Source organism: Flavobacterium sp. 28YEA47A, from assembly GCF_041262125.1.
Classification (GTDB): Bacteria; Bacteroidota; Bacteroidia; order Flavobacteriales; family Flavobacteriaceae; genus Flavobacterium.
On sequence record NZ_JBGCCI010000012.1, the window covers coordinates 1 to 57,671 of the forward strand.

The 57,671-nt window shown below is 37.3% G+C and carries 54 protein-coding genes (1 of these 54 running past the window's edge); 27 read left to right on the forward strand and 27 right to left on the reverse strand.

Annotation, left to right across the window (positions count from 1 at the left end; all coding sequences use genetic code 11):
* Positions 1–914: 914 nt before the first annotated feature.
* From ABH942_RS15175 to ABH942_RS15185, 3 genes are read right to left on the reverse strand one after another with little or no spacing between them, the layout of a single operon-like run.
* Positions 915–2,249 (reverse strand): DUF5689 domain-containing protein, encoded by a 1,335-nt coding sequence (locus ABH942_RS15175; protein ID WP_370033423.1) that lies wholly within the window; start codon positions 2,247–2,249, stop codon positions 915–917.
* Between the two features lie 19 nt (positions 2,250–2,268).
* On the reverse strand, positions 2,269–2,874 hold the full coding sequence (locus ABH942_RS15180; protein WP_370033425.1) for a choice-of-anchor J domain-containing protein: 606 nt from the start codon (positions 2,872–2,874) through the stop codon (positions 2,269–2,271).
* Between the two features lie 11 nt (positions 2,875–2,885).
* Entirely contained in the window at positions 2,886–5,708 is a 2,823-nt protein-coding gene (locus ABH942_RS15185) for a beta-sandwich domain-containing protein (protein WP_370033428.1), read from the reverse strand.
* Between the two features lie 136 nt (positions 5,709–5,844).
* Here ABH942_RS15185 and ABH942_RS15190 point away from each other — a divergent pair, with 136 nt between their 5' ends.
* The 4 genes from ABH942_RS15190 (at position 5,845) to ABH942_RS15205 (ending at position 10,316) form a co-directional block, all read left to right on the forward strand.
* Complete coding sequence (locus tag ABH942_RS15190) at positions 5,845–6,891, forward strand: endonuclease/exonuclease/phosphatase family protein (protein ID WP_370033430.1); 1,047 nt, start codon at positions 5,845–5,847, stop codon at positions 6,889–6,891.
* Positions 6,892–6,955: 64 nt separating this feature from the next.
* Complete coding sequence (locus ABH942_RS15195) at positions 6,956–7,495, forward strand: 3-hydroxyanthranilate 3,4-dioxygenase (protein WP_370033432.1); 540 nt, start codon at positions 6,956–6,958, stop codon at positions 7,493–7,495.
* A 229-nt stretch (positions 7,496–7,724) separates the two neighbouring features.
* Positions 7,725–8,651: a magnesium transporter CorA family protein gene (locus tag ABH942_RS15200; protein ID WP_370033434.1), complete on the forward strand. Its 927-nt coding sequence runs from the start codon at positions 7,725–7,727 to the stop codon at positions 8,649–8,651.
* Between the two features lie 111 nt (positions 8,652–8,762).
* A complete protein-coding gene (locus ABH942_RS15205) occupies positions 8,763–10,316 on the forward strand; it encodes an aldehyde dehydrogenase family protein (protein WP_370033436.1) in 1,554 nt (517 codons plus the stop codon).
* A 151-nt stretch (positions 10,317–10,467) separates the two neighbouring features.
* Here ABH942_RS15205 and ABH942_RS15210 read toward each other — a convergent pair whose 3' ends face one another.
* Complete coding sequence (locus ABH942_RS15210; RefSeq protein ID WP_370033438.1) at positions 10,468–10,644, reverse strand: hypothetical protein; 177 nt, start codon at positions 10,642–10,644, stop codon at positions 10,468–10,470.
* Between ABH942_RS15210 and ABH942_RS15215 the strand changes: the two genes are divergently transcribed.
* A complete protein-coding gene (locus ABH942_RS15215; protein ID WP_370033440.1) occupies positions 10,643–11,542 on the forward strand; it encodes a DUF6268 family outer membrane beta-barrel protein in 900 nt (299 codons plus the stop codon). The two genes, ABH942_RS15210 and ABH942_RS15215, sit on opposite strands and share 2 nt — an antisense overlap.
* A gap of 1 nt (position 11,543) precedes the next feature.
* Here the strand turns inward: ABH942_RS15215 and ABH942_RS15220 are convergent, their stop codons facing one another.
* The 6 genes from ABH942_RS15220 to ABH942_RS15245 form a co-directional block, all read right to left on the reverse strand.
* Complete coding sequence (locus ABH942_RS15220; protein ID WP_370033442.1) at positions 11,544–12,284, reverse strand: LytR/AlgR family response regulator transcription factor; 741 nt, start codon at positions 12,282–12,284, stop codon at positions 11,544–11,546.
* A 7-nt stretch (positions 12,285–12,291) separates the two neighbouring features.
* A complete protein-coding gene (locus ABH942_RS15225; RefSeq protein WP_370033444.1) occupies positions 12,292–13,335 on the reverse strand; it encodes a sensor histidine kinase in 1,044 nt (347 codons plus the stop codon).
* A gap of 156 nt (positions 13,336–13,491) precedes the next feature.
* A complete protein-coding gene (locus ABH942_RS15230) occupies positions 13,492–14,451 on the reverse strand; it encodes an L-histidine N(alpha)-methyltransferase (RefSeq protein WP_370033446.1) in 960 nt (319 codons plus the stop codon).
* Positions 14,452–14,457: 6 nt separating this feature from the next.
* A complete protein-coding gene (egtB, locus tag ABH942_RS15235) occupies positions 14,458–15,603 on the reverse strand; it encodes an ergothioneine biosynthesis protein EgtB (RefSeq protein ID WP_370033448.1) in 1,146 nt (381 codons plus the stop codon).
* Positions 15,604–16,015: 412 nt separating this feature from the next.
* Positions 16,016–16,501, reverse strand: a complete 486-nt coding sequence (locus tag ABH942_RS15240; RefSeq protein ID WP_370033450.1) for a DUF6646 family protein — start codon at positions 16,499–16,501, stop codon at positions 16,016–16,018.
* A 51-nt stretch (positions 16,502–16,552) separates the two neighbouring features.
* The gene (locus ABH942_RS15245; protein ID WP_370033452.1) at positions 16,553–17,281 is read right to left on the reverse strand and encodes a metallophosphoesterase family protein; all 729 of its coding nucleotides are present in this window, start codon (positions 17,279–17,281) and stop codon (positions 16,553–16,555) included.
* A 129-nt stretch (positions 17,282–17,410) separates the two neighbouring features.
* Here ABH942_RS15245 and ABH942_RS15250 point away from each other — a divergent pair, with 129 nt between their 5' ends.
* Complete coding sequence (locus ABH942_RS15250; protein WP_370033454.1) at positions 17,411–19,804, forward strand: DUF5686 family protein; 2,394 nt, start codon at positions 17,411–17,413, stop codon at positions 19,802–19,804.
* Here ABH942_RS15250 and ABH942_RS15255 read toward each other — a convergent pair.
* From ABH942_RS15255 to ABH942_RS15265, 3 genes are all read right to left on the reverse strand, one after another.
* Positions 19,793–20,953 carry an ATP-binding protein gene (locus ABH942_RS15255; RefSeq protein ID WP_370033456.1) on the reverse strand — a complete coding sequence of 387 codons (1,161 nt, stop codon included), beginning with the start codon at positions 20,951–20,953 and terminating at the stop codon, positions 19,793–19,795. The genes ABH942_RS15250 and ABH942_RS15255 overlap by 12 nt on opposite strands.
* Before the next feature lie 64 nt (positions 20,954–21,017).
* On the reverse strand, positions 21,018–21,770 hold the full coding sequence (locus tag ABH942_RS15260; protein ID WP_370033458.1) for an SDR family NAD(P)-dependent oxidoreductase: 753 nt from the start codon (positions 21,768–21,770) through the stop codon (positions 21,018–21,020).
* Positions 21,771–21,798: 28 nt separating this feature from the next.
* Complete coding sequence (locus tag ABH942_RS15265; RefSeq protein ID WP_370033544.1) at positions 21,799–22,671, reverse strand: aldo/keto reductase family oxidoreductase; 873 nt, start codon at positions 22,669–22,671, stop codon at positions 21,799–21,801.
* A gap of 168 nt (positions 22,672–22,839) precedes the next feature.
* Here ABH942_RS15265 and ABH942_RS15270 point away from each other — a divergent pair, with 168 nt between their 5' ends.
* The 8 genes from ABH942_RS15270 to ABH942_RS15305 all read left to right on the forward strand — a co-directional run bounded on the left by ABH942_RS15270 (position 22,840) and on the right by ABH942_RS15305 (position 31,870).
* Positions 22,840–23,844 carry a MoxR family ATPase gene (locus ABH942_RS15270; RefSeq protein ID WP_056066891.1) on the forward strand — a complete coding sequence of 335 codons (1,005 nt, stop codon included), beginning with the start codon at positions 22,840–22,842 and terminating at the stop codon, positions 23,842–23,844.
* A 125-nt stretch (positions 23,845–23,969) separates the two neighbouring features.
* A complete protein-coding gene (locus ABH942_RS15275; protein ID WP_370033460.1) occupies positions 23,970–24,839 on the forward strand; it encodes a DUF58 domain-containing protein in 870 nt (289 codons plus the stop codon).
* Positions 24,840–24,879: 40 nt separating this feature from the next.
* On the forward strand, positions 24,880–26,490 hold the full coding sequence (locus tag ABH942_RS15280) for a hypothetical protein (protein WP_370033462.1): 1,611 nt from the start codon (positions 24,880–24,882) through the stop codon (positions 26,488–26,490).
* A 1-nt stretch (position 26,491) separates the two neighbouring features.
* Positions 26,492–27,490 carry a VWA domain-containing protein gene (locus tag ABH942_RS15285; protein WP_370033464.1) on the forward strand — a complete coding sequence of 333 codons (999 nt, stop codon included), beginning with the start codon at positions 26,492–26,494 and terminating at the stop codon, positions 27,488–27,490.
* A 6-nt stretch (positions 27,491–27,496) separates the two neighbouring features.
* Positions 27,497–28,537 carry a VWA domain-containing protein gene (locus ABH942_RS15290; RefSeq protein ID WP_370033466.1) on the forward strand — a complete coding sequence of 347 codons (1,041 nt, stop codon included), beginning with the start codon at positions 27,497–27,499 and terminating at the stop codon, positions 28,535–28,537.
* A 1-nt stretch (position 28,538) separates the two neighbouring features.
* Entirely contained in the window at positions 28,539–29,309 is a 771-nt protein-coding gene (locus ABH942_RS15295; RefSeq protein WP_370033468.1) for a tetratricopeptide repeat protein, read from the forward strand.
* Positions 29,310–29,322: 13 nt separating this feature from the next.
* Positions 29,323–31,086, forward strand: coding sequence for a BatD family protein (locus ABH942_RS15300; RefSeq protein ID WP_370033469.1), 1,764 nt, complete (start codon positions 29,323–29,325; stop codon positions 31,084–31,086).
* Positions 31,087–31,126: 40 nt separating this feature from the next.
* Positions 31,127–31,870, forward strand: a complete 744-nt coding sequence (locus ABH942_RS15305; protein ID WP_370033471.1) for a tetratricopeptide repeat protein — start codon at positions 31,127–31,129, stop codon at positions 31,868–31,870.
* A gap of 319 nt (positions 31,871–32,189) precedes the next feature.
* Here the strand turns inward: ABH942_RS15305 and ABH942_RS15310 are convergent, their stop codons facing one another.
* On the reverse strand, positions 32,190–32,711 hold the full coding sequence (locus ABH942_RS15310) for a CvpA family protein (protein ID WP_370033473.1): 522 nt from the start codon (positions 32,709–32,711) through the stop codon (positions 32,190–32,192).
* Positions 32,712–32,822: 111 nt separating this feature from the next.
* On the opposite strand from ABH942_RS15310, the gene ABH942_RS15315 reads away from it, so the two are divergent.
* From ABH942_RS15315 to ABH942_RS15325, 3 genes are all read left to right on the forward strand, one after another.
* Complete coding sequence (locus ABH942_RS15315; protein ID WP_370033475.1) at positions 32,823–33,182, forward strand: hypothetical protein; 360 nt, start codon at positions 32,823–32,825, stop codon at positions 33,180–33,182.
* Between the two features lie 74 nt (positions 33,183–33,256).
* Positions 33,257–34,276: a phenylalanine--tRNA ligase subunit alpha gene (pheS, locus tag ABH942_RS15320; RefSeq protein WP_139998679.1), complete on the forward strand. Its 1,020-nt coding sequence runs from the start codon at positions 33,257–33,259 to the stop codon at positions 34,274–34,276.
* Positions 34,277–34,400: 124 nt separating this feature from the next.
* Positions 34,401–34,808, forward strand: a complete 408-nt coding sequence (locus ABH942_RS15325) for a hypothetical protein (protein ID WP_370033477.1) — start codon at positions 34,401–34,403, stop codon at positions 34,806–34,808.
* Between the two features lies 1 nt (position 34,809).
* Here the strand turns inward: ABH942_RS15325 and ABH942_RS15330 are convergent, their stop codons facing one another.
* From ABH942_RS15330 to ABH942_RS15350, 5 genes are all read right to left on the reverse strand, one after another.
* Positions 34,810–36,147 carry an ankyrin repeat domain-containing protein gene (locus tag ABH942_RS15330; protein WP_370033479.1) on the reverse strand — a complete coding sequence of 446 codons (1,338 nt, stop codon included), beginning with the start codon at positions 36,145–36,147 and terminating at the stop codon, positions 34,810–34,812.
* Between the two features lie 23 nt (positions 36,148–36,170).
* Positions 36,171–37,340 (reverse strand): ankyrin repeat domain-containing protein, encoded by a 1,170-nt coding sequence (locus ABH942_RS15335; RefSeq protein WP_370033481.1) that lies wholly within the window; start codon positions 37,338–37,340, stop codon positions 36,171–36,173.
* Between the two features lie 81 nt (positions 37,341–37,421).
* The gene (locus tag ABH942_RS15340) at positions 37,422–38,420 is read right to left on the reverse strand and encodes a TerC/Alx family metal homeostasis membrane protein (protein ID WP_370033483.1); all 999 of its coding nucleotides are present in this window, start codon (positions 38,418–38,420) and stop codon (positions 37,422–37,424) included.
* A gap of 8 nt (positions 38,421–38,428) precedes the next feature.
* Positions 38,429–39,424: an NAD(P)H-dependent glycerol-3-phosphate dehydrogenase gene (locus ABH942_RS15345; protein WP_370033485.1), complete on the reverse strand. Its 996-nt coding sequence runs from the start codon at positions 39,422–39,424 to the stop codon at positions 38,429–38,431.
* 318 nt (positions 39,425–39,742) lie between these two features.
* Positions 39,743–40,903 carry an iron-containing alcohol dehydrogenase gene (locus ABH942_RS15350; protein WP_370033487.1) on the reverse strand — a complete coding sequence of 387 codons (1,161 nt, stop codon included), beginning with the start codon at positions 40,901–40,903 and terminating at the stop codon, positions 39,743–39,745.
* A gap of 143 nt (positions 40,904–41,046) precedes the next feature.
* Between ABH942_RS15350 and ABH942_RS15355 the strand changes: the two genes are divergently transcribed.
* The 4 genes from ABH942_RS15355 to ABH942_RS15370 all read left to right on the forward strand — a co-directional run bounded on the left by ABH942_RS15355 (position 41,047) and on the right by ABH942_RS15370 (position 44,661).
* Complete coding sequence (locus ABH942_RS15355; protein ID WP_370033489.1) at positions 41,047–41,739, forward strand: NUDIX domain-containing protein; 693 nt, start codon at positions 41,047–41,049, stop codon at positions 41,737–41,739.
* 74 nt (positions 41,740–41,813) lie between these two features.
* The gene (gene prs, locus ABH942_RS15360; RefSeq protein ID WP_370033491.1) at positions 41,814–42,647 is read left to right on the forward strand and encodes a ribose-phosphate diphosphokinase; all 834 of its coding nucleotides are present in this window, start codon (positions 41,814–41,816) and stop codon (positions 42,645–42,647) included.
* A gap of 81 nt (positions 42,648–42,728) precedes the next feature.
* Entirely contained in the window at positions 42,729–43,199 is a 471-nt protein-coding gene (locus ABH942_RS15365; protein WP_370033493.1) for a macro domain-containing protein, read from the forward strand.
* 10 nt (positions 43,200–43,209) lie between these two features.
* A complete protein-coding gene (locus ABH942_RS15370) occupies positions 43,210–44,661 on the forward strand; it encodes a nicotinate phosphoribosyltransferase (protein WP_370033495.1) in 1,452 nt (483 codons plus the stop codon).
* Positions 44,662–44,755: 94 nt separating this feature from the next.
* Here ABH942_RS15370 and nadD read toward each other — a convergent pair whose 3' ends face one another.
* The 5 genes from nadD to ABH942_RS15395 form a co-directional block, all read right to left on the reverse strand.
* Entirely contained in the window at positions 44,756–45,337 is a 582-nt protein-coding gene (gene nadD, locus ABH942_RS15375) for a nicotinate (nicotinamide) nucleotide adenylyltransferase (protein WP_370033496.1), read from the reverse strand.
* 71 nt (positions 45,338–45,408) lie between these two features.
* Positions 45,409–45,984, reverse strand: a complete 576-nt coding sequence (gene gmk / locus ABH942_RS15380) for a guanylate kinase (protein ID WP_139998645.1) — start codon at positions 45,982–45,984, stop codon at positions 45,409–45,411.
* 20 nt (positions 45,985–46,004) lie between these two features.
* Positions 46,005–46,862 (reverse strand): YicC/YloC family endoribonuclease, encoded by an 858-nt coding sequence (locus ABH942_RS15385; protein WP_370033499.1) that lies wholly within the window; start codon positions 46,860–46,862, stop codon positions 46,005–46,007.
* Positions 46,863–46,954: 92 nt separating this feature from the next.
* Positions 46,955–47,851, reverse strand: coding sequence for a DMT family transporter (locus ABH942_RS15390; protein ID WP_370033500.1), 897 nt, complete (start codon positions 47,849–47,851; stop codon positions 46,955–46,957).
* Position 47,852: 1 nt separating this feature from the next.
* On the reverse strand, positions 47,853–48,206 hold the full coding sequence (locus tag ABH942_RS15395; protein ID WP_370033502.1) for an arsenate reductase family protein: 354 nt from the start codon (positions 48,204–48,206) through the stop codon (positions 47,853–47,855).
* A gap of 84 nt (positions 48,207–48,290) precedes the next feature.
* Here ABH942_RS15395 and ABH942_RS15400 point away from each other — a divergent pair, with 84 nt between their 5' ends.
* Complete coding sequence (locus ABH942_RS15400) at positions 48,291–49,064, forward strand: DUF6263 family protein (RefSeq protein ID WP_370033504.1); 774 nt, start codon at positions 48,291–48,293, stop codon at positions 49,062–49,064.
* Between the two features lie 49 nt (positions 49,065–49,113).
* Positions 49,114–49,569 (forward strand): DinB family protein, encoded by a 456-nt coding sequence (locus tag ABH942_RS15405; RefSeq protein ID WP_370033506.1) that lies wholly within the window; start codon positions 49,114–49,116, stop codon positions 49,567–49,569.
* A 2-nt stretch (positions 49,570–49,571) separates the two neighbouring features.
* Here the strand turns inward: ABH942_RS15405 and ABH942_RS15410 are convergent, their stop codons facing one another.
* Positions 49,572–50,342 carry a PdaC/SigV domain-containing protein gene (locus ABH942_RS15410; protein ID WP_370033508.1) on the reverse strand — a complete coding sequence of 257 codons (771 nt, stop codon included), beginning with the start codon at positions 50,340–50,342 and terminating at the stop codon, positions 49,572–49,574.
* Between the two features lie 94 nt (positions 50,343–50,436).
* Here ABH942_RS15410 and ABH942_RS15415 point away from each other — a divergent pair, with 94 nt between their 5' ends.
* Entirely contained in the window at positions 50,437–51,582 is a 1,146-nt protein-coding gene (locus ABH942_RS15415) for a cystathionine gamma-synthase (RefSeq protein ID WP_370033510.1), read from the forward strand.
* Positions 51,583–51,631: 49 nt separating this feature from the next.
* Here the strand turns inward: ABH942_RS15415 and ABH942_RS15420 are convergent, their stop codons facing one another.
* On the reverse strand, positions 51,632–52,411 hold the full coding sequence (locus tag ABH942_RS15420) for a glutamate dehydrogenase (protein ID WP_370033512.1): 780 nt from the start codon (positions 52,409–52,411) through the stop codon (positions 51,632–51,634).
* Between the two features lie 264 nt (positions 52,412–52,675).
* Between ABH942_RS15420 and gdhA the strand changes: the two genes are divergently transcribed.
* The 3 genes from gdhA (at position 52,676) to recO (ending at position 57,236) form a co-directional block, all read left to right on the forward strand.
* Entirely contained in the window at positions 52,676–54,019 is a 1,344-nt protein-coding gene (gene gdhA, locus ABH942_RS15425; RefSeq protein ID WP_370033514.1) for an NADP-specific glutamate dehydrogenase, read from the forward strand.
* Between the two features lie 75 nt (positions 54,020–54,094).
* The gene (locus tag ABH942_RS15430; RefSeq protein ID WP_370033516.1) at positions 54,095–56,446 is read left to right on the forward strand and encodes a T9SS type A sorting domain-containing protein; all 2,352 of its coding nucleotides are present in this window, start codon (positions 54,095–54,097) and stop codon (positions 56,444–56,446) included.
* A 76-nt stretch (positions 56,447–56,522) separates the two neighbouring features.
* On the forward strand, positions 56,523–57,236 hold the full coding sequence (gene recO, locus ABH942_RS15435) for a DNA repair protein RecO (RefSeq protein WP_370033518.1): 714 nt from the start codon (positions 56,523–56,525) through the stop codon (positions 57,234–57,236).
* A gap of 19 nt (positions 57,237–57,255) precedes the next feature.
* Here recO and ABH942_RS15440 read toward each other — a convergent pair whose 3' ends face one another.
* Positions 57,256–57,671, reverse strand: the 3' portion of a protein-coding gene (locus ABH942_RS15440) for an alpha-ketoglutarate-dependent dioxygenase AlkB (RefSeq protein ID WP_370033520.1). 187 nt of this gene lie beyond the right edge of the window; the window shows 416 of its 603 coding nt (coding positions 188–603); its start codon lies beyond the right edge, outside the window; it ends in the stop codon at positions 57,256–57,258.

Below are 57,671 nucleotides of genomic sequence, written 5' to 3' on the forward strand. Positions count from 1 at the left end.
TGGATAGTGGATAGTGGATAGTGGATAGTGGATAGTGGATAGTGGATAGTGGATAGTGGATAGTGGATAGTGGATAGTGGATAGTGGATAGTGGAAAAAAGTATTGAAGGTAAGCAATTTTATGTCTGCTTTTATTCGGTAATGACTTTCTGATAATTTTTGAATCGTTAGCTTTTTGCCGATAAAAATGGCTTTTTTTATCTTTATTTCTTTTGGTTATTCCTTTTTGGTTGACATAAAGTGTTTAAAAGGCTGTTTTTTGGTCTTTTAAGAGGTTTTCTCCTGGATTTAGTATTCTTGTTTAGCAGTCCTTTTTTGAGCTTATTTATGCCCAAAAAACGAGAGGTGTTTTCCGTGAACAAATTAAAGTGGTTGAAGCGATATAATTGATTATAGGAAACGTTATACCAAAACAGATTTCTCCGGTATATGTAAGGGTTTTATGTTTAAGAAAAAGTTGTGTAAAGTGAATCTTTTTCGCGTCTTTTCTTATTTAAGATTGACTTCTTAAGCATGTGCAATTATTCTAATCTGTGGTTAATTTATTTTCAAAGCCTAAAATTCTTAGTAGAAAATAGTCAGAATGTAGCCTTCTTTATTGAATACGAGCTTCCAACGTCTTTCAGGGTTATACAGGGAAGTACCGTGATTGCGGTTAATAATCATCTTAGATCAAATGTTTTGATACGGTAAACATGCAATTCCTAATCAATTGGAATTAATGGATTGAGAATTCCTGGACTAGACGGTCTAGAAGGAATATTCTTCATTAAACAGTCTAAGGATGAATGAGAGGTGCATAGGTGGGTTATTCTGAGATTGGTGTCCGGATAGTTTTACGAGATCATTCGTTTCTAAATAAAAAATCCCCGTTGAATTTTCAACGGGGATTTTTTTATTGTGTAACCTTTATCTTAGTTAACTACGACATCATCAATACCGAAGTTTGTTGTAAGTCTTGGGTTAGAAAGTCCAGAACCGGTATATTCAAAGACGAAGAATCCGTTTCCTGTAACACTTGCAGGAATATTGAATGTTCCAGCATTTACAAAAGTTTGGCTAGTTCCAATGTTAAAGCTTGAAGTAATATCTACAAGATTTGCATTTCTAATGTCTTGGCCAGGAGTGTAATTTGTCGTGTAATATACTTTTAAAGGTGTATGACCTGCTACCGGGAATGAAACTTTGTATTTGAAAGTCATAGTGTTAGCAGCTGTCATGTCAACCGGCATGAAGAACATTGTTTTGTTATCTTCATTTGGTGATCCAAACGATGTCATTTCAAGATATTTTGAAGCTGTTGTTTTGATAGTCCATACTTTAGTTCCAACAAATGGTTTGTTGAAATAGTTAGGGAAACTAGTTTGGTTAGCAACATAGCTTTCAAAGTTTTCTGTAAAGTTTCCTGAATAGTTGAAACTTCTGTTACCGCTCAATTGGATATCAGTTTCATATCTCACGATGAATTGGAAGTCAGAATTGTATTTAGTCATTACACCTCTGATTTTTCCACTTCCTGAAGGAACTCTGTTTCCTGAAAAAGGAGCAAAGCTGCTGAAACGGATAATGTTAGAAGTGCCACCTGTACTTGCAGACGTGATAAAGTGGTTTGTTGCACCACCGCCTGAATTGATATCATAGTACTTTCTTCCTACAGAACCATCTGCAAAACGCACATCATTGATTTCAATAAGTGTGTTCAGGTTAGCATTAGTGTATGCTTGAGCAAGAGTTACTGTTCTTACCATGTCATTCTCATTCACTTTTGTACAAGAAGGGAAGATAAATTGTTTCCAAACGTTTTCAGAGATTCTTCCAATCTGAGTTCCTTGGTATAGAGCACCAATCTGCAAAGAGTTGAAAACATTGGCATAGTATAAGCCTTTTAGCTTGATGTAAACTTTAGTTCCAGGAGTAAATCCTTCTGCAAAAGTTGAAGAAACGTTTAAAGCAATACTAAATCCTACAGGAGCTCCTGTTTCAGGAAGCGTTTGCATAGAAATAGTCTTAAAGAAAGTTCCTTTCTCGTCACTTGAAGTAACATATCCTTCAATGATATCATCATCTGTATAAAGCTTTGGAGTTCCAGTAGCTGTTGCGATAATCTGCTGAACCGTTTTGGTCGCCGTCAATCCCGGATCAACGCAATCCAAGTTTGGCGTGCCATAGTTGTCATCATTTACACAACCAGAAATTAATCCGGCAGCAATTATAGAGACAAATATAGATTTAAATATAATAGATTTCATTTTTTTACTTTTAATAGAATTAGTTATAAACCCTAATATTATCAATTTGATATGTACCAGCTAATGAGGAACCATTTCCTTTTACTCTGAATGCGATATGAGCTGTTCCTGTAAATCTTGATAAATCAATTACTCCTGATTTAATAAATTGAAAATATACAGATGAAGTTGTTGGAAAAGTTGCATTCAACGTCTGCCAAGTAGCAGCAGTAACATTGGTTCCGTCAAAGTCAGTAGAGATTAAAACCTCAATGGTGTTTGCCGCATTGGTAACGTATGCTTGGGCTGTCTGGAAAACCAATTTCTCATTTTCCTGAGCATCAAGATTGATACCTGGTGTGATTAACCATCCTATGTTAGAAGGCTGGCCTGACTGATATGATGTGAATTCGGCATAACCATTACCGCTATAAACCTGGTTTGTCCAACGAACAGTTCCTGTTTCAGCAAAGTTTGTCCATCCTTCTTTTTCAAACAATGTATTGTCAACACCTTCAGAAAAATCTTCACCAAAAATTAGCGGAGTATATTCCGGAAGTGAAGTGTCATCATCATTTACACAGCTTGACATCATTCCCATCGTAAGTGATGCGAATAATAATGTTGTTATCTTATTCATTTTCATAGTACACAAAATTAGAAGTTGACGTAAAGGTTTACAAAATAAGTTCTTCCATATCCATAGAAATACTTAGGTCCAAAAGAAGGAGTTCCGCTAGAAACATCTCTGTTTAATTCTTGGTAGTTAGCATTTCTTGCTTGTTCAAATCCACCTGTTTTGTAAGTCTGATCAAATACGTTGTTAATACTTGCAAAGAATCCTACAGTCTTACCACTGATTCTCCATGATTTTCCTCCAGTTAAATTTACTAAATAAAAATCATCAAATTTCTCTTGTTTCAACAATTTTCTTGCGTTGTCACGATCAATATCAGAGAATGGGAAATCCATTCCGTAAGGATCAGCAGAGTTTTCAAAGAAATTGTGAGTTCTCAATAAAGCAGATACATCAATATAGTTGCTTGCTAAGTAGTTTGCGTTAGCACCAATCCACCAGAAGTGAGGATCTCTATATTCAAGACCAATAGAGTAAGCCTGTTGTGGCATACCTGGAAGACGGTAGTTTTTCAAATTAGCTTTTCCAAAATCCACTTGTGTATTTGGTCCGCCAACACTTGCTACAGAACCTTCTTGTACAAGAGCAGCAAGAGCGTCGTTGTTGATACTTACAGTAGGATTGTTGTCATAAGTATATTGCCCGTATGTACCAGTAGCAGTAACTTTGATTGTTGGAGTTACTTGGTATTCGATACCTAATTCAACACCCATGTTTTTCTTGTTGATGTTTGTTACTGTTTCAGCAACGAAAGCGTTAGCATCAGATCCGTCCCCTTCAAATACTCCTTCTGCGAAGAAGAATGAAGTTTCAGTAGCATTTTTGATTGTTGAGTAGAAACCTGTCAATCTTGTTTTAAGCTTAGGAGCTCTGATGATATAACTAGCATCAACACTCATGATGTTTTCGCTGTTGATATCCGGAATGATAACGTTGTTTAAACGTGCGTTAGGGAAAGAGTTTCTCAATGAAGGCGCTTTAGTCATGTAAATAGCATTCACGTCGAACATCTGTCTTCCTGTCAATTTATAAGTCATACCTCCTTTGAAACCGAAGTTTTCAAAAACAATCTTGTCGCTTTTTCCGAAAGAGTTGTTTGCATAAAGTCCGTTTCTGTATAAACCTTCTCTTTGGTATTGAGAACGAGAGAAAGATTGAGAAAGATAGAAATCAAATTTACTGTAGTTGAATTTGAACTGTGTAAAAGCATCAGCCACATCAGCTAGTAAATTGTAGTTGTAACCGTAAGTATCTCCCACACCAACTTGTCTGTTTGGATTGTTCAAGTCAGATTGTGCAAAGTTTCCAGTGTAGAAATTGTCAATATCATTAAAATACTGTCCTCCAAGAAGGTCAAGCATATTTTGGAAGTTATGCGATTTTAGTTTTCTGTAAGTTGCACCAGCATTAAGGATGATGTTGTCAGAAAGCTGAGTATTTAAGATAGTATTAGCAGTCCAGGTCTTATCGTCTGTTCTGTCTTCATATAGTGCGTAAACACTGTTTCCTGCATTTGTTCTGCTGTTAGCAGCATACATAGCTTTCCAGTCAATTTGTCTGTTAGTCAAGAAACGAGCTCTTGACGCTTCTAAAATATTAGCTTCAGAACCTCCTACAAATGTATTTCCATCATACATTGAAGTATAGTAGCTAGGAAGATTTCTGTAGTAAGTAGGATCAGGGTTGTTTACATTTTGGAAATCAAGACGGCTGTTTCCAATTTTACCAAATTGATAAGAAACGTTTGTGTTTAAATTCGTCTTGTCAGTAATTTTCCAGTAGTGGCTTAGCATTAAAATAGGCTCTTCAACATCTTTGTCTCTTGAGTTTCTTTTCTCGCCATCTTGCCATCCCCAGTAAGAGTTATATTTTTCACCAGCGATTTTATTAACTTCAGCCGTGTTTGGAGAGTTTTTACCTCTGCTGTTTTGAGCATAGATTGATGTAAAGTTCAAGCTGTGCTTATCATTAAATCTTTTTTCAACACTTGCAAAGAAAGAGTTAGCGCTATAATCGGTTCCGTCAAAGTAACCTTCCTGAGCCCATCTTCTTGAAGCAGAAATTACATAAGCAATTCCATCTTTGTTCATTCCTGAAGCATGAGTTCCCATCATTCTCCAGCTATAGTTTGTATTCGTTCCAGAGAAAGAAACTCTTGTACCTGGTCTGTAAAATGAAGCTCTTGTATTGATTTCCTGAGTTCCTAAGATACCTCCGAAAGTATAATCAGATGGAGCAGAACCCATTGTAAATTCTTGATTTCTAGTAGCATCGTTCAAACCACCCCAGTTACTCCATTGTGGTCTTCCGTCATACAATTTATTCATAACAATACCATTAATCATGGTTGTTCCGTATTCATTGTCTAAACCTCTGATTCTAAAACGAGCCTGGCCCCAGTTGAAAGCCGCTGATTGCTGGAAAGCATCTCTTGTTGCTTGTAACAATCCTGCAGTACTTTCAGAACCACTGTTGTCATCACCCAAATCATTTTCAGTAATGGTAATCAAGCTTAATTGTTGCTCAGAAGTAATGTCTTCTGCCAAAACAACAACCCCCAAGTCTAACGGTTGACCTTCAACGTCGATAGACAAAATTTGGCGAGTATAGCCAGTACTTGAAACTTCAAGAAGATGGCTGCCATGTGGTACATTTTCGAAAACAAATATACCGTCAGAATTTGTCAAAGCGGTCAATGTCGTGTTTCGAATTGTAGCTACTACATTTTGCAATGGTTTTTGAGTTTTTGAGTCAACAACTTTACCCTTAACTAAGGAGTTTTGCTGAGCAAAAGCAAAAACGACTTGCATTACAAATAAAATACTAATTACAAGTTTTTTCATAAATAAATTTAATGATTAATCCCTTTTTGTTAGAAATACAATTTCTTAACGGCGGCAAAGTTACATTATTAATTAATATTATTTACTTTTGCTCCCAAGTTTATGTTAAACTTCATATTTAATTAATATTGGATTTATGAGAATTAAAAAATTTATTGCCCTTTTCGTTGTATTATCTTCAATAAATGTAGCGCAAGCTCAGGATAAGAAATTTAAGGTGCAAACTATTGCGTTCTACAACTTTGAGAACTTGTTTGACACGATCAACAACGCTAATGTGAATGATGAAGAGTATACTCCGACGGGCAATCAAAGATGGACGTCAGAGAAATACAAAAAGAAGCTGGCAAATCTGAGCAGAGTCCTAAATGAGATAGGAACTAGCGATCAGCAGAAGGAATCTCCTGTAATTATTGGAGGTGCTGAAATCGAAAATCGAGGTGTTCTTGAAGATTTGATAAAGCAACCACTCTTGATTAATAAGGATTATGGTATCGTTCATTTTGATTCTCCTGATAAAAGAGGAATTGATGTAGCGTTACTTTATCAGAAAAAACATTTCAAGCCAACAAGCTCGATTAATGTTCCGTTAATTATCTATGATCAAACAGATAAGACACAGCGAATCTATACGCGTGACCAATTGTTGGTAACCGGATTGTTGGATGGAGAAGAAATGCACTTTATCGTAAACCACTGGCCATCTCGTTCAGGAGGTGAACAAAAGTCAAGCCCGAACCGTGAGGCAGCAGGAAGACTGAACAGAAAGATTATCGACTCATTATACAACATCAATCCAAACGCAAAAATCATCACAATGGGTGACTTGAATGATGGTCCTCTTAACAAGAGTGTTAAGGTTGAATTAGGAGCGAAAGGCAAAAAAGAAGAGACTAAAGAAAGAGGCATGTTTAATCCTATGGAAGAAATGTCTAACAAAGGAATTGGAACATTGGCTTATCGCGATGCCTGGGATTTATTCGACCAGATGATTCTTTCAGAACCATTAATCAGAAAAGACTATACTTCTTACCGTTTCTGGAAAGCAGGCGTTTACAACAAACCTTTCCTTACCCAAACAACAGGACAATACAAAGGATATCCGCTTAGAAACTCCAACGGACAAGTTGGATTTAGCGATCACTTCCCGGTGTATCTGTATCTGATAAAAGAAGTAAAATAATTTTAAAGGCTAGTTTTTCACTAGCCTTTTTTATTTTTAGTAATTTAGTAGAAATATTAAAGCTATGGCAATTTCAAAACCATTCAATCTCAATCAATGGATTGAAGAGAACAGGCATCTGCTAAAACCGCCTGTTGGAAATAAAAACATTTATGTGGATTCCGAAGATTATATCGTAATGATAGTAGCCGGACCTAATGCCCGAAAAGACTACCATTATAATGAAACGGAAGAACTATTCTATCAGCTTGAAGGTTCTATAAAAGTAATCATCCAGGAAGGTGGCGAACGCAAAGAAATGGAACTCAACGCCGGAGATATGTATCTTCATCCCGCAAAAACACCTCACTCTCCGGTTCGTTCGGCAGGCTCTATTGGTTTGGTTATCGAAAGAAAGCGAGCGGGAAAAGGTTATACTGACGGACTGCTCTGGTTCTGCGAAAATTGCAACCACAAACTTTATGAAGTCTATTTTGAACTCAACGATATAGAAAAAGATTTCCTGCCACATTTCCAATATTTTTACAATTCCAAAACATTAAGGACATGTACAAAATGCGGAACCATTATGGAAGCCGATAAAAAATATACCTTAAAGAGATAGTGTTTTTAAATACTTTTCAAAAACGATAAACCTTGCCAGCGGCAAGGTTTTTTTGTAGTGCTAAAAAAAACATAATTCAGATAACAGTTTCACATTTAATGTCATACCTTCGCGCCGCATTTAAAAAAAAATTATCCTTAAAAATGGACGATTATTATCAGAAGAACATTTTATTAATTTAAGGACAGCATGTCATCCTGCTCGCTGTTCTTAGAAATAGCATTGCATTATGATCACATTCTACAAAAATGACAGCGGGCTTATCTCTGCCCAAAACCAAAACGAAAGCTGCTGGATTAATGCGGTTTCTCCAACAGCAGAAGAAATCAAATACCTTCTCGAAGATTTAAAAATTCCCGAAGCCTTTTATAACGACATTGAAGATATTGACGAACGCCCGCGTCTGGAAACTGAAAACGGCTGGAATCTCATTATCCTAAGAATTCCTTTTAAGAGCAATGACGAAAAACTTCCGTTTAATACGGCACCTCTTGGGCTGATTTTTAACGATGATGTTTTTGTTTCCTTATGCTTTCAGCCCAACGATATGCTTGAAGATTTTGTGCTATACACGCAGCGCAAAAAAATAGCAATTACTTCACATTACGATTTAGTGCTCAAATTATTGTTGTCGTCAAGTGTTTGGTATCAGAAATACCTGAAACAAATTAATCAACGTATCAAATTAGCCGAAAGCAATTTAGAAAAATCAATCAAAAACGAAGAACTTCAAGCACTGTTGCAGATTGAAAAATGTCTGGTGTTTTTTATAACGTCTTTAAAAGGAAATGATATATTGTTTCACAGAATTAAGAATCTGAAAAACCAAAAAACAGATCTCAATCCTGATCTGGTAGAAGACGTAGAAATTGAATTGCGTCAGGCAGAAGAAACAACAAATGTGTACAGCAATATTTTGACCGGAATGATGGACGCTTATGCCTCCGTGATTTCGAACAATCTGAACGTTATCATGAAAAGGTTGACTTCCATTTCAATCATCCTGATGATTCCTACGCTTGTAGCAAGCCTGTATGGAATGAACGTGCCTAATAATCTTCAGGCAAGTCCACTGGGATTTTGGATTATCTTGCTTATGTCGTTACTGATTTCTGTTTTGGGCGTATTTATATTTAAGAAGCGAAATTTGTTTTGATTCTTTAAGAAAAGGAAAGGCAATTGCTAAAAAAACATTTTGATTCGCAAAATCCACCTATAAATCATAACTTCGCAAAAAATAATACAATTTACAATCAAAAAGTTATAAATGGCAACAATAGCAAATCAATTTGGAATGACTGAAGCCTTGCAACAATTGGGCTTGGCAGCAATTAACGAAGGAACTTCAACAGGAAACAGCTGGTTTTCAAATGGCGAGATCATTGAAAGCTATTCTCCGGTTGACGGTCAGCTGATCGGAAAAATAAAAACCACAACTAAAGAGGATTATGAGAAAGTAATGAAAAGCGCGACTGAAGCATTCAAAACTTTCCGATTAATGCCAGCACCACAACGTGGAGAAATTGTTCGTCAGTTTGGTCAGAAATTGCGTGAGAAAAAAGATGCACTGGGTAAATTGGTTTCCTATGAAATGGGTAAATCATTGCAGGAAGGTCTTGGAGAAGTTCAGGAAATGATCGATATCTGCGACTTCGCTGTAGGATTATCTCGTCAGTTGCACGGATTGACAATGCACTCTGAGCGTCCGGGACACAGAATGTATGAACAATACCATTCATTAGGAGTTGTTGGAATCATTTCTGCTTTCAACTTTCCGGTAGCCGTTTGGTCTTGGAATACAGCTTTGGCTTGGATTGCAGGTGATGTTTGCGTTTGGAAACCATCTGAAAAAACTCCATTATGCGGTATTGCTTGTCAAAACATCATCGCAGAAGTCTTGAAAGAAAACAATCTTCCGGAAGGAATTTCCTGCTTGATCAACGGTGACTACAAAGTAGGTGAGTGGATGACTTCTGACGTTCGCGTTCCGTTGGTTTCTGCAACAGGTTCTACAAGAATGGGTAAAATCGTAGCACAGGCGGTAGCAGGACGTTTAGGAAAATCATTATTAGAATTAGGAGGAAACAATGCTATCATTGTAACTCCAGATGCAGATATCAAAATGACAGTGATCGGAGCCGTTTTTGGAGCTGTAGGAACTGCGGGACAAAGATGTACTTCAACACGTCGTTTAATTATCCACGAAAGCATTTACGATAAAGTAAGAGATGCAATCGTTGCTGCTTACGGACAATTGAAAATAGGAAACCCATTAGATCAAAACAATCACGTTGGGCCACTTATTGATACACATGCAGTTGAAATGTACAACAAAGCGTTAGAAAAAGTAGTTGCTGAAGGCGGAAAGATTATCGTTGAAGGTGGCGTTCTTTCTGGCGAAGGTTATGAAAGCGGATGTTATGTGAAACCAGCAATTGCTGAAGCTGATAACTCTTTTGAAATCGTACAGCACGAAACATTTGCACCAGTTTTATACCTGTTGAAATATTCAGGAGAAGTTGAAAATGCAATCGACCTTCAAAATGGAGTGGCACAAGGATTGTCATCTGCAATTATGACAAACAATTTGCGTGAGGCGGAAAGATTCCTTTCTGTTGCAGGTTCTGACTGTGGAATCGCTAACGTAAACATCGGAACTTCAGGTGCTGAAATTGGTGGTGCGTTTGGTGGTGAAAAAGAAACCGGAGGCGGACGTGAATCAGGTTCTGATGCATGGAAAGTATACATGAGAAGACAAACCAATACAATCAACTATACAACCAAATTGCCTTTGGCACAAGGTATCAAGTTCGATTTGTAAGATTTAGATATTCTTTATAAATAATAAAAGTCCCGCTGAAAAGCGGGATTTTTTTGTTTAAAGTTAATTGATTGTTTGAAACTTCATACCCAAACAAACTCCAATAAATTTAGATTTTACTTGCTTTGCGGCTCTGCGCCTTTGCGAGCAATTATTTTACGCAGAGACGCAAAGTTCCTAGATAATGGAAATTTGGTGTAAACTCCCCGATAATCATTTTACATTTCCCGGAATAAAAACCTTTCGTCAAAACAGCCAAGCCATTGGTCAAATGAATTTCCTGATGTATGGCCGAACCGCGTACTTCGCACAAAAATAAATTTGACATGAAGAAACAGGTTTTTTATCTGGTACTATTTTTTGCACCAATTATCAGCAAAGCACAAACAGGCATTTCAGGACAAGTCAAGGCAGATTATGTGCCTTTCTCTAATTATGTACGCCCAATTGATAGCGTAAAGACAGATTCCAAGAGCAACTTTAAAAGAGTACAAGCAGCGCTGGAAATACCGCTCTCTCTTAAAATGGTTGATGAGAACAAACCAAAATTATGGTCGCTTTATCTTCAGGGAAGTTATGCAACTATGGAAAACAAATATTATGACGAGAAACTGTTTCCAACAAAATTACTAAATGCGCAGATAGGAGTGAAACATATCCGGCCTATTGGAGGCAAGTGGTCCATGATGGCAACCTTATCCGTTGGTGTCTATACCGATTTGGATCAGATTACTGTCGATGATGTTTTGCTACAGGGTGGTGTGCTTTTTATCAAAAATTTCAAACCTAATTTGGCTTTCGGATTTGGCCCGGTATTGACCAATGCTTTTGGTGTTCCTATGGTATTGCCTGGAATTTATTTCAACTGGGAAACTCAAACAGCCTTGCATTTTAAGATTGCATTTCCTGAAGGTGCCGAAATAGGCTATAGATTTACGCCAAATTTTGACTTAAAAGCAGTTATAGAATTGGATGGTATGACAGCAGAAGTTTCTCGTGATGGAAAATCAAAACTATTGGGCTACCAACAAGTAATTGCGGGAATACGCCCTCAATTTAAATTAGGCGAGCACTGGACTGTTGATTTGACGGCGGGTTCTACGCTCACACGTTCCTTCCAGACAAATGACAGGAAAATAAGCGATATTTTTAAAGAAAAAGATATGGCTAATCCAAAGTTTACGACCACGTTTTATGGTGCGGCAGCTTTAAAATGGAAGTTTTAGATTATCGGCTCAGAAGGTTTTTATACACTACCTCTTTCAGGAGCGCTTCCCTTCGTGTTCTTGAAATTGGTAGTTGCTGTCCGTTAATAAAAAGACGTCCGCCGGCTATAGAATCGATATGGTCGATATTCACCAAAAAGGATTTATGAATCCTGAAAAACTTTTCTTTAGGAAGCGTTTCTTCCAGTGAAATCATAGTCTGGTGGATAACCAAAATTTGGTTTTTGAAATGTAATTTGGCATAATTCTGCATTCCTTCAATATAAAGAATGTCGGTCCAGGATATTTTCTGAAAACCTTCTCCCTGGCGGATATATAAAAAAGGATCAGCCGGAATTTGCTGTTTTGCTGAAGCAGTTAATGAAAATAACTGCTGCGCTTTTAAAGAAGCCTGATAAAACCGTTGAAACGTGATGGGTTTCAGCAGATAGTCTACTATTTGAAGGCGATATCCTTCCAAAGCATGTTCAGAATAGGCGGTTGTAAAAATTGCCATAGGAGGACGTTCCAGAGAATCTAAAAATTCCAGACCCGAAAGATAGGGCATATTAATATCCAGAAACAGCAAATCAACCTGCCCGTTTTGGACGTATTCTGAGGCTTCGAGTGCGGAAGCACAGGAACCAATAACTTCCAGAAAATCTATTTTTTCAATAAAATCGATAATGCTATGCCGCGCCAAAGGCTCATCGTCGACAACGAGACATCTGATCATCACTTTTGAAGGCTGTTCCGGATTCATATTCATATCAATTGAGTACTAAATTAAGAATAATTGTGTAGGTATCTTCCGTTTTTTCAATAGACAAATCATAACGGTCTGCATATTGGATGTCAAGCCTCTTACGCACATTCTCTAATCCGAGTCCGTGATCGTGTGACGATGGTTTATATTGTTCTGTATAGGAATTCTCTATTTTCAGCATAAGATTTTGCCCTTCCTGTCTGCACAACAGATTTACGTAGCCGTTTTCATGAGGAAGCCTTGAAACATGCTTAAAAGCATTTTCTACCAATGGCATCAACAGCAATGGTGTAATCTGTAGGTTGCCGTTTTGGATTTCCCATCGGCAATCCACATCCAGCTCATTTCCCCAACGCACCTGCTCAATCCCAACAAGATCTTTTAGATATTTGATTTCCGCATCCAGCATTACATACTCGCGATTGGACTGATACAATTGATAACGCAGAATATCCGAAAACTTGATAAGCAGTTCAGAAGCAAGTGGCACATTGCGCTGCATGAGGATATGGATATGGTTAAGCACGTTAAACATCAGGTGCGGATTGATCTGATCTTGCAATATCTTAATCTGCGCTTCCAAATGGTTTTGCTTTAACAGCGCATGCTTTTTCTCCATTATGCCATGTTCCTGAAAAAAACGCAGACCACAAGCTGTACCGTTTATTAATAAAGCAGCCGGAATCGCAGTATAAAAACGGAACCAGAAATGCTCTAAAACTGGCAATTTGGATTGAGGATACATACCTCGTATTTCATAATCTGCAAACAAAACAGATGTCAGTGCAAGGCATCCCGCCAGAAGAAATACCATAAAAATAAACTCGGCCACAAAAAAGCCCATCTTGCCTTTGTTCAAGGCTTTAGGCAGCAAAAAATCGCTAAGCGTATGAGCTATAGTAACAGAAAATACTAAGAAAAGCAGTGCCTGGTAGACAGCATGCAAGAAACTAAAATTTTGGATCATCTGTGACCAGATGGCAAAGCCTAATGCGCACCAAAAGACACTTATAAATAGCCAATGCTTGTATTGAGAATTTTTCTTCATGAGGAAAGGCAAAGATAATCTTGCTTCGTTAAATTTTGGAATATGCAAAGAAGTAAAGATTATTGCTTTTTTTGAAAAATATTTGACCAATGGTACCTACAGATTGACTAATAGCAAATGCTATAGTTCGTAGGACAAGAAAAACGAGTCAGCTTTTTATTTTTCCCACAAACTATCCGTAAAATACTGCTTGCCGTCTAAAAAGTTTTCAATGACTTTAAAATTCAACCGACTTGCCAATTCCTCAATCTCTGTAAAGCTATATTTTTTGGAAAGTTCTGTCCAAATGGTTTCGTTTTTTTCGAAAGTAAACGATTTGTTAAGCACGCGGCTATAAAATCGCTGTTTGGCTAAACTATATAAGTAACTATTGACTTCGCCGTTTTCAGGATTGTAATGGCAGTAAAAATCAAATTGGTCTATAGCAATATCGGCATCCAGTTCCCGATTGATTCTATGAAGCAGGTTCATGTTAAACGCTTTGGTTATTCCATGCGGATCATCATACGCTTTCTGGATAATCCTCGGACTTTTCTGAAGGTCAATTCCAAGCAACAGCTTATCTCCTTTTTTCATTCCTGAAGCAAACATCTGTAGCAATCGGAAAGCCTCTTCTTTTTTATAATTGCCGATGTTGCTTCCCAGAAACAGAAACAAGTTTGGAGTTTCTTCTTTGGCTATATCTTCAAGTACATCAAAATAATCGCCAATCCTGGATTCCATTTTTAGTTTAGGCAAAGCAGCAAGCATACTTTCTTCGAGAATCAATATGGCTTCTTCTGAAATGTCAATTGGCATATAAGTGAAATTAGCATTTTTATTCAGGAAGGCCTGAAGCAGCTGTTTGGTTTTTGTACCATCACCAGAACCAAACTCTACGATGTTGAAATTTCCGCTAAAAGCAATTTTGTCCAAAATAGCATCCGATTGCCAGGATAGGATTTCCAATTCGCAATTGGTTGGATAGTACTCGGGCATTTTCATAATTTGCCGGAAAATTTGGCTTCCGTTATCATCATAAAAATATTTAGAAGACAAATGTTTCTTTTTTGCAGTCAGTCCTTCCAGGACATCTTCTGCAAAAGCGGTATAATGGATTTGTTGTGCAGTGTTCATAAGCAGTTATTTTGCGAGACGTATGCCGTTGAATTGCCAACGTTCATGGGCGTGAAAAAAGTTTCTGTAGGTTTTCCGGCTATGGTGTGGTGATGTTGCGCAGGAAGCACCGCGAAGTACCATCTGGTTTACCATGAATTTGCCATTGTATTCTCCAATGGCACCTTCCGGTTTTTTAAAATAAGGATAAGGCAGGTAGGCACTGTTTGTCCATTCCCAACGTTTTCCCCAATTGAATTTGTCGGCAGCAGCTTCCCATTCAAATTCGGTTGGAAGTCGCATTTTTTTCCAGGCGGCATAAGCGGCGGCTTCATAAAAGCTGATATGTGTCAGTATTGCGTCAGGATTTATTTCTTCCAATCCGCTTACAGTATACTGATGCCATACGCCATCAATTTTATGCCAATATAATGGAGCTCCAATTTTGTTTTCGGTAATCCAGGACCAACCTTCATCCAGCCAATAATCAAAATTTTTATAGCCGCCATCTATGATAAACTCCAGATATTCGGCATTGGTAACCAGCGATTTCGAAATTTCAAAATCATGTAGATATACCTTATGTCTTCCATGCTCATTGTCAAAAGAAAATCCTTCACCTTCAAATCCTATTTCATAAATGCCTTCGTCCAGCTTTACAAATCCGGATTCCTCATTTTCCTGTTTTTCCCAATCGATGTTTTCATCATATATTGGAAAAATAGGATTGTTTCCAAGAATATATTTGATATCGGTCAGAAGTAGTTCCTGATGCTGCTGTTCATGATTCAGTCCCAATTCGATTAAATCTTTCAATTCTTCCGATTTAAGCTGTAGCAGTATCTGCATATGCATATCAATATATGAACGGTATTCGAATACTTCCTGCACACTGGGGCGGGTGATGTTTCCCCGATTGGCACGAAAGACGCGTTTTCCCACAAAATTGTAATAGCTGTTGAATAAGAAGCTGAAATCGTCATCAAAAATTTTATAATCAGGGAGATGCTCTTTTAAGATAAACTGCTCAAAAAACCATGTAGTATGTGCCAAATGCCATTTTGGAGGACTGACAAAATCGGCAGGCTGTGGTACAAAATCTTCAGTCTTTAGCGTAGTGCAAAGATGTTCTGTATGTTTTCTGATGGAATTATAACGGTCTGAAAGTGTCATTTTATAGGATAGTTAGTATAACTAATTTACAAAGAATGTTTTAGAGCTTCTTTTAAACCGACTGATTTTAACCTATTTATAACATTGCTAAATTTTTTTTAAATAACAGAAGCAACCTTTTTAAATGTTTTGCGTCTATATAGTAATTGCTATGAAAAAGATTCCCTTGTAGCGGCGTTAAACCCGGATACTATATTTGACAGTAACTGCAAAAAACTATCAATCTTTTGCTTCAGGTTTGGTTATGATTACTGTAGTTGCATGTCACGTTATTCCGAAGTGTGACTGTCGCGTTACAACCGGAATAAAAAAGTCCCGAAACCACCGGGGCTTTTTCTTTTTACGGAAATCAAGAAATAAAAAACCCGATTCCATTGGAATCGGGTTTTGAATATGATAATGTGTGTAGTAATTACAGATTGAACGAAGCGCCAACATGAAAAACAAATTGGTTATTCAGACGATCATAGCCAAATACATCGCTTTTGTATTTTGCAATCGGAACGCTAAATTCGGTAAATAACCCGAAACCATTCGTGAAGAAATAACGTCCGCCCAAATGAGCACCAAAGTTTCTTAATCCTAAGTCCAGACCAGGATAGATATCGAAATTTTCCGGCAAGCCCATAACATTTCCGATGTTGGCATTAAAACGTGCCTTCAAATCGAAACGATCTTCAAATTTAGAACCGTCGCCATCAACACCTAATAGGTAAGTCGTATATCCACCAATAGACATATTTTCTCCTATTCCGTAGTCATAAGTAGCCATGATTCCTGTTGCATGATCCTGAAAGTTGGCTCCGACTTGGAATTTTTTGTCGCCTTTTCCACTAAAAGATTGTGCATTTCCTAAAAAAGCACTCAAAAGCAAAGTAATTGTTATAATTTTATTCATAAGTAAAAATTTTATGCAAATATACGATGTTTTTGTATTTTTTGAAACAACTTAATTTCGGCCGCTTTCTTCAGGATATAATAAATAAACCGGATCACTTTGCCAAAACTCCTTTGTTTTGATATCCAAAATACTCAATGGACCTTTAAAGGCTGCTCCCGTATCTACATTCCAGATGTTCGCTTTATTGACAGGAACGGTTTCTCCTATTCGGGTTACCGGCGTATGACCTATAAAAATTTCAGAGTAAAGATTGAATCTTTTTGGATAAAACGGACTGTCTTTTTCTATAGAACTGTCAAGCGAAAGCGCATTTTCCCATAAGGTACGTTCCCAATAAAACATTTTCGGGAAATATTCATAAGTAACTCCGTTGAGGTTGGTAAATCCGGCATGGATAAACAAGCGATTGTGCTCGTCCAGATGGTAATTTTCTAAAGTCTTCAGGAAATCAATATGGATCTGTTTTTTTTCTGGAGACAACAGATTGTATTTTTCCATCGTCAGACGTCCGCCATGATTGAACCACTGCGGATTATCTTTTTTTACTTCAAGCCATTGCAACAACAGGTCGTCATGGTTTCCTCTTAAAAATATGCAATTATGTGTAGTTTTTAGAGCAATTAAAAAATCAATTACTTCAGGTGATTCGCTCCAACCGTCGACATAATCTCCAAGAAAAATCAGGGTGTCGTTTGTAGTTACATCGGCTCTTTTGAAGATTTGGTGTAGGGCTTTTAATCCGCCATGTATATCTCCAATAATTAAAGTTCTGTTCATTCTATAAGAATTGTCCTCAAATATCATAAAAAACAATTGATTATGTAAAAGAATAATTCACTTTTAGCGTTTAATTAAGATTGAAAAAGAAATTTTTTAGTTTAAAATTCTTACTTTTTAAAAATTGCTATGAAAAAAATTTACCCCCAACTTGTTTTTTTATTGCTTATAGGGCCAATTTTATACGCCCAGAACACCATAAAAGGAAAAATTATTGATTCAGAAACCAAAGAACCTCTTGCCTTTGCTTCGGTTGTTATTAATGGAGATAACAGACAGGGCGTGTCTTCTGATATTGAAGGTGTTTTTGTTTATAAAAGCCAATCGCCCATTTCCAGCATCAGTTGTACTTATATGGGATACGAAAATTTTTCTGCTTCGGTTTTAAAAAATAACAGCGAGTTACTAATCACTATGGTTCGCTCTAAATTTGATTTGAATGAAGTTATCATAGAATCAGGAGAGAACCCTGCCAATGCGATAATGCGAAAAGTGATCGCCAACAAGGAATCTAATAATCCGGAAAATATCAATTCCTTTAAATACAGATGTTATAACAAACTGATTTATGATTATAAATCGGATTCGCCCGATAAAAAGGACAGCCTGTTGATCCGTCAAAAACTAAAAGGAAGCCGCCTTTTTATGATGGAGTCGGTAACAAATAGAAAATTTATAAAACCCGATATTAGCGAAGAAGTTGTAATTGGCACTAAAGTTTCAGGATTCCAAAACCCGACTTTTGCTTCTTTGGCAACTGATTTCCAACCCTTTTCTTTTTATAAAGACAATATCAGGTTGTTTAACATCAATTACCTGAACCCGATTAGTAAGGGAAGCCTGAAGAAATACAAATTCCGTATTGAAGATACGCTCTATCAGCAAAAAGACACGGTGTATATTTTGTCATTCCGGCCACAGGCAAACAAAAATTTTGACGGGTTAAAAGGTTTCCTGTACATCAATACCAATAAATATGCGGTACAGAATGTTATCGCTTCGCCTTTCGAAAAAGGAAAAATAGATATCCGGATACAGCAGCAGTATGCTTTTGTAGACAATAAATACTGGTTTCCGCAACAGCTTAATTATGCGCTGATTTTTAATGAATTTCCATCGAAAACCATAGGAATGATTATCGATGGCAAAAGCTATATTGACCAGGTTGAAGTCGATATACCGCTAAACAAAAAAGAATTCTCATTAGAAGCTATCCGCATGGATCCGGAAGCCGCAAAAAAAGACAGCCTTTTTTGGGATAATTCCCGTGCCGAAAAACTAAACAGTGCCGAAATAACGACCTATAAAGTTATTGACAGCATTGGAAAGAAAGCCAATTTTGATGGCTTATTGACTTTTATGGAGAAATTTGCGCAAGGACGGATTCCTGTTGGTCCAATCGATATTGATTTGTCAAAAACATTTAGCTATAATAAATACGAAAAATTAAGGCTTGGAACCGGTTTTTATACCAATGAAAAACTTTTCAAGGATTTGACTTTGGGTGGGTTTTTCGGTTATGGAATGGAAGACCACGATTGGAAATATGGAGGTGAAATACTATATAGGATTTCCAAAGAAAACGAAATGGTTGTTGGAGCAAAGTACCAGCAAAATCTCATGGAAACCGGGAATTATGGTTTGAATACGTATGAGCCGAGTCTTTATAATTTTAGAAATTATATTGGCTACCAATATGACATGATCCGACAAAACAACCTGAATTTTAGCTTCAGGACGATGCGGTATTTAAAATTCAAAGTCGATTTCAATCATACGAAAACTACACCTAAGTACGAATACCTTTTAAACGATGGAAACCGGAATTTTCGCAATTATACAACAACAGACCTGACATTCCATTTAAGATTTGCCTACAAGGAAAAATTTGTAAACAGCATGAACCAGCGCTATTCTATGGGTACAAAATATCCGGTCTTTAATTTGGCATATACAAAAGGAATCAAAGATTTTATTGATAGTGATTTTGATTACAATCGAGTTGAAGCGAGCGTACAACAGTCTTTTTTCACCAAGAATTTTGGACAGACAGACTATCGTTTGGAAGCCGGTTTTATAGATAAGCCATTGCCATACGGACTTTTGTTTACGGGAGAAGGAAGTTATGACAGCAAATCGGCTATTATTATGAAAAACACTTTCCAGACATTACGTCCATACGAGTTTTTATCGGACAGTTATGTAAACTTATTTCTTTCGCACAATTTTGGAGGGCTACTTTTTAAAACGGGCAAATTTCAGCCTGGCGTGACCTGGCATAATAATTTTGGTTGGGGAAATCTGTCGGATAAAAGTGCCCATCAATTAATTGCTTTCAAGACAAAAGAGAAGATTTTTACAGAAACAGGTTTGCAGATTGACAATATATTGAAGCTTAATTATATGAATATCGCTAATCTCGGTCTTGGATTTGGAGTATATTACCGATATGGAGCCTATTCACAACCTGAATTTAATGACAATCTTGCATTTAAATTCTCAATGGCTATGTCAATCAAGTGATGTGTCGTATTTCATTTTCCGCAAAATACGCATCGCTTCCTTAAAACTGACATAAACGGTAGAATTCTCAAAATTTTTCAGCAAAGGTTTTGCATCAATGAGCTTTTGTTTTGCCTCTTCAAAACCGTTGAGGTAGCAAATCATAAAAGTAGAGGGAAGATTTTCCAAATCCTTTTTTTCTCTTTCAGAAAGCAGAAGTCCTTTGTCCAGTTTGGAAAGCAGTGACAGGTTAGAATTGTAGATATGGAAAAGCATTTTACGGTTGTATTGCGGAGGCTCAAACAGAAACTGCGTTTCGATTTTATAATAACCGTTGTCATAAAAGGAGATGGTTTGTTTCTCTAACGGATAATAAGTTGTTTTGTCGTTTAATCCTAATGACAGGTATTCTGTTATTGAAAAAGTATGATTGTCGTATTCAATGGAAACTTCATCCAATGCCGAATAAAAAAGTTTAATCTGTTCATTAACCAGTTCGATATCAACACGGGAAAGATAGATCATGTCTTTGACCTTTTTCTTATGTCCGGCCCAGCAAACCACAAACAGTTCTTTAAAGACTTTGTACTTTGGTGACATATCCTTATGCCGGTTGTTCATGAAATCGATAACGCCTTCTAAAGTATGTTCGATACTGTTTCGGGAATTATTTTCAATACTGATGACGGTTTCAACATTTTGGTAGTTTCGACCAATATCGCTTGGAATCTCATCAACGGGGACAGAATTGCTCCCAATGCGTATAAATATGGATTTAGCCAGGATGGTATGGATTCCTTTTTTAAAAAAAGAAACTTTCTTACTTGGTTTGATAGTTACCAGTCCAATAACCTTGTCTTTTGGAAGATTCGGAAAAGGGACATTCTCATATTGGATTTTTGGCGGATTTTCCAAAAAAGCATTGACAAGGTTCTGAATACGGCTGTCGTCAAAAAAATCGTCACCTATAATTTCATTGTCATGATCTTCAACGCCTACAACAATATAAGAGTTGTTAGCGGGATTGGAATTTGACAAAGCGCAGATGTGTTTTAAGAATTTGGCTTTACCTTCCCGGGTATGGAGATTCAGCTGCCGCTTTTTGTCATAAAAGCTGCTCTCGTCATTATGAGCAAGTAGGTTTTTTATGAGCAGGCGCTTGTTAATCATGGAATAGAAAGTTAAAAGGCCGGGTTTTTAGTTCTTCGAACCAAAAACCCGGCCATGCATCAATTTAGAGTATACGGTTTACTATGGTTGAGGAAGCCTGCGCCGTCGACATTACCATTAGGTCGGCAATGTTGACATGGTAAGGCCTCGTAATTACAAATCGTATAATATCGGCTATGTCTTCAGGTTTTAACGGTTCAAAACCTTTGTAAACATTAGAAGCTCTTTCAGCATCGCCTTTAAAACGCACTTGCGAAAATTCGGTTTCGACCATGCCCGGATGAATACCGCCAACTCGAATACCGTATTGGTTTAGATCCATTCGCATGCCCTGATTGATAGCATCAACAGCATGTTTTGTGGCGCAATAAACATTTCCGTTCGGATAGACTTCTTTTGCGGCTGTTGAGCCAATGTTGATAATATGGCCGCTTTTCCTCTCAACCATTTTCGGGATAACGGCATGCGAAACATACAAAAGGCCTTTGATATTAATGTCTATCATAGCGTCCCAATCTTCCAGGTCGCCATTTTGAATAGGATCCAGGCCATGAGCGTTTCCGGCATTGTTAATAAGGATATCGATTTCTGCAAATTCTTTTGGCAGCGAATCGATAGATTCTTGTACGGCTTTTTTCTTTCTTACGTCAAAATTAAGCGTATGTACTTTGGTACGGTGTTCCAGTTCAATTTGTAACTCAGCCAAACGATCTTCCCGTCTTCCACAAAGAATCAGTTTGAAATTGTGTTTTGCCAACTCAATTGCTGTAGCTCTTCCTATGCCGCTGGTAGCACCTGTTATTAATACTGTTTTCATTAACTTCTTGTCAGAATTTATAATCGATTTAAGGAACTTTATGTCCCATGCTTTCTGTCCAGATGGCAAACCATTCTTCATTTTCCAATTTGAATTCGGTTGCCTTATAAAGTTGCTGGATTCTGGAAACATTCACAGTTCCCGCAATCGGAATGACTTTAGCCGGATGCTGCAAAACCCATGACAATAGTATAGTATCTGAACCTACATGGTATTTTCCAACCAATTCAGCCAAAAGCGTTTTTAAACGTCGGGTCTGGTCAGTCTTTTCTCTGAAAACAGTTCCAAGTGGATTCCATGCCATAGGACGGATGTTGTGCACCTGCATATGGTCGAGACTTCCGTCAGTCATAGCTTTAAAGTCGGTTGCAGAAAACTGCACCTGATTATAGCTTACTTCCGTTTTTGAACGAATCAGATCCGTTTGTGAAGGCGTAAAATTAGACAGTCCGAAATCAAGAATTTTTCCTTCAGATTTTAATTTTTCTACAGCTTCAGCAATTTCATTTGCATTCATAAGCGGACTTGGACGATGAAGCAGGAAAACATCCAGATAATCGGTATGCAGATTTTTCAGCGAATTTTCTACAGACCAAATAATATACTTTTTCGAATAGTCATAATGCTTGATCTTGTTATCCCTGTTTCCAAGCACATGCTGTATACCGCATTTTGAAATCAGCTGTATTTTTTTCCTGTCAATCTTGCTTTCAGAAAAAGCCTTTCCAAACTCAGCCTCAGTCGTATAGCCGCCATAAATGTCGGCATGGTCAAAAGTTGTGATTTTATTTTCAGAGCAAACGTGTATCAGGTTCGCCATTTCAGAAGTCGTGAGATTTTTGTCCCAGACTCCCCAGCTCATAGTTCCCGCAATAATGGGAGATAATGTTGTTTTCACGATGATTAGTTTTGAGATTTTAAATTTATGAAAACAAAATCATAAATCATCCTTAAAACCAAGGCATTCAAACATATTTTAACGTAATGTTAACAACTTCCATTTAAATAAATTTTCAATTTGCACTGTTAAAATTAAATACTAAATTCACGGCTTTTTAAATATTAGATTATGGAAGAAAATGCTACTGCATTAGACATTAGAGCAATTAATGAAAAAATAGAAAGAGAAAGTGCTTTTATCGACTTGCTGATGATGGAAATGAATAAAGTCATCGTAGGTCAGAAACACATGGTAGAGCGTTTATTGATTGGGCTTTTGGGACAAGGACATATTTTGCTGGAAGGTGTACCCGGATTGGCAAAAACATTAGCGATTAATACACTTTCGCAAGCAGTTCAAGGTTCTTTCAGTCGTATCCAGTTTACTCCGGATTTACTTCCTGCCGACGTTGTAGGTACCATGATCTATAATATTAAAGACAACGCATTTTCAATCAAGAAAGGGCCAATCTTCGCTAATTTCGTTTTGGCGGATGAGATCAACCGTGCTCCTGCAAAAGTACAGTCGGCATTGCTTGAAGCCATGCAGGAAAAACAAGTTACAATTGGTGATACTACTTTCAAACTAGATAAGCCATTTTTAGTATTGGCTACACAAAACCCTGTAGAGCAGGAAGGAACATATCCACTGCCGGAAGCTCAGGTAGACCGTTTTATGTTGAAAACAGTTATCGACTATCCAAAAATCGATGAAGAAAGAATGGTCATCCGCCAGAACCTGAAAGGATCTTATGAAAAAGTAAACCCTGTTGTTTCTACAGATCAGATTCTTCGCGCCCAGGAAGCAGTTCGTGAAGTGTATATGGATGAAAAAATCGAAAAATACATTCTGGATATTATATTCGCAACCCGTTATCCTGAAAAATACAAACTGGAAAACCTGAAACCATTAATCAGTTTTGGAGCTTCACCTCGTGGAAGTATCAATTTGGCTAATGCCGCTAAATGTTATGCCTTTATCAAACGCAGAGGCTATGTAATTCCTGAAGACGTACGTGCTGTTGTTCACGATGTACTTCGCCACAGAATTGGGATTACCTATGAAGCAGAAGCTGAAAACGTAACTTCTGTTGATATCATAAACAAAATCGTAAACGAAGTAGAAGTACCTTAGAAAGTTGATAGTTGACAGTGAATAGTTGATAGTTTATCGATAGTTCAAACTAACTATCCACTAAAAACTATCCACTATCCACTAAAAAAACTATCCATTATCCACTAAAAACTATCAACTAAAAAATGGATACAAAGGAATTACTCAAGAAAGTACGGAAGATAGAAATCAAGACCCGAAGATTGAGCGATCATATTTTTTCGGGTGAATATCACACATCGTTCAAAGGGCGCGGGATGACGTTTAGCGAAGTCCGTCAGTACCAGTTTGGAGACGATGTACGTGCTATTGACTGGAACGTTACGGCAAGATATAATGAACCTTATATCAAAGTTTTCGAAGAAGAACGCGAGCTGACCATGATGCTTATGGTAGATGTCAGCGGATCGGAAAGCTTTGGAACGCAAAACAGTTTCAAAAAAGATATCGTAACTGAAATAGCAGCAACTATGGCTTTTTCAGCAACACAGAATAATGACAAAATAGGCTTGATTTTATTTTCGGATGAAATAGAATTGTTTATTCCTCCTAAAAAAGGAAGATCGCACGTTTTGAGAATCATCCGTGAACTGATAGAATTCAAACCTAAAAGCCATAAGACCAATCTTTCTCAGGCCTTGCGGTTTTTGTCTGGAGTCATGAAAAAGAAAGCCATCGTTTTTGTGATTTCTGATTTTATGGCAGATGATAATTATGAGCATACGCTGAAAATTGCAGGAAAAAAACACGACCTTACCGGAATACGTGTTTATGATGTAAGGGAAGAAAAAATGCCCAATATTGGAATGGTTAATATGCTGGATGCCGAAACAGGAGAGACCCTATTGGTTAACACTGGTTCAAAAGCGGTGCGTCTGGAATATGAAAAATACTATCAGGAAAAAATGAAATATTTTAAGGAAACATTTAGCAGATGCGGTTCTGGAACGGTAAACACCAGAGTTGATGAAAGCTATGTGACAAAACTATTGGGCTATTTTAAATCGAGAGGATAATCTTTTTTCCCCTTTCATGAATTAAGATTAGGAACTAAAAATGAAAAACAACAAGCTTTACATACTATTTTTTTTATTGGTTGGAACAATTGCTTTTGGTCAGCAGAAACGCGTAACCACGGCTGTTGATTCGACCAGGATAAAAATAGGTGCACAAATCAATCTTACGCTAAAAACTTCAGTAGATACGTTATCCAATGTAGTATTTCCTGAAAGTACCAATTTCGGACAATTAGAAGTTTTGGAATCCTATCCAACAGATACGGTTAAGCAAAAAGACCGCTATCTGCTTACCAAAAGATATGGACTTACCCAGTTTGATTCCGGAAAATATATGATACCGAGCCTAAAAGTGCTCATCAACGACAAGCCTTTTTCCACAGACTCTATTTTTGTTACCGTCGCGGGAATCAAGGTCGATACATTGAAACAAAAAATGTACGATATCAAAGGAATAGTTGAGGTCAAGCAATCGATGGGCAATTGGTGGAAATACCTTCTCGGACTATTGCTTTTGGGCGGAATAGGATACCTGATTTACTACTTTTCTAAAAAATATAAAAAGAGAGAAAAACCGGCAGAAGTTGTATATGCAACACCGATAGAAAAAGCGGTAAGCCTTCTGAAAAGTTTGGAACAAAAGGAACTTTGGCAAAAAGGAGAAGTCAAAAATTACTATTCGGAACTAACAGATATTGCAAGAACGTATATTGAAGAAGAAATTCAGGTTCCGGCAATGGAAAGTACGACTTCCGAAGTTATTATAGGATTGAGAAATGCCGCTGTCCGCAAAAAAATGAAGATTTCGCAGGAAACTGTTGAGAATCTGGAGCGCGTCTTGCGCCAGGCTGACTTGGTAAAATTTGCCAAATCCAAACCGCTTGATTTTGAAATCGCTGAAGACAGAAGTAAAATCGAAAAAACCATCTTCACACTGCACAAAGCCATACCGGAAGTAGAAGAAGAGGATGAAGAACTGTTATTACTCGATGCACAGAAAAAAGAATTGCTGTTAAAGAAAAAACGTAAACGTAAGATAGCAATCGCAACATTTATTGGAGCATTTTTGGTGGTAGGATCACTGACCTATTTTATTACGACCAAAGGATTAGACGCTATTTTGGGCAATCCTACAAAAGAAATGTATGAAGGCGAATGGATTAAGAGTGATTATGGAAATCCTGCCGTGACTATAGAAACGCCAAAAGTTTTGAAGAGAACACAACTTCCAAATGGTAGAAAAGACGCGAGCGTAAAAGAAAGCCAGGCTTTTTCTTATGGAGATATGTTTGATGACCTTTCCGTAAATATTTCGACAACATCGTTTAAAGATACGTTAAGCCGACCGTTGGAAAAAGTAATCGAAAGAGAAATCAAGTCGTTTGAGAAGAAATATAAAGCCAAAGATGTTTTTGTAAAACAGGATCAATTCGATACCAAAGAAGGCATTTCAGGAATAAAAGCCTATGGAACTATGGTTATTTTTAAAGAAGACAGTGATAAAGAAATCAAAATAGGATATGAAATTTTGGTGTTTGCACAAGAAGGAGGTCTTCAGGAAATAATCATTACCTATCGTGATAATGATGAATATGGTTCCAAGATTTCAGATAGGATAGTAAACTCGGTCGAACTTAAAAAAGTAAACTAAGATGAAAAATGTTACCTTTTTAAATCCTGAGTTTTTCTGGCTGTTTGTACTGATCCCGATTGCTATTGCATGGCAGATATGGAAAGGAAGAAAACAAGCCTCGCTAAAAGTAAGCTCATTAAAAGGATTCAAAGCTAGACCCTCTTTTTGGTCGAAATTAAAACCACTATTGTTTGTTTTCAGGATTCTCGCTTTAGGCTTTCTGATTGTTGCTATGGCAAGGCCACAAACCGTAGATATTAGCAATAAGACCAACATAACCAACGGAATTGACATTGTAATGTCTATTGACGTTTCGGGAAGTATGTTAACGCGCGATTTAAAGCCAAACCGTTTGGAAGCATTAAAACGAGTAGCTTCGGAATTCGTTGAAGCGCGTCCAAATGACAGAATAGGGTTAGTAGTTTATGCAGCAGAAAGCTATACGAAAACGCCGGTAACCAGTGACAAGGCAGTTGTGCTTGACGCTTTGAATAGCGTAAAATACGATCAGCTTTTGCAGGACGGAACTGGAATTGGTATGGGATTGGCAACAGCTGTTAACCGATTAAAAGACAGCAAGGCAAAAAGTAAAGTAATCATATTGCTTACGGACGGAGTCAATAACTCAGGCTTTATTGATCCGAGAATGGCTTCTGAGATAGCAAAAGAGTATGGAATAAAAGTATATACGATTGGTATAGGGACAACCGGAATGGCGGAATCCCCTTATGCCATAGCTCCAAATGGCGAATTCGTTTACAGAATGATGCAGGTGGAAATCGATGAGCAATTGATGAAAGAAATTGCAAGAAATACAGACGGAAAATATTTCAGGGCTAAAAATAACCAGAGCCTGAAAGCCATCTATGATGAAATCAACAAGCTGGAAACCACTGAAATTGAAGAACAGAAATTCTACAATTACGATGAAAGGTTTAGACCTTTTGCGATAGCGGCAGGAATACTGCTGTTATTGGAAGTTTTATTGAAAAATACGGTTTTTAGAAGCTTTATTTAAAAGATTATGTACGACGAATTAGACGAAAAAAAATATTTATACCTCCTGATTGTCATACCAATTCTGGTACTGATTTTTCTATTCAATCTCTATTGGAAACGAAAAAAACAGAAAGAATTTGGTGACCTGAAACTGGTTAGAAAACTAACTCCGGAAAAATCGGTTTTTAAATCGACTTTGAAGATTACAGTTTTTCTTTTGGCATTGGCCTGCCTGATTTTAGGTTTGGTTAATCCTAAATTGGGAACCAAGGTAGAAACTGTCAAAAGAGAAGGTATTGATATTGTTTTTGCTATCGACGTTTCAAAATCAATGCTGGCAGAAGATGTTGCGCCAAACCGTCTTGAAAAAACCAAGCAGATTGTTTCGCAAATCATCAACCAGTTAGGCAGTGATAGAATTGGGATTGTAGCCTATGCAGGAAGTGCTTTTCCAGTATTGCCAATTACGACAGATTACAGCGTTGCAAAAATGTTCCTGCAAAGTATGAATCCCGGAATGGTATCATCGCAAGGTACTTCGCTTGACGAAGCGATCCATTTGTCGTCAACTTTTTTTAGCGAAGACAGCAAAGTAAGCAAGCTGGTGATCATGATTTCTGATGGAGAAGATCATTCTGAGGGAATTGAAGGAGCAACAGAAGAAGCGAATAAAAACGGATTGAAGATTATAACAATTGGTGTCGGTACTGAAAAAGGCGGGCCAATTCCGTTAAAAAGAAATGGTGTAGTAGAAAGTTTTCAGCGTGACCAAAACGGAGAAGTCGTAATAACCAAACTGAATGAAGCTACGCTGAAAGAAATTGCCAAGAACACCAAAGGAGGTTATATTAACGGAAACAATACCAAAGAAGTAGTTGACTATGTAAAACACGCTTTGGAAAACATTGAAAAAAGTGAATTTGAAACCAAGCAGTTTGCCAATTACCAATCGCAGTTTCAATGGCTTTTAGGAATAGCATTCTTTTTGTTCTTTATCGATATTTTCTTCTTGGAGAAAAAGACAAACTGGGTGAAAAAGATGAATTTATTTAATGAAAAGGAATAATATGAGACAGCTATTGATATATACGCTTCTACTTTTTTCCTTTGCAGCAATCGCACAGGAGAAAGACAAAAATCTGTCAAGAGGAAACAAAGAGTTTAAAGATAAAAACTATGCTGATGCTGAAGCTGACTACAGAATTTCATTATCCAAATCACCAACCAAGGCAATAGCATCGTATAATTTAGGAAATACTATTTATAGGCAAAAACAGCCAAGCGAAGCAAAGCTGGCGTATGTCAATACAATAGAAAATGCCAAAACCAAAGCTGAAAAACACAAGGCATTTCATAATTTGGGTAATATTTTCATGACCGAAAAAAAATACACAGAAGCTGTTGATGCCTATAAGAATGCATTGCGTAACAATCCAAGCGATGAGCAGACCCGCTATAATTATGCTCTGGCTAAAGAATATCTGAAGAACAATCCTCCTAAACCGCCAAAAGACGATAAGAAAAAAGATAAAGACAAGAAAGAAAAAGACAAGGATAAGCAGAATCAGAAAAAAGACGGAGATAAGGACGATAAGAAAGACGACAAAGGCAAAGGCGACGATAAAAAAGACAAGCAGGACGGCAAAAATGATGAGGGAAAAAATGATAAAAATCCTGATCAGAAAGGCGAGCCTAAACCGCAGCCTGGCAACAGTCCGTCTAAGCAACGAATCGAGAACCTGCTCGATGCAGTAAACAATGAAGAAAAGAAAATTCAAGAAAAGGTCAATGCCAAAAAAGTAAAAGGCAAGCCGGTTCAAACAGAAAAAGACTGGTAAGATGTTGATTGCAATGAGAAAATATATAGTAGCATTAATTTTAATCTGTTTCCAAGGTCTTTCTGCCCAGGTACAATTTGAGGCGAAAGTCAGTAAACAGACGCTCGGACTTAATGAAAGGCTCCGTATCGATTTCATCATGAATGAAGACGGTGATAACTTTACGCCGCCTTCTTTTGAAGGTTTCCGTGTGGTTGGTGGCCCAAGCCAGCAGGTAAGCCAGACCTGGATTAATGGTAGGGCGACTTTTAATAAATCCTATATCTATATCCTGCTTCCGTTACAAAGAGGAACGGTTACAATCAAGCAGGCAACAATAGAAATTAAAGGGCAGACTTATAAAACAGCGCCTATAAAAATAAACGTAACCGCTCCTATTGACGAGTCTAAAGACCCGAGCAGTCCGGATTATGTGCCAAGTGGAGGAATCCATCTTATTGCTGAAATATCGAATACCAATCCGTATCTCAACCAGCCAATCACGGTTGTCTACAAACTGTATGTCAGCAATAATGTGAGTGTTAGGAACTGGAAAGAAATCGACAGCCCAAAATTCAACGATTTTTGGAGCCAGAATATCGATATCAAAAATCTTGTCGTTGAAAATGGCAAATACAATGGAGAAGACTATCGTTATGTAGTACTTCGAAAAACAGTATTATATCCTCAAAAATCAGGTAAGCTAACCATTGAGCCGCTTTCATTAGACATTGTTGTTGACCAACCAACTAATAATAGGAGAGATATTTTTGGAAGAGTTCAATTTGTTACAACAAATAAAACCGTTTCGGCAGGAAGCAAAGCCATTGCCGTGAAGCCTTTACCGGAAGCTGGAAAACCACAAGATTTTACTGGAGCTGTAGGGAAGTTTGATTTCGTTGTCAAGCCATCTAAAACGGAATTAAAACACGGAGAATCGCTCGATTTGGATATCAGCGTTTCAGGAAACGGAAACCTGAAACTATTTACCTTGCCAAAACCGATTGTGCCAAGTGCCTTGGAAATGTATGATCCGGTACACAGCGAACAGGTTTCGACACCACTTTCCGGAATGCAAGGAAAAATAGCAGACAAATATACTATCATCCCGCAATATCAGGGTAATTACACGATTAAAGGATTAACGTTCTCTTATTTTGATCTGTCTACAAAAACCTATAAGACCATAACTTCAAACGACATTGTTATTAAAGTTTTGGATGGGCCAACATCGTCAGATTCTTCTGTGGCAGCAACTCCGGGAGCTACAACAAACAAGCAGGCTGTGAAAAGCACAAATCAGTTCCGATTTATTGCTCTTAAGACACAGTTACATTCCACCCATAAAGAACATTTCTTTGGTTCGGGATTGTTCTATACGCTGCTATTCTTGCCGTTCCTTTTTATCCCAATAATTATTTTGGCTAAAAAGAGAAAAGAAGCAATCGACAGTGACGTTGTTGGAAACAAGAGAAAAATGTCTAACAGGCTGGCTAAAAAATACCTGTCTGAAGCTAAAAAACAAATCAATAACAAAGAGCCGTTTTATATTGCTCTCGAAAAGGCATTACATAATTTCCTGAAAGCCAAATTGCATATCGAAACCTCAGAAATGAGCAAAGACAAGATCCGTGAGATTCTTTTGGAGAGAAATGCAAGGCCGGAAACGATAAATGATTTTATAAACCTTACGGAAAACTGCGAGTTTGCAAGATATGCGCCTTATTCAAGCGTAGCCATCCAGCAGGATTTTGACAAGGCCGTGACCGTTATTTCCGAATTGGAAAAACAAATCTAACCACTGATAATTCACGTAAGGATTGAAAATTGAACAAAAAATGAAAAACATAGTCTACATACTGTTGCTTTTTACCCAGGTTTTTTGGGCTCAGGACAATTTTGAGGCAGGAAACAAGTTCTACCGCCAAGATAAGTTTGAAGAGGCTGTAAAAGCCTACGAGAACGTCCTGAAAACAAAACAGCACTCGGCAGAACTGTATTATAATCTTGGGAATGCGTATTACAAGCTGAATAAGACGGCTCCTGCGATTTATAATTATGAAAAAGCATTAGTGCTTAATCCGGACTATTCTGACGCTAAAAACAACTTGCAGTTTGCCCAAAACATGACGATTGACGATATCAAACCTGTACAGCAGGTAGGATTTGGAAAAATCATCCATGATTTTACTTCTTCTTATACCTATGACGGTTGGGCAAAAATTGCTATTGGCTTTTCAGTACTATTCCTGCTGTTTTTTATCGGATATTATTTTTCGGCCACTACTTTGCTCAAACGCATTTTCTTTGTGGGACTGTTTATTGCATTAATTGCATTGGTTGTAAGCGTTGCTTCTGCTATAACTGAAAAAGCTGGTTATGAAAATGACAGGCCTGCCATTATTTTTGCCGATTCGATAGGTATTAAAAATGAACCAAAAGAAAATGCAGACAATGCCTTTATGCTTCATGAAGGAACAAAAGTTCAGATTATCGAAACGCTGGATAATTGGAGAAAAATTCAGCTGGCTGATGAAAAAGAAGGCTGGGTGAATAAAGATGCCTTGAAGGAAATTAAATAGATCTTGAATTTTTGATTTAAGATTTGGGATTTCCGATTAGGCATATGTGATTTTAGATTTATGATTTTTGAGTCTGGAGTTCGCAATCTAAAATCTGCAATCAAAATTCGGTATCACATTTTTTTAATGTATATATAGGATTTAAGATTTAAGATTTTTGTCCGGAGTTCGCATACTAAAATCAAAAATCTGAAATCAAAAATTCCATTCTTCACAGTTGCACGTCAACCTGATGTCCGCAATCTAAGTTCATAAATCATAAATCTAAGATCTAAAATCATAAATCCACAATTAAGCGTCCTAAATCTAAAATCCTAAATTATTTCTTCAACTCATCAAACCATTCTTCGAAAACAGGAAAGATGAACTCTGAAATTTTTAGAATCGGGTTGTAAAACAGCGAATCATCGAGTGTTTTCTTTTCTGCAAAAGTGTTGCTAGAATTGATTTTTTGAAACAAGGACAAGGTAAAACTTAAAATCAGGCACATTTTCAAGACACCAAAAATTCCTCCCGCGATTTTATTCAGCAATCCCAAACTTGCAAAATTGGCTATAGAAGTAAAAAATTTTGCCAACAGTGAAATACTGATAACTACGCCTATAAAAGTTAGTACGAACGCCCAAATAGCAATGGTTTTTGGATTCCATGAAAATACACCTGCAAGGAATTCAGCTGTAATGAAAGAAAACTTTATAGCAATATAAATTCCTAAAAGCAGCGAAACCAAAGAAGCAAATTCTACAAAAAGGCCATTCCACAGCCCGCGAACCAATCCATAGACAAGGAAAATGCCTAAAATAATATCTAAAAATCCCATCAAAAAATAATAAGCAGCCAAGATAGATGACTTTGCATAGAAAAACAAAAATCAACAATGTATCTTTGCAGATTAAATTTACAGTTTGTGAGAGGAAATCCTCTAACCATAACTTAAAAAACTAAGATTCAAATGTCTAGAGATATACAATTAAAAGAACGATGGGAAAAGGTAGTCAGCCTGTTATCCCATCAATTTGCTGAAGGTGATGATAACCTCGATTTAGATTCGATTATCTACCTTATCGGCGTGCAGGAACTGGGAAAAGTTCATAATAAATTCAAAAAAGACGAAAAGCTAAACCTGATGCATATTGCGATATGTCGTTTGCTTGAGCCTTATGGTTTCTATGAATTTGATTATTTTGATAGTGAAGGATGGCCGCATTATAAGGTCAAAGAAGAATTGCCACCTTTGAAAGCAGGCGAACAATCAGTACTGATGAAAGAAGCAATCGTCAATTATTTTCTGGAAAGAGAATTTATCGATTAGAGATTGCTGAAACGTTCGTTTAGAGCGGGCTATTTTCATGGAAAAATATTAAATTTGCACCTTTACTAAAGAAGATGATAGACAAGATTAAAGAATATATTGGCGAAGTAGAAGCGTTTCAAACCCAAAATAAAGAGGAACTCGAAGCATTCAGGATAAAATTCCTGGGAAGCAAAGGCCTTATAAAAGATTTTTTTGCAGAATTCAAGAATGTTCCTAACGAACAGAAAAAAGAATTCGGGCAGGTTATCAATCAATTGAAAACTACTGCTGAAGATAAGCTAAAATCAATTCAGGAACTGTTTGAAAGCAAAGAAGAAACCGTAGGCATATATGGCGATTTGACGCGTCCGGCAGAACCTGTAAAAATAGGTTCACGCCATCCAATTTCTTTGGTCAAAAACCAGATTATAGATATTTTCTCTAATATTGGTTTTAACGTTTCTGAAGGCCCGGAAATCGAAGATGACTGGCATAACTTCACGGCATTAAACCTTCCGGAATACCATCCGGCAAGAGACATGCAGGATACGTTTTTTATCCAGACCAATCCGGATATACTGTTGAGAACACATACATCATCGGTTCAGGTGCGCTATATGGAAGAAAACAAGCCGCCTATCCGAACTATTTCTCCGGGACGTGTTTTCAGGAATGAAGCTGTTTCTTCACGTTCGCACTGTATTTTCCATCAGGTTGAAGGTTTGTATATCGACAAAGACGTTTCATTTGCCGACTTGAAGCAGACGCTTTTATATTTCACAAAAGAAATGTTCGGGAAGTCAAAAATCCGTTTGCGTCCGTCGTATTTCCCGTTTACGGAACCAAGTGCTGAGATTGATATTTATTGGGGATTAAAAACCGAAACCGATTACAGGATTACCAAAGGAACCGGCTGGCTGGAAATTGGCGGCTGTGGAATGGTTGACCCGAATGTATTGAAAAACTGCGGTATCAACGCAGATGAATTTACAGGTTTTGCCTTTGGAATGGGTGTAGAAAGAATAGCAATGTTGTTGCACCAAATTGGTGATATCAGAATGTTCTATGAAAACGATGTGCGATTCCTGGAGCAATTTAAATCTTCTATATAAGCTGCAAAGGTACTAAGGTACTAAGTCATAAAGTCAAAAGTTGGAAAGTAAATAATCTATTATAGACAACTACTTTCCAACTATCCACTTTCAACTATAAACTATCCATTACCCACTATCCATTATGAAAAAAGATATCGTTATCCCAAAAGTAGAAAACGTGTTCCTGGCCGCTGTTCAGGAATGGAACGACGACTTTATGGAAAAGGTATGGTATGTCTATCTGGTCAATGACAGTGATTTTGACCTGGATAGCGTTATGGTAGTGTCAAAGGCTTTCGGGACGATAGATGGCGAGATGAAAAAAACATCGCTTTTACGCCATGCATTTACACAGGTTCCGGCAGTTTCTGTAGTAAAAGTAGAAATGGTTGAAAAGAGCGTTTTGGTTCTTAACAACGAATTCATGGTTACTTATTTTATAGGAAATACGCTGTATGACAAAAAATTCGTTTTCCGTACGAATACCATCAACGAGCGTGCTACAGAAGAAGTGCCTATTCTGTTTGTAAACGGAGTTATCGTCCGATAAATCAGCCTTTCAAAATCTTAGCCTTTTCAACATCGAACTCTTCCTGAGATAATATTCCGGCATCCAAAAGCTCTTTTAAGTCTAATAAAGCTTGCTTTTTTGAAGCCATATCAACAGGAGTAGGAGTAGGAGCGGTTTCCGTTTTTGAACTGTTTGGATTAGCGGTATTAGACGGACTGTATTTCAGTAGCAACTCTGTAATTTCATTAAATCCCTTGATATTCGAATAGTCAATCGCTTTCTGTTCTTTTGCATTTACTACTGAAGCATCAGCTTCTTTTTCTAACAGCAACTTTACCATGTCTTTTTTACCATTGGCTGCGGCATAATGCAAGGCAGTATTGCCACTTTCATCCTGGATATTGATATTGGCACCTTTATCTAAAAGTAATTTGACCATGCTAACATGTCCACTTTTAGCGGCAACATGCAACAAACTTTCTCCGCCATAACCATAAGTAGTGTCTAAAGAAAAACTGCTGGAAATACTAAGACTATCTGCGGTTTCAACCCAATCCAGATAAGAATACATAGATGTCTCGTTTCCGGTTACTGGTTTGGAATAATTGACATCAACGCCATTTTCGATAAAAAGATCAACAATTTCTTTTTGGTTATTGGAACAGGCATACCAAACAGGTGACAATCCGTTTTTAGATGAAACAAAAAGATCGGCTCCCTTTTCTGTCAAAAGTTTGGTAAGCATCCGGTTACTATCATAGCAGGCCAAAAGCAATGCGCTTTCTCCGGAATGGTTGGTGTGGTTAATAGTCGCTCCATTTTCTAAAAGCAGTTCAACCATAGGTTGGTTTTTCGATTTTACGGCAAACAACAAAGGTGAATTTCCCTGTTTGTTGGTCGTATTTATATCGGCTCCGTTTTCTAATAATTTTTTGACAATAGCTGCATTTCTCCAACTGGCCGCTATAAGAAGCGGAGTTTCTGCTTCATTATTTTCTAAATCAGCATTCACGCCTTGTTCGAGCAATTTTTCCAAAACCTCAATTTGTCCGGTTTGGGCTGTAAGATGCAAAAGGCTATTTCCTTTAAAATCTTTGACGTCTGTTTTGGCTCCTTTTTCTAATAAGAACAATGCGGTCTGCTTTTGTTTTTGGAGGCAGGCAAAATAAAAAGGCGTTTCGCCCGCATGGTCTTCATAATCAATAACTGCGCCTTCGTCAACGAGTATCTTTACCAGGTCAAGATAACCATGATGTGCGGCATAATGCAGTGCTATCCGGCCTTTTTCATCGGTATAGGTTACATCAACTTCTTTATTGGCTAATAAAAGTTCGGCTATTTTTCTTTTTCCGCTTTCGCAAGCGATTATGAATGACATTGACATGATTTTTCTTTTTTGGATTAGGATTGCTTCATCAGCAGTTCAACAGTTTTTATTTTCAGGTTATCATCAGATGCCAGATCCAGTGCTTTCTGATCTTTATCGTTTGTGATTGATACATCAGCACCGTTTTCAAGCAAAAGTTTTACTTTTCTGTACATTTCCTTTGCTTTTTCAGCATCGTAATTCACATTGTAGGCGCAAACTTTATGCAATAATGTGTTCCCGGTATCATCTTGGCGATTGATGTCTGCAATTCCAGTGTCAAGTATAGCCTGCAAGACTTCCGGTTTTTTTTCGGCAACCAAATCAATAGGAGTGATATCCCGGCTGTAGTAGCTGCTGGTTTGGTAGATATCCGCACCATCTTCAATCAGTTTTCGCAATAACTCCAGGCTTTTTTCTGAACTGTCATACATCATTCTCATGTATTCGAACAACAGAGTGACTTGGTCTTTGTTAACGATATCCAGTTGCGGCATATCATAATTACGCAGCAGGTCGTATAGTCTTACATCTAATTTATGGGCAACAGTATAGAAAAAGGCTGTATTTCCATTCTTATCAGCATGATTAGGATTTGCCCCGTTTTGCAGAAGAAGATCGATATATTCGTTTCTATTGAATTCTATAGCTGTAATTAATGGCGTTTTTTGAACAATATCCTGAGCGTTGACATCTAAACCTTCTCCAATCAGAAATTCGAGATAAGAAAGAGAAAGTTCCGGTTTCATTAGGTTGGTTTTAATAACCTGTTGCAGGAAATTTTCTTCGGCGTTGTTTTTAAAGTTTACATCGCATCCTGCTTCGACCAATATTTTGATGCTTTCAAGGCTAGCACCTTTTTCGAAAAAGTAGCCCAACAGAGTTTTGGCACCGACTTCATCATTGATATTGTCAAATTTTGAAATAAATTCTTTAAAAAAGGCAAGCGATTCGTCATCTGTTTGCAAACCTCTGGTGACGCTTTGGAAAATGCTTTTATCAAAACTGTCAAATTCATAGACATCAGTCTCGATAACACCGTTTTCTAAAAACAGCCGGATGATTTCAAATTGTTTTTGTTGGAATAGCCGGTCGAAGATGCTCGACTTGCTGTATTCGTTTAGTGTTTTTGGAAGCTTTTCGCCATTGGCAATCTGATCTAAAACTTCAGAGAATTTTCCCGAGTTTAAAAGTTGTTCTAACATAGGTTGGATGGTTATTATTTATCATAATTACGAAAAATAATAACACAAGCCGAGAACTTTCACTTTATTTTCACAAATAGACTATTTTTCTTCTTTCACCGGGAAAGCCAAAGAAGCCAATACAGACAAAATTAGCACGCTTCCTACAACAGTCAGAGAGGCAGGCGATGAAATGTGATAGAAAGGCTGTATAAGCATTTTTACACCTATAAAAGCCAGGATGATTGCCAATCCATATTTTAATCGGCTGAACATATACATAAAGTTAGCCAGCAGGAAATACAAGGCTCTTAATCCTAAGATGGCAAAAATATTTGAAGTATACAGGATAAAAGGATCATTTGGCGCTATGGCAAAAATGGCAGGAATAGAATCGACGGCAAAAATCAGATCCGTAAATTCGATAACAGCCACAACAACCAAAAGCGGTGTTGCCATTTTGATTCCGTTTTCTACCGTAAAGAATTTGTCGCCATCATAATTTTCAGATACCTTGAAAAAACGGTGTACCAACTTGGCTCCCGGACTTTTTGTAAAATCTTTGTTTTCGTCATCGTCTTCTTTTGAAAACCACGATTTGAATCCTGCGAATACAAGGAAAAATCCAAAAACAGATAAGACAACATTGATGCTGACCAATTTTCCAAAGATTTCCATTTCAGGAAGATAGGTCATGTTGATAAGCTCAACGCCGGAGAAAATAAAAATTGCCCTGAAAATTAAAGCTCCGATGATTCCCCAAAATAAGACTTTATGGTGCAGATGTTTTGGAACATTAAAAAAACCAAAAACCAGAATAAAGACGAAAAGATTGTCAACAGAAAGTGCTTTTTCAATCCAGTAAGCCGATTGGAACTGCGTAAACTGCTCTATTCCCATCAAATAATAAATCACGCCGCTGAAACCCATAGCTAGCGAAATCCACACGATTGACCAGATAGCTGCTTCTTTGTTAGAAACTACGTGGCTTTTTTTGTTGAATACTCCTAAGTCAAGAAGCAACATAATAATGATTACAACAGAAAATGCGGTTAAGATTCCGGGATGGTTAATCAGGTGATCGACGTGGTTGTTTTGCATGGCAGGAATTAGTTAAGTTTTTCAGTTAGCTTTTTAAATACTTTTTTAGGTTCTTTTCCTTCATATAAAATGCTATAAACGGCATCGATGATTGGAGTTTTGGCACGCAAACCTTCATTGAGCTTATAGGCGCTGTTAGTAGCATAATAACCTTCCGCAACCATGCTCATTTCCATCATGGCTGATTTTACGGTATAACCTTTCCCAATCATGTTTCCAAACATTCTGTTTCGTGAAAATATAGAATATCCGGTTACCAATAAATCGCCCAGATAGGCAGAATCATTGATGTTTCGTTTCATTTTGTGGACTTTTCGGATGAATTTCTTCATTTCGCGTATTGCATTGCTCATTAGCAGTGCCTGGAAGTTGTCACCATAGCCTAAACCATGAGCCATTCCGGCTGCGATAGCATAAATGTTTTTTAGCATGGCAGCATATTCCGTTCCGATAATATCGTCAGAAATCTTGGCCTTGATGTAGTTGCCGCTAAGGTTGGTTGCCATGATTTTGGCTTTTTGCGAATCACCGCAAGCAATTGTCAGATAAGAAAGACGCTCCATAGCAACTTCTTCCGCGTGACATGGCCCGGTTATAACTCCGATACTGTCATAAGGAATGTTGTATTTTTCATGAAAATGTTCTCCGACAATCAGGCTGGTTTCCGGAACAATACCTTTGATGGCAGAAAAAATAATTTTTCCATCCAAGCTTTCTGTAAGATGCTCCAGTTCGCCACTTAAAAAAGCAGAAGGTATAGCGAAAATAATATAATCGGCATACTGTACAGCCTCGTTTATATTGCTGGTAAGTTTTAGTTTTTTGGTGTCAAATTCAACAGAACTCAAATAATTAGGGTTGTGTTTGAATTTTTTGATGTGATCAATCGCACTTTCATTTCTCATATACCACGCAATCTCAGTGAGATTAACGCAAAGCATTTTTGCAATTGCTGTCGCCCAGCTTCCGCCGCCAATTACGGCAAATTTTGGATGTTCATTCATTTCTGTTCGTTTGTTTGCCAAAAATACTCAAATTAGTGGTAATCGGAAATTAATTTCAACACTGCAACCTCTTTTTTGTCAGAAACCTACTCCATAAAACAAACACGGATATAATTTTAACTTAAAATTATGATTATCAATGCAATGCAATGCCTGTGTTGCCGTTATTGATATTGAGTTGGTTAGATTACAATACACGTTAAGAAATAATACGCCCTCGTATTATTAAGTTAGTTAAGATTTGTTTTTGGTGTTTTGAAAAAGGCACTCTTGAAAATTGTTTTCAGGAGTGCCTTTTGACTTTAAAATGGATTGCTATTAGTAGCTGAGTTCAACAATATTTTTTACTTTTTCAGGAGAAATATTTTTCTTTTCACCTAAGCCTTTCCAACCTCTTTCTTCAAATCGCTTGGCTATGAAATCGGCAGTTTTTTCATAGTCTTGGGTATATTCAGACAATTTGGTCTGCATTCCCATTCGATGGAAAAATTCGACAGTTTTTTCGATGGCTTCTACGGCCATTTCTTCAACTCCGGCATCGGCAATATTCCAAACCCTCTTGCCATATTGTGCTAGTTTGTCTTTTTTGGTTTCAAACATAACACGGTAAAGATTTGGGCCAATTATAGCTAAAGTTCTGGCATGGTCGATTTCAAATAAAGCAGTCAGCTCATGACCAATCATATGCGTTGCCCAATCCGTAGGGACGCCTTTTTGGATCAGTCCGTTCAATGCCATCGTACAGCTCCACATATAGTTAGAGGCCAACTTATAGTCGGTTGGGTTTTCTACCACTTCCGGCCCGATTTCGATTAGGGTTTGCAGAATTCCTTCAGAAATCCTGTCCTGTAACAAAGCATCGTGCGGATAGGTAAGATATTGCTCGAGTACGTGTGTATAAGCGTCAATAATACCATTTTGGATTTGTCTTTTTGGCAATGAAGCAACGACTTCCGGATCACAGATTGAAAATTTAGGGAATAAGGCAGGACCGCCAAACGAAAGTTTCTCTTGAGTTTCATTAATGGTGATTACAGCTCCCGAATTCATTTCACTTGCCGTTGCCGGAAGTGTCAGAACGGTCCCAAATGGAACGGTATTCTCAAGAATCCGAATTCCTTTTTGTAAAATATCTATTGGCTTTCCATCAAATTTTACGGCAGCAGAAATAAACTTTGTTCCGTCAATTACAGATCCTCCGCCTACAGCCAATATAAAATCCAGTTGTTTTTCACGTATGATTTCTACGGCTTTCATCAAGGTTTCATACCGCGGATTAGGCTCAATTCCTCCAAATTCGGTGATGTCATAGCCATGTAGCGCTTTTCGTACCTGATCATAAACACCATTTTTGAAGATGCTGCCGCCACCATAAGTAATCAGTACTTTAGCCTCTTTAGGGATGAGGTCTGAGATTTTTGCAATTTGTCCTTTACCAAAAACAAGTTGGGTAGGATTATATAATTTGAAGTTTAGCATGATTTTAAAATTTTATGTAAAATTACGAATCCGTCAGGTGAAAATGTGGTAAAGGTCTGTTAAGAAAATAACCTAAAAACGATATAAAGATGCTGCTTTACGGCAAACAATTTTTATATTTGTGTAAAAATTACGCATTTATTATGTCGCCAATTCAAAATATACGAGTAGCCGTTGATGCCATTGTTTTTGGTTATCAAAATAATAAGCTTTATGTACTTCTGATACAGCAAAAATTTGGTTCAGAAAAAGCCTATTGGGCTTTGCCTGGCGGTTTGGTAAAAGAAGAGGAAACCTTAAAAGAGGCCGTTCAGCGGGAATTGCAAGAAGAAACCAATGTAGCGATCAATTATTTTGAACAGCTTTATACTTTTGGAGATGATATTCATCGTGATTCCAGAAATCGTGTGATTTCTGTAGCCTATTTCGCTTTGGTCGACTCCTCAAAATTTGATATCAAGGCAGATTCTGATGCTGAAAAAGTAAAATGGTTTGAGATAAAAGCTGTTCCCCAACTCGCTTTTGATCATAATTTGATATTGAATAAAGCGGTTGAAAGAGTAAAAGCAAAATTGACTTACCAGCCTGTAGGTTTTGATCTGCTTCCTGAAGAATTTATGTTTTCGGAACTTGAAAATTTATATTGTACCATTTTAGAAAAGGAAATCGACAGGAGAAATTTTCGCAAGAAGATTTTAAGCTTCGGAATTATTGAAGAAACGGAGAAGTTTTCTCCTATAAAAAGTGGACGTCCGGCCAAGCTTTTCAAATTCAACAAGCAGAAATATTACGACCTTGAAAAAGCAGGTTTCCACTTCGAAATAAAATTTGCGTAAAATTTACACTAAATAATTTGACCGTTCTGTTTTTTTGTTTTATATTTGCGTAATAATTACACAAACTAAAAAACATGATACTCAATTTAGATACCCATTTCAATCCTTTTCCAGGCAAAAGAGAAATACAGTTCCAAAGCTTTACATTTTCAGGAGGTGAGCCTCATATCAAGATCAATCCTGATTTTGATGTTTCTGAACCGGTAACGATTACACATCGAATCAATTCTTTTAATGATTTTGGCTTGCTGCTGTTGGCAATCGATGCGTTGAAAAGAATGGATGTGAAATTGATAAATGTTTTTATTCCTTATTTTCCGGCTGCAAGACAGGATCGTGTAATGATTTCAGGAGAACCGTTGTCTGTAAAGGTTTATGCAGATATTTTGAATAGCCTGAAACTAAATAAAGTTACTGTTTTTGACGCACATTCTGAAGTAACTTCGGCATTACTTGACAATTGTGAAGTGATTCCAAACCATGCTTTTATTGCTGAAGTTTTGAAAAAAATAGGGAAGGAAGTAAAATTGATTTCTCCAGATGGTGGCGCTTTGAAAAAAATCTATAAAGTTTCTGAATATTTAGGAGGTGTTGAGGTAGTGGAATGCAGCAAAAGCCGTGATGTAAAGACCGGAAAGTTGTCTGGTTTTAAAGTCTATAACGACAATCTTGAAGGAATGGATTGTTTGATTGTAGATGATATTTGTGATGGAGGGGGCACCTTCGTCGGACTTGCAGAAGAATTAAAAAAGAAAAATGCTGGAAAATTATATTTAGCCGTAAGCCACGGAATTTTCAATAAAGGATTTGATGTTTTTCAAAAAGATTTCGAGAAAATATTTACGACAAATTCTTTCAGGGAATTTGATAATGAGATGGTAGAGATGGTAAAATTAAAATTAGAATGAAAACACAAACATTATATCGTTCGGTTGGATTGTATTAAATTATATCCAAATGAAAAAGGAAGAAATTAAGACGAATAAACAATGAAAGATATTGAATATAAAAAAGGAGATGCAACTAATCCTATAGACAATGGGAATAAGATAATTGTTCACATATGCAATGACATTGGCGGATGGGGAAAAGGTTTTGTGATGGCCATTTCAAAAAAATGGAAAGGACCAGAAAATAAATACAGGGAATGGTATAAATCTAAAGACAATTTCAATCTGGGAGAAGTCCAATTTGTGCAAGTCCAGGAAGATTTGTGGGTTGCGAACCTAATAGGTCAGCATAAAATAAACAAAGACGAAAACGGCAATGCCCCGATAAGATACGATGCCGTTGAAAACGGATTGGATAAGGTTGCAGATTTTGCACGCGAAATAAACGCCTCAGTACATATGCCCAGAATAGGTTGCGGTTTAGCAGGAGGAAAATGGGAAATGATTGAACCCATTATTGAAAAGACAATTCTAAAGAAAGATATTAACACAACAGTTTACGATTTTTAAAAAAGGAAATATGAACCCACTCTTATTAACAGACGGATACAAAGTCGATCACAGAAGACAATACCCAGACGGAACAACACTGGTTTATTCTAACTGGACACCAAGAAAATCAAGAATTGAAAATGTAGAGGAAGTAGTCTTTTTCGGATTGCAGTACTTTATTAAGAAATACATCATTGAAGACTTTGAGAGCAGTTTCTTCAAACAGCCAAAAGAAGAAGTTGTGAAAAAATATGCCCGAAGAATCAATAATTATTTAGGCGAAAATCAAGTTGGTACAAAACATATTGAGGATTTGCATGATTTAGGATACATTCCTATGGTTTTTAAGGCTTTGCCTGAAGGTGCAAGTGTTCCTATCCGTGTTCCTATGTTTACGATGTACAATACAAAACCGGAATTTTTCTGGCTGACGAACTATTTCGAAACCTTGCTTTCTGCCGTAATCTGGCTGCCTTGCAATTCCGCTACCATTGCGAAACAATACCGAAAAGTTTTGGACCGTTTTGCAGATGAAACTTCTTCTGTGCCAGAATTTGTAAACTGGCAGGCACACGATTTCTCCATGCGAGGAATGGGTGGAGTAGAAGCGGCAGTAACTTCAGCTGCGGGACATTTGCTGAGTTTTACAGGTACTGATACGATTCCGGCAATTGATTTTTTTGAAGAATATTATAATGCCAACTCAGACAATGAACTTATTGGCGGTTCAGTAGCAGCTACTGAACATTCAGTTATGTGTATGGGAACTACTGAAGGTGAGTTTGAAACCTTTGAGCGACTGATTACAAAAGTATATCCAAAAGGCATAGTTTCCATTGTGTCTGATACGTGGGATTTATGGAAAGTTTTGACGGACTATTTGCCAAGACTTAAAAATGACATCATTTCCAGAGAAGGAAAAGTCGTAGTTAGGCCGGATAGCGGAGATCCGATCCATATTTTATGCGGTAATCCTTATGGAAAAACCGAAGAAGAAAGAAAAGGAGCGATAGAGCTGTTATGGGATGTTTTTGGAGGAACTACTAACGACAAAGGTTATAAAGAATTGGTTCCTCAAATAGGAGCTATTTATGGCGATAGTATAACAGTTGAACGGGCAACAAAAATCTGTGAAAAGCTAAAAGAAAAAGGCTTTGCTTCTACGAATGTGGTTTTGGGAATAGGTTCGTTTACGTACCAATACAATACCAGAGATACTTTCGGCTTTGCAATGAAAGCGACTTATGGAGAAGTAAACGGAGAAGGAAGAGCTATTTTTAAAGATCCGATTACAGATGACGGAACAAAAAAATCAGCGAAAGGATTGATGAAAATTGAATTGGAAAAAGGAACCTACAAACTCATAGATCAGGTTTCTTGGGAGGAAGAAAGAAAAGGCGAGCTGAAAGAAGTTTTCAGGGATGGGAAACTGCTTCTTAATCACTCTCTTGCTGAGATTCGGGAAACAATTAAAAAATAATAAAAGGAAAAGCCTAAACTGTAATGTTTAGGCTTTTTATTTATTTCATGGAATTATTTCCCCCATTTTAATCTCTATAATCTGTGGTAAAAATCTACTTTTTATAGAACAGATTATGGTCGATATAATCCCATACTTTTTCAGGAAGCATAGGTTTTGCATTTTTTCCGTTTTTGATGCTTTCCCGGATTTTAGTTGAAGAAATTTCTACTATAGGAGCATCAATGACATGGATTTTTGGATGATCTGTAAATTCCGGACTGATAATCTCGTCAGAAATTCTAGGATAAACATAAATATCATGATTCTGGAGGATAACATCATAGTTCTTCCATTTATGGAATGAGTTCAGGTTGTCCTCGCCCATGATTAAGGAAAATTCATATTTTGGAAATTTTTCCTGAAGGTAAGCCAATGTGTTTACCGTATAATTAGGCTGTGGCAGCTTAAATTCAATGTCAGAAGGTTTTAATTTTGGATAGTCTTCTGTTGCCAGAAAAACCATTTGGAGCCTATGGTGGTCTTCTAATAAGGTACTTTTTTTCTTATGTGGATTATGTGGCGTCACAACCATCCAAACCTGATCCAGATCTGAAAATTCAGCCATGTGATTTGCGATTATCATGTGACCGACATGGATTGGGTTAAACGTTCCGAAGTATAATCCTATTTTCATTTGTTAAGGCTCTAAGCTACTAAGGTTCTGAGTTGCTAAGGCCCTTAGAACCTTAGTGCCTCAGCACCTTATTAAATCATTTTCAAATAATCGTAAACCAACTTATAAGCGTCGTTTTTCGCTATTTCAAGGTCGTAATTTTTCAGGATTACGTCAAATTCTTCGGCTTTCGCAATTTCTTTCTCAGCTTTGGCAATACGCATCTGTATCTTTTCGTCGGTTTCAGTCTGACGAAAACGAAGCCTTCTTTCCAGTTCTTCTACAGATGGAGGGCTCACAAATACGGCTAAGGTCTGTTTTGGATATTGCTTTTTTATATTCAGGCCCCCAATTACGTCAATGTCAAATATGACATGCTTTCCGTCTGCCCAGATTCGTTCCAGCTCACTTTTTAGCGTGCCGTAATAATTGTCTTTATAAACTTCTTCGTATTCGACAAAAGCATTTTCTTGTATTTTTTTCTGGAATTCTTCAGCAGATAGGAAATAATAATCCCTGCCGTTGATTTCTTCTCCTCTTTTTTCACGCGAAGTCGCCGAAATAGAAAAATCCAGGTGCAGTTCTTTTTGAGCTAAAAGGTATCGTACTATCGTAGTCTTTCCAGAACCGGAAGGAGCCGAAAATACTATTAATTTGCCATTATTCATTGTTGCGTTGTTGTTTGTTTTTACAAAACGTTCAAGACTTGTTCTTTGATTTTTTCCAGTTCGTCTTTCATCTGGACGACAAGCTTCTGCATTTGTGCATGGTTGGATTTGGAACCCATCGTATTGATTTCTCTACCAATTTCCTGAGTAATAAAGCCTAATTTTCGACCGTTGGCTTCGTTTCCAGCCAATGTTTCCATGAAATAATTCAAGTGGTTTTCCAAACGTACTTTTTCCTCCGTAATATCGTATTTTTCAAGATAGAAAATAAGTTCCTGCTCAAAGCGATTTTCGTCAACATTGACATTTAACTCTTCAATAGCGGTTTTTAAGCGGTTTTTTACCGTTTCAATCCTTTCGCCATCTAAAGCCACAGTCTCTTTCATTAACGCAAGAATGTTGCCAATTCTGATAAGAAATTCTTTTTCAAGCGCAATACCTTCTGAGGTTCTGAATTCCTGAATGTTTTCCAAGCCTTGGTTAATAACGCCTTGTATGGTTTTCCATTCGTTTTCGTCTAATTCCTCACGTTCGGTTTTTAACGCATCCGGCATTCTGACAGCCATTTTTAATAGTTCCGTATCATCACCATCAACAACTTGTCTCAGTTGATTGATATAGGCTTTTACGATAGGCACATTGATTTTGGACGAAGTTTCTTCGCCGGTAATTTCTATAAATAAAGAAAAATCTACTTTTCCTCTTTCTAATTTCTGGGCAATCTGATTTCGGAGCGTCAATTCCATTTCGCGATAAACATAAGGCGTTCTCACATTCAAATCCAAACTTTTGCTGTTTAAGGATTTGATTTCAACGGTAATTTTTTTGTTAGGCAATTGCAAAGTTGCTTTGCCGAAACCAGTCATTGATTGTATCATATTCCAATTTAAATAGCTACAAATGTAGTAAAAAGTATTGAGTCCGTTTTCAGGCACTTGAAATTAGATTCTTATCCAATAAGGATTTTGAATCAGTTTGTTAGTATGTTTTTTTTCTTTTGCGTTACAAGGTAGATTCCCAGAAAAATCATTCCGGCAGAAATTATCTTAATCAGGCTTAATTGATCTTTTCCTAAACCTATGGCAAACAATGTTGCGAAAAAAGGCTGTAAGTAGATAAAAACGGCAACAATTGTAGGCTTGAGTTCTTTCATCGACAAAAGATTCAGCAGGTAAGTCAGGAATGTAGATATTACAACAACAAACAGGATTTTAGTATAGACAGGCGTTGGAATAAGGGCCCATTCTATTTCCTGAACCTGTTTCCATCCAAAAGGCAGTACCATAATAAATCCAAAAAGATAAATCCATTTGACGAATGAAAAAGCACTGTATTTTTCCATTAGTTTTTTGACGATAATCAGGTAAAATCCATAAGAAACGGCATTGACAAAAACCAAAAAGTTGCCCCACATGGCATTGGATGCATTGCCAACACTTTTTCCGTATAAAATTAGCAGTAAAGTTCCTGCTAATCCCAATATAATACCGAGAGCTTTCCATTTCAGAATTTTTTCCTTCATGATTATGGCTGAAAGAACCAGTACAATCATGGGTGTAGTAACCATAATTACCGAAGCCATTATGGGTGAAGTAAGGCTTAATCCTTCGAAAAAGGTAAGCATGTTAAAAGCCACTCCAAAAAAAGCAGAAGCAATGATTCTTGGAAAATCATTAAAGGCAATTTTTTCTGTTTTTAAGAAAAGTGCGACAAGCCAAAATAGCAATGCAGAACCACCAACCCGCAAGACGATAAATCCAAAAGGTTTGACAAATTCCGGCATTACGTCTTTGGCAATCGTAAAGGTCACGCCATAAATAATCGAAACCATCAGGGCGCCTAATAAGGCCCAATTTCGGGTAGACATCTTACGAAAGCGCTTTGGTCACTTCAAGGATGTTTTTCTGGCTGTTGCCGATATAGATTTTTCCATCAATGATAAAAACCGGTCGGCTCAAAAAAGTATAATGTTCCAGAAGGTATTTTTTAAAATCGGCTTCCTGTAGATTTTTGTTTTTCAAATCCAGCGATTTGTAAAGCTGTGCCTTTTTGCTGAATAGTGATTCGTAGCTCCCTGACAGCTTGTGCATTTCTTCTAATTCTGCTTCTGTAATAGGATTCTGGCGGATATCATGAAATTCCAGCCTGTCCGTATTTGGAAGCGATTTTATGATTTTTCGGCAGGTATCGCAAGAGCTTAAGTAATATATTTTATTGTTCATTTGAGTAAAATTTAATAGTACAAAGAAAAATCATTTAAAGTTTAAAAGCTGTATTTTTATCAAAATTATCGGCAAATTATAAACATGAAATCTAAGATTATTTATGGCTTCCTTTTGATGGGATGTATGGCAATTTTATTCGGTTGCACTAAAAAGGAAACTATCGACCTGAAATTGAAACTTGAGGTTGGGCAAGTAGATAGAGTTTACGTGGCTACAGTAATGAAAGGCGGTTCTACGAACTATCAGAATATTGTAGAAATGAGATTTACTACAGAAGATATAAAACCTGATAGGAATGTGATTGGTGTAAAAGTTTTTAGAATAAGCATGACCTCAAATGTGGGAGGGCAACAAGAGAACTACGATTCTAATAAGGATATCAAGGAGATGACTGAAGAAGAGAAAAATATGCATCAGGAATTTCAGCACATATTGAATCAGTCTCTTTTGGTTTCTATAAATAATAAAGGAAAAATAGTGGAGCCTTTCAGAAACAAAAATGGAGATAGACGCAGACCTGCGGATCAGATTATTAATATTTCTAATATCTATATTCCTTTTCCCGATGAACCGGTTGGTTTGGGTTCTGAATGGAAATCAGAGAAAGAAGAACCATTGACAAAAATTAAAACGTCGTCTACTTATAAATTAACAGAAGTTAATGACGATCAGATTATTATCACTATAGCCTTAAAGATTGAGAATAAGGAAAGTTATTTTGATAATGAAGCCAAGGGTCATTATATTTTGGATAGAAAAACATGTAAGATGATTTCGGGGGATTTTTCTATGGATGTAAAAGACAATGGAGATGATGGAAAAGTCTTTTTTAAATTTCGAGCCATTCCAGATTAGAAAAAACTAAAAATACATTTCAAAAACAATTTTTTAATTAATAAATACCATGCACGAAGCATTCAATATCACTCTGCAGAACAGAAAAGTTTTAGAAAACTATCTGCAAAATTATTCTTTGGAACAATTAAACAAAGTTCCTGAAGGTTTTAATAATAACCTGATTTGGAATATAGCCCACATTATTGTTGTACAGCAATTATTGGTTTATAAATTGTCAGGACTTCCCGCAATGGTTTCAGACGAAATGATTTCGAAATACCAAAAGGGAACCAAGCCGGAAGCCGATGTGACGCAAGAAGAAGTCGATGAGATAAAGCGATTGCTTTATGTGACTGTCGAGCAAACCCAAGCTGATTTTGATAACCAGATTTTTAAAACCTATCACGAATTCACAAACAACCTAGGATTTACAATCCGAAGTGCAGAAGGTGCAATCGCTTATAATTATTATCATGAAGCCATGCATTTGGGAATGATGATGAGCATTCGCAAATTTGTGTAGCCTTATTTGATAAGAAGATACTCTTTCAACTGGTCGTAAGGCAATAATAGTTCTTTAGGGCCGTCAGCATACGAAGCAATTTCGTAGGTGTTATAATATAACAGCAGTCCTTTTGGTGTAAAGAAAATACTTTGCGGAAGGTCAAAGACTTCGTTTTCAAACATCAGTCCTGTTGCGTTTATAGCACCTGCCGGGATTTTATATTTTTTTCGGAATTCCTTTTCGGCAAAAGCCTTAAAGCCGGCTTCATCTTTAAGGAAATCTTTTCGGGTCAATTCTTTTCCGGTTTCCGGATTGAAAAGTAGCGAACGGTTTCCTTCATAACCATGAGCACCGCCGGTGTAGGTGTAATGATGCAATTTGATATTTAGGACTTTGTCTGAGGTATAATCTACTTTGGCATCTATTTTTGCTTCCCAGCCTAAAGTTTCATCAGGAAATTCTTTTTTCAACTCCTCATACGAATTGATAAAGGAGGCCATGATTTCTTCATAAGTCTTTCCGTTGTATGGCTTCTCGCCAAAATAGACAATGCCGCGAACCGTATTAAAGATTTTTTTGTTGATGCTGTCTGCCACTACCGGAACAGCAGAGGCTTCCGGAACCGTTATCTTTACTTCGGCACAAAGGTCACCCTTGCAAGGCAGTGTTGTCTTCTTTTCAAAAGTTTTGGATTGGAAATCAACCGTTTTAAGTTCAGATCCTTCTTTTTTGTCTTTTTGACAGCTTGCAAAAGCAAGCGGTATTGCGATAAATAATAAGAGACGTTTCATGACAGCAGTGTTAATTATTTATAAATATAGCGTTTTTAGAATAAAATTAAAAGGTAAATTTGTCCAAAATATTGATACTTAAATAATCATTTATATGAAATTTAACACTAAAGTGATACATGGCGGGCAACATCATGATCCTAGCACAGGAGCCGTAATGCCGCCAGTTTACCAGACTTCTACCTTTGTACAGTCAAGTCCGGGACAGCCTATTGGAGATTATGAATACAGCAGAGCAGCCAACCCAACGCGCACAGCCTTGGAAAATGCTTTGGCAAGTATTGAAAACGGAGTAAAAGGTCTTGCTTTTTCTTCAGGATTAGCAGCGACGGATTGCGTTTTGAGATCTTTCCAGTCAGGAGATGAGGTAATTGCTATGGACGATTTATACGGTGGGACTTACAGGATGTTTACCAGAATCTATAAAAATTCCGGCATCAAGTTCCATTTTGTGGATATGAATGATTTGGAGAAATTCAAATCGCTAATCAACGAAAACACAAAATTGGTATGGGTAGAAACGCCAACCAACCCTTTGATGAAATTAGCGGATATTGAAGCTATTGCTAAAATAACAAAAGAACATAAACTGCTTTTTGCTGTCGATAATACTTTTGCTACTCCATACCTGCAAAAACCATTGGATCTGGGAGCAGATATCGTTATGCATTCGGCAACAAAATACCTTGGTGGACACTCTGATGTTATTGCGGGTGCTTTGGTTGTAAAAGACGAAGCTTTGGCAGAACAGTTGCATTTTCAGCAATTTGCTACAGGTGCAACACTTGGCCCGCAAGATTCTTTTTTAGTGTTAAGAGGAATCAAAACTTTGCATTTAAGAGTTCAAAGACATTGCGAAAATGGAGCAAAGGTTACGGAGTTTTTGAGTAACCATCCAAAAATAAAAACAGTTTTTTATCCGGGATTGGAGTCACATCCATTCCACGAAATTGCTAAAAAGCAGATGAAGAACGGTTTTGGAGGTATGGTTTCTTTTACTTTCGAGTCAGGAAAAAAAGAAGATGCGGTTCGTTTCCTTGAAAAACTGCAAGTATTTACTTTGGCTGAATCTTTAGGAGGAGTGGAATCATTGGCAAACCATCCGGCCCTTATGACACATGCTTCTATTCCGGAAGATAAAAGAAAAGAAATAGGAATTACAGATGATCTGGTTCGTTTGAGCGTAGGTATCGAGGATATTGATGACTTGATTGAAGACTTGAAACAGGCATTGCAATAAAAAGAAAAGTCCCGATGAAAATCGGGACTTTTTTATTTTAGATTGTATTTTAATTCAAATAATAGATGTAACCAAAGTTTAACCATACCAGCCAGTCATTGGCTTTATTTTCCGGATAACGATCCGGGTTTGGTCGCAATCCGTCAACCCAGTCAGAAAAATAATATTGGAATCTCAAATCTACCATTAAATCCGACATTTCATTTAACTTATATCGGGTTCCAACGCTGGAAACTACAGACCATACGGTTCCTGATTCGTTTTTGAAAGCATCACGATATTTTACAGGAGTATTGATGATTGTTAGTGGGCCGGTTGTTGACTTCGCTTCCGGATTGTAATGACTGAATTGAGCTCCTAAACTCACAAAGGGCGCCCAGCTTCCATTGGAAACTGTAAAATCACGGATGCTTAGCGGATAATATTCAAGCTGCATTCCAATATTGGTAATAGCAGTGCTTCCTCTCATATTTCTTAGTTGTTGAGCAGTAACACTTGTTTTACTGTCATCAACCCATTTTCCAAAGTGCTGCAAATTGGTCTTGCTGTAAGACAATTCAGTTCTCACTTTAAAGTGATCGTTGAAGAATGTCTCACGGGCATAACAGTTACATTCTGCTTTATAAGAAAAGTTAAGGTAGTGAATAATTCCAACCCCAATTCCTGTATTTCCAGCATTTGTACTTAAGTCGTGACGCTCTCCATAGTCTGATTGCAGTGCTACAGGACCCACGATTACACCAATTTCATGCGAAAAGCCAAATTGGGCAAAAGCCGCATTCAGCCCTCCAAAAGCTAATGCTAGAATTAAAAAATAGATTCTGGGCATCTAATCAAATTTAAAGAATTCGAGACAAATATATAAAAACATCAGGCACTTATAAAAAAAAAAGAAAAATAGTTTTTTGCCTCAAAAAATATCATAAAAACTCTAAAAATACCCTGCTAAAAATAGATTTGTTTAAGATTTTCGCATAAAAAAATAAATCTATTGATAATCAAAAAAAAAACTTCACATATTTGGAGAAGATGTATCTTTGTGCTATCAAACGAAAACGTTTTCATTGAAAACGTTAATAACTACTTAATAATCATGTCAGAAAGTATTAACTCTTTTGTTGAAGCAGTTGCTACAAGAAATCCTAATGAGCCTGAATTTCTACAGGCTGTAAAAGAAGTTGCAGAGACTGTAATTCCTTTTATCGAAGAAAATAAAAAATACCAAAACAAGATGCTTTTGGAGAGAATGGTCGAAGCTGAGCGTGTTGTCATGTTCAGAGTAAGCTGGATGGATGATGCCGGAAATACTAAAGTAAACCGCGGCTACAGAATCCAGATGAATTCGGCAATTGGGCCTTATAAAGGAGGTATCCGTTTCCATCCTTCCGTAAACCTGAGTATCTTAAAATTCCTTGCTTTTGAGCAGACATTTAAAAACAGCTTGACTACTCTGCCAATGGGCGGTGGAAAAGGTGGTGCTGATTTTGATCCGAAAGGAAAATCAGATAACGAAATCATGAAATTCTGCCAGGCATTTATGACAGAATTGTCTAAACATATTGGTGATAATACTGACGTTCCCGCCGGAGATATTGGCGTTGGAGGAAGAGAAGTAGGCTATATGTTTGGTCAGTACAAAAGACTTAGAAATGAATTTACAGGTGTTTTGACCGGTAAAGGAATTTCTTTTGGAGGTTCTCTTATTCGTCCTGAAGCTACAGGTTATGGCGATGTGTATTTTGCACAAAGCATGCTTCAGACTAAAGGGCAAAGCTTTGAAGGCAAAACGGTTGTAGTTTCCGGTTCTGGAAACGTAGCCCAATATGCTGCTGAAAAAGCAACACAATTAGGCGGTAAAGTAGTTACATTGTCAGACTCGGCGGGTTATATCTATGATGCAGACGGAATTGATGCTGAAAAATTGGCGTATGTTATGCAGCTTAAAAATATAGATTATGCCAGAATCAGCGAGTACACTAAAAAATATCCAACTGCAAAATATGTGGCTGGAAAACGTCCTTGGGAAGTAAAATGCGATATTGCTTTGCCTTGTGCTACCCAGAATGAATTGGACGGAGAAGAAGCAAAATTATTAGTGGCAAACGGATGTATCTGCGTAGCAGAAGGAGCTAATATGCCTTCAACACCGGAAGCAGTTGAGGTTTTCCAGAAAGCTAAAATTCTTTTTGCTCCAGGTAAAGCATCAAATGCTGGAGGAGTAGCAACTTCTGGTCTTGAAATGTCTCAAAACTCATTACGTTTGAGCTGGACTTCTGAAGAAGTAGACGAAAGATTGAAAAGAATTATGCTTGACATCCATACATCATGTGTGAAATATGGTTCTGACGGAACAGGATATGTTGATTACGTGAAAGGAGCAAACATTGCAGGCTTTGTAAAAGTAGCCGATGCGATGTTGGCACAAGGAGTTGTATAATCGAAAATCCGTTACTATACTATAAAATGCCCTCTAACTGAGGGCATTTTTTTATCTGTTTCAGACATAAAATATATGAAAAGAGAAATATATCCGTTTGTATTATATTTGTATGCAATTCCTATATCGATAATGAAAAAGCAATTCCTAATTTTTCTTTTTTCTTTTTTTGTACAGCTCGCCTTTGCCCAGAACAATCAGTCATGGAAAGGCTATTTTTCTTATAATGAAGTAAACGATCTTACAGAATCAGCTATAAGAATAACAGGTGCGACGCAAAAAAGTTTGTTTTCCAAAAATTTGGCGACTAATGAACTAAAGACCGTAACCACAATCAATGGACTTTCCGGTCAGGATATTACGGCGGTTTATTACAGCCCGACTTTTAATAAAACGATTATAGGTCACGCTAACGGACTGATGCTTATACTTACTGAAAGCACCGGAAATATTTTGATTGTACCCGGAATTCGGGACCAGGCAGGGCTTACGCCAAATAGAAAACGCATCAACCATTTTTATGAATACGAAGGAAAATTATACATTTCCTGTGATTTTGGAGTGGTACAATATAACCTGGCCACGCTTGGATTTGGCGATACCTATTTGCTGGGAACTGCCGGAGATGAAGTCAAAGCATACCAGTCTACAGTTTTAAACAACTTTATTTATGTTGCCACCGCAGAAAGTGGTATCAGAAGAGCGGATCTATCCAATCCAAACCTTAATGATTTTAACCAATGGCAGACTTTTGATAACGGAGTTTGGACAGGAATCGTAACACATAATAATCAGATTGTGGGCATAAGTGCCAATAGAGTTGCCAGATACACCGGGACCACTTTTGCTACCGTAACAAATCTGATGCAACCTGGAATAGATATCAGGTCGTATCAAAATAACCTGATCGTCACCACTCAAAATCACGTTTATACCTATAACGAAAACTTCTCGCAGACAGCCCATGTTGTCAGTACCAGTATTCCGGAAATGACAGCTGTTTTCAATTGTGCCACAGTTATTGACGGGACGATTTATATAGGTACCAAAGAAAACGGGATAGTCTCGACACAAGTTTCCAATACGGCCATGTTTCAGACAATCAAGCCTGACGGGCCGGCTAAGAATAATATTTTTGCAATACAAACAACACCTACAGGAAAACTTTGGGCAGTATATGGCGGCTATAATGTATTTTATGTGCCGGATTTGAGCACAAACGGAATCAGCAAGCTTTCTGAGAATGGCTGGCTTAATATTCCGTATGATGATGTTTTACAAGCAAATTCACTTTCAAGAATTACCATAAATCCATCTAATGAAAACCAACTCTATATAAGCTCTTTCCATTCCGGATTATTGAAAATGGAGAACGATGTAGTCGTGGCAAAGTATGATAATACAACCCAAAATGGACCTGAATCACTTTTCTATGGACCAGATCCAAATTATAAATCAGTCCGTATCAATGGAGCCGGATTTGACAGATCGGGCAATTTATGGTTTAACAATTCGAGGGTTAAGAATGCGATAAAAGTTTTGAATGCTAACGGCTCATGGCAGTCCTATTCTATTGATGGTTTTGCCAGTGGTTATTTAGATCAGGATTACGGACGTATGGCAATTGATAAAAACGGAACAAAATGGTTTGTATCTTCTCTAAACGGAGTTATTGGTTTTAATGAAAATGCCACAGCTAAATTCAGATTGGCAGCTTCAGAAAACGATGTAGGAAATCCGCTTATAAGCAACGCAATTGCCGTAGCCGTTGACAATAGAAATCAACTGTGGATTGGTACCATGCAAGGATTAAGAGTCTTACCAAGTGTTGATCGTTTTATGGGGGAGAGCGATCTTAAAACTAATCCAATTATCATTATTGAAGACGGACTCCCGCAAGAATTGCTTTATGAGCAGTTTATTACAGATATAGTAGTTGACGGAGCCAATAACAAATGGATAGGAACCGCAGATTCAGGTGTTTTCCTGGTGTCTTCAAATGGACAGCAGACAATTCACAGATTTACGAGAGAAAACTCACCTTTGCCAAGTAATTCGATTAACGATATTGATATTAATGCAGTAACAGGCGAAGTGTTTTTTGCAACAACAGCCGGTCTTGTTTCTTTTCAAGGCACTTCAACTAAAGGCAATGACGACCTTTCTCAAGTGTATATTTATCCAAATCCGGTGCGTCCGGAATTTACCGGAACTGTAAAGATAAGCGGCCTGATTAACGATGCCAATATTAAAATTACAGATATTGAAGGTAATCTTGTTTATGAGACTACTTCGGAAGGAGGAACTATTGAGTGGGATACGAAGGCTTTTGGAAAATACAGGGTAGCTTCCGGAGTATATATGGTATTCATTGCTTCTAAAGATGGTTCTGAAACCAAGGTCAAAAAAGTCATGATAATAAGATAAATTACGAATTACAAATTAGGAATTAGGAATTCCATAAGGCTATCGTAATTCATAATTTTAAATTCGTAATTCCAAAATGTTAGTTAAGACAAAAGCCATAGTTATCAGCGCACTCAAATATCAGGAAAAAAGCCTGATTGTGAAATGTTTTACTGAGACTGATGGTCTGAAATCCTATTTTGTCCATAATGCTTTTTCGGGCAAGAATAACAAGCAGAAAATAGCCTATTTCCAGCCGTTGAATATCCTTGAGATTGAGGCGTTGCATAAAAACAAGGGAACACTGGAAAGTTTTAAGGAAATCAAGCTTTGGGCTGCTTACCACACTATACATATTGACATTGTAAAAAGCACAATCATTATTTTTCTTTCAGAAATGTTGCATCACAGCATTCGTGAGGAAGAAAACAACGAAGACCTTTTTCATTTTTTAGAAACGGCTCTTTTATGGCTCGACAGTCATGATGAGATTGCCAATTTCCATTTGATACTACTTTTGGAAGTTACCAAATTCCTGGGTTTTTATCCTGATGCTTCTACTAACGATTATGTTTTTTTTGAAATGACAGAAGGGATTTTTACGCCTTTCCAATCCTTGTCCTGTCTTTCTGTACAGGAAACAGCTCTGTTTAGGAAATTACTTGCTTTGCGTTTTGACAGCAACCAGCAGGTTTTTAACGGAAAGGAAAGGCAGCAATTGTTAAAGATCATTCTTGACTATTACAGTTTCCATCTGGATGGCTTTAAAAAGCCAAAATCATTAGAAGTGCTCAAGGAAGTTTTTTCGTAACGGAATACCCTTTTTGATTTTATAAAACGATCGTCCGGAACGTCAGGTTAACTCTTGGTCGTATTATTTTTTTAGATGGCGGCAGACGGTGTAGCCAATGGCTCTGAGTTTCGTCTTTCATCACCAGCAGGCTTCCGTGTTCCAATTGTACAGAAACCGTGTCTTTTGTCTGCTTGTGTTTGAATGAGAATTTTCGTTCTGCACCAAAGCTTAATGAAGCGATGGTCGTGTTTTTACCCAAAGATTTTTCATCGTCGCTATGATAGGCCATGCCTTCGTTTCCATCATGATATAAATTCAGAAGGCAGGAATTGAAGGACGTTCCTGAAATTTCTTCAGCTAATTTTTTCAATTCCAGCAGTTCTTTCGTCCATGGTAATGCTTGTTTGGTGGTGTTGGAATACGTATACAGGTAATCACTGTCACCATACCAGG

Excerpts from the sequence above, each read along its gene's own strand:
- ABH942_RS15175 (WP_370033423.1), bottom strand. The coding sequence starts at position 2,249 with ATGAAATCTATTATATTTAAATCTATATTTGTCTCTATAATTGCTGCC.
- ABH942_RS15180 (WP_370033425.1), bottom strand. The coding sequence starts at position 2,874 with ATGAAAATGAATAAGATAACAACATTATTATTCGCATCACTTACGATG.
- ABH942_RS15185 (WP_370033428.1), bottom strand. The coding sequence starts at position 5,708 with ATGAAAAAACTTGTAATTAGTATTTTATTTGTAATGCAAGTCGTTTTT.
- ABH942_RS15190 (WP_370033430.1), top strand. The coding sequence starts at position 5,845 with ATGAGAATTAAAAAATTTATTGCCCTTTTCGTTGTATTATCTTCAATA.
- ABH942_RS15195 (WP_370033432.1), top strand. The coding sequence starts at position 6,956 with ATGGCAATTTCAAAACCATTCAATCTCAATCAATGGATTGAAGAGAAC.
- ABH942_RS15200 (WP_370033434.1), top strand. The coding sequence starts at position 7,725 with ATGATCACATTCTACAAAAATGACAGCGGGCTTATCTCTGCCCAAAAC.
- ABH942_RS15205 (WP_370033436.1), top strand. The coding sequence starts at position 8,763 with ATGGCAACAATAGCAAATCAATTTGGAATGACTGAAGCCTTGCAACAA.
- ABH942_RS15215 (WP_370033440.1), top strand. The coding sequence starts at position 10,643 with ATGAAGAAACAGGTTTTTTATCTGGTACTATTTTTTGCACCAATTATC.
- ABH942_RS15210 (WP_370033438.1), bottom strand. The coding sequence starts at position 10,644 with ATGTCAAATTTATTTTTGTGCGAAGTACGCGGTTCGGCCATACATCAG.
- ABH942_RS15220 (WP_370033442.1), bottom strand. The coding sequence starts at position 12,284 with ATGAATCCGGAACAGCCTTCAAAAGTGATGATCAGATGTCTCGTTGTC.
- ABH942_RS15225 (WP_370033444.1), bottom strand. The coding sequence starts at position 13,335 with ATGAAGAAAAATTCTCAATACAAGCATTGGCTATTTATAAGTGTCTTT.
- ABH942_RS15230 (WP_370033446.1), bottom strand. The coding sequence starts at position 14,451 with ATGAACACTGCACAACAAATCCATTATACCGCTTTTGCAGAAGATGTC.
- egtB (WP_370033448.1), bottom strand. The coding sequence starts at position 15,603 with ATGACACTTTCAGACCGTTATAATTCCATCAGAAAACATACAGAACAT.
- ABH942_RS15240 (WP_370033450.1), bottom strand. The coding sequence starts at position 16,501 with ATGAATAAAATTATAACAATTACTTTGCTTTTGAGTGCTTTTTTAGGA.
- ABH942_RS15245 (WP_370033452.1), bottom strand. The coding sequence starts at position 17,281 with ATGAACAGAACTTTAATTATTGGAGATATACATGGCGGATTAAAAGCC.
- ABH942_RS15250 (WP_370033454.1), top strand. The coding sequence starts at position 17,411 with ATGAAAAAAATTTACCCCCAACTTGTTTTTTTATTGCTTATAGGGCCA.
- ABH942_RS15255 (WP_370033456.1), bottom strand. The coding sequence starts at position 20,953 with ATGATTAACAAGCGCCTGCTCATAAAAAACCTACTTGCTCATAATGAC.
- ABH942_RS15260 (WP_370033458.1), bottom strand. The coding sequence starts at position 21,770 with ATGAAAACAGTATTAATAACAGGTGCTACCAGCGGCATAGGAAGAGCT.
- ABH942_RS15270 (WP_056066891.1), top strand. The coding sequence starts at position 22,840 with ATGGAAGAAAATGCTACTGCATTAGACATTAGAGCAATTAATGAAAAA.
- ABH942_RS15275 (WP_370033460.1), top strand. The coding sequence starts at position 23,970 with ATGGATACAAAGGAATTACTCAAGAAAGTACGGAAGATAGAAATCAAG.
- ABH942_RS15280 (WP_370033462.1), top strand. The coding sequence starts at position 24,880 with ATGAAAAACAACAAGCTTTACATACTATTTTTTTTATTGGTTGGAACA.
- ABH942_RS15285 (WP_370033464.1), top strand. The coding sequence starts at position 26,492 with ATGAAAAATGTTACCTTTTTAAATCCTGAGTTTTTCTGGCTGTTTGTA.
- ABH942_RS15290 (WP_370033466.1), top strand. The coding sequence starts at position 27,497 with ATGTACGACGAATTAGACGAAAAAAAATATTTATACCTCCTGATTGTC.
- ABH942_RS15295 (WP_370033468.1), top strand. The coding sequence starts at position 28,539 with ATGAGACAGCTATTGATATATACGCTTCTACTTTTTTCCTTTGCAGCA.
- ABH942_RS15300 (WP_370033469.1), top strand. The coding sequence starts at position 29,323 with ATGAGAAAATATATAGTAGCATTAATTTTAATCTGTTTCCAAGGTCTT.
- ABH942_RS15305 (WP_370033471.1), top strand. The coding sequence starts at position 31,127 with ATGAAAAACATAGTCTACATACTGTTGCTTTTTACCCAGGTTTTTTGG.
- ABH942_RS15315 (WP_370033475.1), top strand. The coding sequence starts at position 32,823 with ATGTCTAGAGATATACAATTAAAAGAACGATGGGAAAAGGTAGTCAGC.
- pheS (WP_139998679.1), top strand. The coding sequence starts at position 33,257 with ATGATAGACAAGATTAAAGAATATATTGGCGAAGTAGAAGCGTTTCAA.
- ABH942_RS15325 (WP_370033477.1), top strand. The coding sequence starts at position 34,401 with ATGAAAAAAGATATCGTTATCCCAAAAGTAGAAAACGTGTTCCTGGCC.
- ABH942_RS15330 (WP_370033479.1), bottom strand. The coding sequence starts at position 36,147 with ATGTCATTCATAATCGCTTGCGAAAGCGGAAAAAGAAAAATAGCCGAA.
- ABH942_RS15335 (WP_370033481.1), bottom strand. The coding sequence starts at position 37,340 with ATGTTAGAACAACTTTTAAACTCGGGAAAATTCTCTGAAGTTTTAGAT.
- ABH942_RS15340 (WP_370033483.1), bottom strand. The coding sequence starts at position 38,420 with ATGCAAAACAACCACGTCGATCACCTGATTAACCATCCCGGAATCTTA.
- ABH942_RS15345 (WP_370033485.1), bottom strand. The coding sequence starts at position 39,424 with ATGAATGAACATCCAAAATTTGCCGTAATTGGCGGCGGAAGCTGGGCG.
- ABH942_RS15350 (WP_370033487.1), bottom strand. The coding sequence starts at position 40,903 with ATGCTAAACTTCAAATTATATAATCCTACCCAACTTGTTTTTGGTAAA.
- ABH942_RS15355 (WP_370033489.1), top strand. The coding sequence starts at position 41,047 with ATGTCGCCAATTCAAAATATACGAGTAGCCGTTGATGCCATTGTTTTT.
- prs (WP_370033491.1), top strand. The coding sequence starts at position 41,814 with ATGATACTCAATTTAGATACCCATTTCAATCCTTTTCCAGGCAAAAGA.
- ABH942_RS15365 (WP_370033493.1), top strand. The coding sequence starts at position 42,729 with ATGAAAGATATTGAATATAAAAAAGGAGATGCAACTAATCCTATAGAC.
- ABH942_RS15370 (WP_370033495.1), top strand. The coding sequence starts at position 43,210 with ATGAACCCACTCTTATTAACAGACGGATACAAAGTCGATCACAGAAGA.
- nadD (WP_370033496.1), bottom strand. The coding sequence starts at position 45,337 with ATGAAAATAGGATTATACTTCGGAACGTTTAACCCAATCCATGTCGGT.
- gmk (WP_139998645.1), bottom strand. The coding sequence starts at position 45,984 with ATGAATAATGGCAAATTAATAGTATTTTCGGCTCCTTCCGGTTCTGGA.
- ABH942_RS15385 (WP_370033499.1), bottom strand. The coding sequence starts at position 46,862 with ATGATACAATCAATGACTGGTTTCGGCAAAGCAACTTTGCAATTGCCT.
- ABH942_RS15390 (WP_370033500.1), bottom strand. The coding sequence starts at position 47,851 with ATGTCTACCCGAAATTGGGCCTTATTAGGCGCCCTGATGGTTTCGATT.
- ABH942_RS15395 (WP_370033502.1), bottom strand. The coding sequence starts at position 48,206 with ATGAACAATAAAATATATTACTTAAGCTCTTGCGATACCTGCCGAAAA.
- ABH942_RS15400 (WP_370033504.1), top strand. The coding sequence starts at position 48,291 with ATGAAATCTAAGATTATTTATGGCTTCCTTTTGATGGGATGTATGGCA.
- ABH942_RS15405 (WP_370033506.1), top strand. The coding sequence starts at position 49,114 with ATGCACGAAGCATTCAATATCACTCTGCAGAACAGAAAAGTTTTAGAA.
- ABH942_RS15410 (WP_370033508.1), bottom strand. The coding sequence starts at position 50,342 with ATGAAACGTCTCTTATTATTTATCGCAATACCGCTTGCTTTTGCAAGC.
- ABH942_RS15415 (WP_370033510.1), top strand. The coding sequence starts at position 50,437 with ATGAAATTTAACACTAAAGTGATACATGGCGGGCAACATCATGATCCT.
- ABH942_RS15420 (WP_370033512.1), bottom strand. The coding sequence starts at position 52,411 with ATGCCCAGAATCTATTTTTTAATTCTAGCATTAGCTTTTGGAGGGCTG.
- gdhA (WP_370033514.1), top strand. The coding sequence starts at position 52,676 with ATGTCAGAAAGTATTAACTCTTTTGTTGAAGCAGTTGCTACAAGAAAT.
- ABH942_RS15430 (WP_370033516.1), top strand. The coding sequence starts at position 54,095 with ATGAAAAGAGAAATATATCCGTTTGTATTATATTTGTATGCAATTCCT.
- recO (WP_370033518.1), top strand. The coding sequence starts at position 56,523 with ATGTTAGTTAAGACAAAAGCCATAGTTATCAGCGCACTCAAATATCAG.